Source organism: Xanthomonas hortorum, assembly GCF_040279205.1.
Taxonomy (GTDB): domain Bacteria; phylum Pseudomonadota; class Gammaproteobacteria; order Xanthomonadales; family Xanthomonadaceae; genus Xanthomonas; species Xanthomonas hortorum_F.
This window is the reverse complement of the sequence record NZ_JBEOLS010000015.1, coordinates 1-56,795: the sequence shown is the minus strand read 5'-3', so window position 1 is coordinate 56,795 and position 56,795 is coordinate 1. Positions and strand designations below refer to the sequence as shown.

Below are 56,795 nucleotides of genomic sequence, written 5' to 3'. Positions count from 1 at the left end.
TTGTAAAGATCCACAACAACGGCATCGCCAAGATCGCCCACAGCACCAGCAACAACGCGACTGCCAACACGCCCTGCAGGCTCAACATCGCTCAACTCACCAACGCGGCGACTTGGTCAGCGGCGGCGCCTGATGCTGGCGATCGTAGGCGCGCAGTTCGTCGCGGATATGCGCCACGCGTTGGCGGCCCAGCGCATTGCGGCTGTCGTCCAGCACCACGCCATCGAGCAGTTCGGCCATGCGCTGCACGGTCGGCAGCATTTTTTCCCAGGCATCCAGCGCGGTCATCGGTGCCGGCAAGGTGAGGAAGAACGCAATCGCCGGGGTCTGCATCTCGCGGATGTTGGCCATGTCGAAACTGCCGGGCTTGAGGATGCTGGCCATGCTGAAGATCGGCCCGCGCTCCGGGTGCCCTTCCACCAAACGGTGGAACACATTCATATGCCCGAAGACGAGTCCGGTCTTTTCGGCAGCGACAACCACGTCTTCGCCGCGCAGCACCTGCCCGGCCTTGGCGGCCACGAACAGCGAGACGATCTTGTCGAAATCCTGGTTCGGACGCTTGCCGACATCGTTGCCGCCAGCCGCATCTGCATCGTCCAGATTGAGTTCGCTCTGCTCGGCACCTTCAGTGCGCTCGAACCGGTCGCCCTCCACGCCCGGCTCGCCGGAAATCACCGGCTCGCGGCGTTCGCGCGGCTGCCCCTCGTCCTTGTCGACCCGGCGCCCTTGCGGCGATTTTTTCGGGCGACCAAACAGGAAGATGGCCGCGACCAGCAGCAGTCCAGCGATCAGGATCCCGATCCGGATCATGGCCATGTCGGACATTCAGCGTGCCTCCGCATAAGAGTGACAGGTGTCGATATTCCAACAAGCATGGCACGTCATGCCGCACCCGCCAAACGTGCGGCTTCTTCCAGGTCCACGCTGACCAGACGGCTGACGCCCGGCTCGCGCATGGTCACGCCGGAGAGCTGACGTGCGGCCTCCATCGTCGCCTTGTTGTGGCTGACGAACAGGAACTGCACTTTCTCGCTCATTTCCCGAACCATGTTGGCCAGGCGGCCGACATTGGCTTCGTCCAGCGGCGCGTCGACCTCGTCGAGCAGGCAGAACGGCGCGGGATTGAGCTGGAAGATCGCAAACACCAGCGCCACGGCGGTCATCGCCTTTTCGCCACCGGACAGCAGCGAGATGCTGGACACGCGCTTGCCCGGCGGGCGCGCCATGATGGTCACGCCGGTGTCGAGCAGATCTTCGCCGGTGAGTTCCAGATAGGCATGCCCGCCGCCGAACAGCCGCGGATACAGTGCCTGCACGCCGGAATTGACCCGGTCAAAGGTGTCCTTGAAACGGCCGCGGGTTTCGCGGTCGATCTTGCGAATCGCCTCTTCCAGGGTTTCCAGCGCGGTGTTGAGATCCAGGTTTTGCGCGTCGAGATATTCGGAGCGTTGCGCCGCTTCGCCGTATTCCTGGATCGCGGCCAGGTTGACCGGTTCCAGCCGCCGCATGCGCCCATCGATCTGGCCGACCGCCGCTTCCCACTCGGCCAGATTGGCCGATTCGGGCAAGCTGTTGACCACGTCTTCGAGCACGAAGCCGGCCTTCACCACCGCAGCCTCCAACTGTTCGGCGCTGAGCACCAGGGCTTGCTGATCGAGCTTACGCTGCGAGATGCGCTCGCGCTGGCCCAGTGCCTGTTCGTCGCGCTGCTGACGGGTCTGTTCGTAGCTGCGCAGTTCGCCGTCGACACTCTCCAGCATGGTGCGCGCTTCGCTCAGTACGCGCTCGGTGCGCACACGCTCGCTCAAGGCGGCCTGATGCTCGTGCTCCAGCGTTTCCACCGGCGAATCGCCTTCGCTGAGCTGGGCGACCAGGTCTTCCAGGCGCGTATCGAGCTGGCCGCGCTGGCTGTCCATGCGCTCCAGTGTCTGGCTGAGCGAGGTGATTTGCGTGCGTTGCGATTCCAGCGTGAGTGCCAAAGCGTGCATCGCATCGCGCACGCCACGTGCGGCATCGCGGGCCTGGTCGCGCGCTTCGGTGAGCTGACGGCGTTCGTTTTCCAAAGCCGCACGGGTGCCTTGCAGGTCGCCCATCAGGGTCACCGCGTCTTCGAGTTTGGCGCGCGCTTCGCGTGCCTGCTCACGGCTGGTATCCAGCGTTTCCAGCAGCTGCGACAACTCGTCTTCGATGCGTTCGATGCGCGTGCGCGCGGCATCGACCTTGCCCTGCTGACTCTGCAGCTGACCGGCCAGTTCGGACACGCTGCGGTGCGCCATATACAACTGGCGCTGCGCATCTTCGCGTTGCTGTTCGGCCGCCAGCAATTGCTCGCGGAAGCTGCCCAGGCGCTGCTCGAGTTCGGCCTCGCGCTCCTGCAGCGTTTCGATCTGTGCGCGCAGCTCCTGAATCTCGCGCTCGCGCAGCAAGGCGCCCTGTTTGGCGGCACCGGAGCGCGACACCCGCACCCAGCCCTCGCCCAACCGCTCGCCGCTACGGGTGATGACCGAATCACCCTCGGGCAGGCTGCGCTGCAGCGTGCGCGCGGCCTCCAGATCCTCGGCCGCGTGCAGGCGCGCGAGCAGGCGACGGATCGCGATCGGCCCCTGCACCTTGGCCGCCAGCGAGGTCGGCGCGAAGCTCGCGTTGTCGCTGGCACCGGACACCAGCGCGATGCGGCCCTCGCCCAATTCGCCCAGCGCATCGACCAGTTGTTCCGGCGCATCCACCAGCACGCCTTCGATCAACTGCCCCAACGCGCCTTCCACCGCGTTTTCCCAGCCGCTTTCGACCGTGATGCGCTCGCCGACACGTGCGGCCGAATCCAGCCCGCGCGATTTCAGCCATGCCACCGCCGCGCCCTGCTCCTGGCCGAGCGCGGCCTGCTGCAGGGTTTCCAGCGACGACAAGCGACCACGCGCGGCCTGCGCCTGCTTGCGGACTTCGGCCAGTTCGCCCTGGCTGGCGCGCTGTTGTTCCTGCAGCCCGCCGAGCGCGTGCTTGCGTGCTTCGACCTGCTCGGTCAGCCCGTCCAGCGAGGTCTTCTGCGTTTCATGGCGCAGCTCGATCTGCTCGAACGCTTCGGCCAGCGCATCCAGATCCAGCCCGGCGCGCTCGTTGACCAGTGCTTCGCGGCGGCGGTCGGCTTCCAGCGACTGGCGATCGAGATAATCGACACGCGTACGCTCCACTTCGCCGGCACGCGAGGCTTCGCCGGTGTCGCGGTTATGGGTTTCCCAGCGCTGCTGCCAGTCGGCCAGACGCGCTTCGGCCTCGCGTAGCGACTCCTGGCGGAATTCGTGGTCTTCGCGCAGCTGCTCCAGTTGCGGCTCGGCCGCGTCCACCGCCTCGCGCAGCACCGCCAATCTGGCCGAGTCGCCGCTGATGTGCTGGGTCAGTTCCTGCAGTTGGCTCTGCGCCTCATCGCGCGCCTTGTGCAGGCGATGCGAGAGTTCGCGCTGATGCTGGATCTGCTGCTCGATGCGCGCCAATGCACCACCGACCTGATAGACATCAGCCTGCGCCTTGGCCACCGCTTCGGCGGCTTCCTCGCGACGCACGCGGCCGGTTTCGATGCGCGCTTCGGCATCGCGCTGTTCGGCGATCAGTTGCTGCAGGCGTGTCTCTTCCTGATTCAATTTTTCGCGCAGGCCCTGCAGCCGACCATCCAGGCCGCGGTATTCCAGCGCCTTCCACTCGGCGTCCTTGATCCGGCGCTCTTCCTGCAAGGCCTGATACTGCTCGGCCTGCCGCGCCTGGCGCTGCAGATGCGCCAGCTGCTTGGTGATTTCTTCGCGCAGATCGCCCAGGCGATCGAGATTTTCGCGGGTATGGCGAATGCGCGTTTCGGTTTCCTTGCGGCGCTCCTTGTACTTGGAAATGCCGGCGGCTTCTTCCAGATACACGCGCAGATCTTCCGGGCGCGCCTCGATGATCTGGCTGATCATGCCCTGCTCGATGATCGAGTAACTGCGCGGCCCCAGACCGGTGCCCAGGAACAGATCGGTGATGTCGCGGCGGCGGCATTTGGTGCCGTTGAGATAGTAGGCGCTGCTGCCGTCGCGGCTGACCAGGCGCTTGACCGAGATCTCGTTGAACGAGGCGAACTCGCCGGTGATGGTGTGATCGGAGTTGTCGAAGATCAGCTCCACCGTCGCCTGCGACACCGGCTTGCGCGCCGAGGAGCCGGCGAAGATCACGTCGGTCAGCGAGTCGCCGCGCAGGCGGCTGGCCGAGCTTTCGCCCATCACCCAGCGCACCGCATCGATGATGTTGGACTTGCCGCAACCATTGGGGCCGACGATGCCGGTCATGTTGGTGGGCAGGTGCAACGTGGTCGGGTCGACGAACGACTTGAAACCGGACAGTTTGATCGTGGACAGGCGCATGGGACTGGAGGTTCCGGGCACCGCGCGGACGAAGCCGGCAGGCGCTTTTTCCTGTGAAGCCAGTCCCTAAACCCTTGATCCACAAGATCAGCAGGCCGTGGAACCGGCAATGGAGCACGAGTATAACGGGCCGGCCATCGCTGGCGGCGGCGCCATAAAGACGAAGGGCGCCTAACAAGGCGCCCTTCGGGTACAGCATGCGGCGTGGATCAGGCGTCGGATTCGACGATGACCTTGACCGAGGTTTCCACATCGGCGTGCAGGTGCAGCACAACGTCGTACTCGCCGACATTGCGGAATGCGCCTTCGCCCAGGATCACTTCGCTCTTTTCCAGCGGCAGGCCGGCGGCGGTGAACGCCTCGGCGATGTCGCGCGGGCCGACCGAACCGTACAGCTTGCCTTCGGTGGACGCATGCGCACCGATGGTGACGCTGGCGCCTTCGAACTTGGTGGCGCGGCTCTGTGCATCGGCCAGGATGCTGTTGGCCTTGGCTTCGTAATCGGCACGCTTGGTTTCGAACGCTTCCACGTTGGCAGCAGTGGCCGGAACGGCCTTGCCCTGCGGCACGAGGAAATTACGGCCGTAACCCGGCTTGACGCTGACCTTGTCGCCCAGGTTGCCCAGGTTGGTCACTTTCTGCAGAAGAATCAGATCCATGGTGGTGCTCCGTTATTCGTTAGCGCCGGCGCTTTGGCCGACGCAACGTTTGCTGTCCGAAAAGACGGGGATTCGGGAATCGGGATTTGGGAATCGCAAGAGCACGATCAACACCGCATCTCGAATGACCGGCCTCTATATTTTTAGTAACCCGCACATGGATGTGCGGGCTCTTCCGAGGGACTCGGATTAAACGTCGTGATTGTCCGTGTACGGGATCAGCGCCAGGAAACGCGAGCGCTTGACGGCCGTGGCCAGCTGACGCTGGTACTTGGACTTGGTACCGGTCACGCGGCTCGGCACGATCTTGCCGTTCTCGGTGAGGTACTGACGCAGGGTGTTGAGATCCTTGTAATCGATCTCTTTCACGCCTTCGGCGGTGAACTTGCAGAACTTGCGACGACGGAAGAACTTGGACATGACAGCGCTCCTTAAGCGGCTTCGGCGTTGTCGCCGTCGGTATCGGTGGCGGCAGGTGCAGCATCGCCCTCATCGTCATCACGACGACGACGCTCGCTACGCTCGGGCTTGTCGCCCTTCTCGTCCTTGCTCTTCATGATCAACGACTGCTCGGTGTCCGGGCCATCGCGCTTGACGACCAGGTGACGCAGCACCGCATCGTTGAAGCGGAAGCTTTCCACCAGCTCGCTCAGCACGGCCTGGTCGACTTCGATGTTGAGCAGCACGTAATGCGCCTTCACCAGGTTCTGGATCGGGTAGGCCAGCTGACGACGGCCCCAGTCTTCCAGACGGTGGATGGTGCCGTTACCGCCCTCGATCAGCGACTTGTAGCGCTCGATCATGGCCGGGACCTGCTCGCTCTGATCCGGGTGGACCAGGAACACGACTTCGTAATGACGACTCATGTTGTTATTACCTTTCGGATGTGGCCACGTGGGCCGGACAGCTCCCCGGTAAACCGCGCAAGGCGGCCGGTGGAGCAAGGATTCCCGCCCGGAACCGGGCAGGAAGCAGGAAAGTATGGCAGTTCAGGCGTTTAGCCGCAACCGGGCCACGCCAGCAGCCAAGCTTACGAGCGTGATATCTGCGCGGCGACTGCTTAAGCCCCTCTCCCGCCGGGAGAGGGGTTGGGGTGAGGGTACGGGGCAAAGCCACTCGTGTCGTTCAGCCACGCGAGGCTTCGCCCGTACCCTCATCCGCCCTTCGGGCACCTTCTCCCGAGGGGAGAAGGGATCAGCGGTGCTCGGCTGCCGTCGTGAAGCTCTCGCCGCAGCCACACTCGGCGGTGGCATTTGGGTTGCTGAAGGTAAACGTCTCGCTCAGCCCGTGCTTGCCGAAGTCGATGCAGGTGCCATCGACCAGCGGCAGGCTGGTGGGGTCGACGAAGATGCGCACGCCGTCCTGCTCGAATACTGCGTCGTCATCGCGCTGGTCGCGCGCCAGGTCGGTGATGTGGCCCCAGCCGGAGCAACCGGTCTTGGTCACGCCGAAGCGCAGGCCCAGCGTCCCCGGGGTCTGCTGCACGAAACGCTGCACGCGCTCCAGCGCGGCGGGGGTGAGGCTGATGGCCATGGGAGGTGCTCCGAAAACGATGGTGGCAAGTATAGCGAGGCAGCAACAACTGCGGCGGCGGCGTTCTCAGCTGCGCCACCCCCCTGAAATGGGGACACAGCAGGCCTGCGACAAGCACCTCAACCCGCAAGCGGTTCAGATGGCTCGCGCCAGCGCGCCCGCAGCCAGTAAACTCGCAGACCATTCAAAGTCGCTACGGCGAGGACAAGTCATGACGGTGGTCAGCGTTGAACATGCGCTTGCGGGGAAACTCCCCGAAGGCGGCGAAGTCACGGTACGGGGGTGGGTGCGCACGCTGCGCGGATCTGCCGGACTGGCCTTCATCAACGTGACCGATGGCTCGTGCTTCGCTCCGATCCAGGTGGTGGCGAATGACACCCTGCCCAATTTCGACGAGGTCAAGCGTCTGACCAGCGGCTGCTCGCTGATCGCCAAGGGCGTGCTGGTCAAGTCGCAGGGCAAGGGCCAGTCGTTCGAGATCCAGGCCAGCGGTGTCGAGATCGTCGGCTGGGTCGAGGACCCGTTGACCTACCCGATCCAGCCCAAGCCGATGTCGCCGGAATTCCTGCGCGAGGTAGCGCATCTGCGCCCGCGCACCAATCTGTTCGGTGCGGTCACGCGTATCCGTAACTGCCTGGCGCAGGCTGTGCACCGCTTCTTCCATCAGAACGGCTTCAACTGGATCAGCACCCCGATCGTGACCACGTCAGACGCTGAAGGCGCCGGGCAGATGTTCCGCGTCTCGACCCTGGACATGGCCAACCTGCCGCGCAACGAGAAGGGCGAGGTGGATTTCAGCCGCGACTTCTTCGGCAAGGAGACCTTCCTCACCGTGTCCGGCCAGCTCAATGTGGAGGCGTATTGCCTGGCGCTGAGCAAGGTCTACACCTTCGGCCCCACCTTCCGCGCCGAGAACAGTCACACCACGCGCCATCTGGCCGAGTTCTGGATGATCGAGCCGGAAATCGCCTTCGCCGATCTGGCCGAAGACGCACGCCTGGCCGAGCAGTTCCTCAAGTACTTGTTCCGCGCGGTGCTCGATGAGCGTGGCGACGATCTGGCATTCCTGGCCGAGCGCGTGGACAAGAACGCGATCGCCAAACTCGAAGCCTTCATCAATGCCCCGTTCGAGCAGATCGACTACACCGAGGCGGTGAAGCTGCTGCAGAACTCCGGCAAGAAGTTCGACTTTCCGGTCGAATGGGGCCTGGACCTGCAGACCGAACACGAGCGCTGGCTGACCGAAGAACACATCGGCCGCCCGGTGGTGGTGACCAACTATCCAGAGCACATCAAGGCCTTCTACATGCGCCTGAACGACGACGGCAAGACGGTCGCTGCGATGGACGTGCTGGCACCGGGCATTGGCGAGATCATCGGCGGCAGCCAGCGCGAAGAGCGCCTGGATGTACTGGATGCACGCATGGCGCAATTCGGCCTGGATAAGGAGCACTACAGCTGGTACCGCGATTTCCGTCGCTACGGCTCGGTGCCGCATGCCGGCTTCGGCCTGGGGTTCGAGCGGCTCGTGGTGTACGTGTGCGGGCTGAGCAATATCCGCGACGCCATCCCGTATCCGCGCGCGCCGGGCAGCGCCGAGTTCTGATGTGACGACTGCTGCGCCCCTGGCGATCAGACACCGTCCACCAGGGAAGCAGACGTGCGTGGCCCACATCACTGCACGCATCTGCCGCTTCGACGCCCCGCCCCAGGAGCACTCCACATGACGCTGTTCTTCGCACTGTGTTTTGTCGGTGTCGCAGTGGCCGGGCTCACCGCATTGCTGATTTTCTGGCCGCTGACGCTGGTACACATGCGCGACCGTCACCCGGAGGCATTGGCCAGCTTCGGCGACCCGGCCTTCATCAGTCCCACGGCGTTGCGCTGGTTGCTGACGCGGCGCTACCGCAGCCACCGCGACAGCGCGCTGTCCGGCTTGGCCACTCCCGCCTGGCTGTCGCTGCTCACCATCTTTTTCGGCCTGGGCATGGCGGCCCTGCTCGGCCTGCTTTCCAAGGTAATGCAATGAACACGTACGAAGACACTGCCCAGGGCGAACAGGATTCCTGGTGGCTGGCCACGATCGGCCGCACGCTGATCTGGGCACGCCTGCGCGTCAATGAGGCAGGCACCGCCGAGGTGCTGGACAGCGACGGCAAGACGCTGCCCTACGACAGCGAAGACAGTGCCCGTGCGGCCTTGTTCGATGCCGAATTCGTCTCGCTCGACGGGCTGGACGAAGAAGACGCGCTGATGCGCGGTTTCTCGCTCAACGAAATCTCGCCGCCGCGCGGCGAAGACGATGCGGATCTGCGCGAACGCATGGTCGTGACCCTGGGTGGCCGCGCCTGACATGTACGCCCCACGCGCGTTTGTGCAGACCGATCTGGCCTTGCTGGACTGGCTGATCGCGCGCGACCCGTTTGTCACCCTGATCAGCCAGGGCGAGGACGGCCAGCCGGCAATCACGCATCTGCCGGTGCTGTACCAACGCGATGCGCAGGCCGTAATCATCGAAGGCCACTGGGCGCGCCCCAACCCGCAGGCACGCCAGCCCGGCGATGCGGTGATCGTGGTGCAGGGACCGCACGCCTACGTGTCGCCCAGCTGGTATCTGGACAAGGAGCCTGCCGCGCGCGTGCCGACCTGGAATTACGCGGTGGCGCATCTGCATGGCCGTTGCAGCCAGATCACCGATGAGCGGGAGGTCGGCGATCTGATCGGCCGCATGAGCGCGCATTTCGAACAGCGTGTGGGCAGCGATTGGTTGTTCGAGATGGAGCGCGACAGTCACCGCCGGCAACTGCGCGGCCTGGTCGGTTTTCGCTTCGTGCCCAGCCGCATCGAGCTCACCTTCAAGCTCAGTCAGAACCATCCGGCCGGCAATGTCGCTGCGGTCAGCGATGCGCTGGAACAACAAGCCTCCAGCGAATCCCGTGAGCTGGCCACGCTGATGCGCGATGCCTTGCGCGCACGCGATGGCACCGCCTGACCGGCACGGCACACAGTCGATTTCTGCACCACCGCTTTATGGCTCCTCTCTCGAACACACCCTGCCCTCTTTCCTCTGGAATACTGCGCGCATGAACGAGCTCAACCATTTACTCGCAAACAACCAGGCCTGGTCCGAGCGCATCCGTCGCGAAGACCCGGAATTCTTCTCCAAGCTGTCCACCCAGCAGACCCCGGAATATCTGTGGATCGGCTGCTCGGATTCGCGCGTGCCGGCCAACCAGATCATCGACATGGCGCCGGGCGAGGTGTTCGTGCACCGCAATATCGCCAACGTGGTGGTGCACACTGATCTGAATTGCCTGTCGGTGATCCAGTTCGCGGTGGACGTGCTTAAGGTCAAGCACGTGCTGGTGGTAGGTCATTACGGCTGCGGCGGCGTCTTCGCCAGCCTCACCCAGAAGCGCATGGGCCTGGTCGACAACTGGATCCGCCACGTCACCGATGTGGCCGACAAGCATGAAGTCTGTCTGCACGATGCCGGTGAATTGCCGGCGCAGCACGCGCGGTTGTGCGAGCTCAACGTGCTCGAGCAGGTGGTCAATGTCTGCCGCACCACCATCGTGCGCGATGCATGGGAACGCGGCCAGGAGCTGTGCGTGCATGGCTGGGTCTACAGCCTGCGCGATGGCCGCGTGCACGACCTGGGCATGTCGATCGACCGCTCCGAGCTGCTGCAGGAGCGTTACGACGTCGCACTGGCGCGCATCCAGGCCGATCACGCCGAACGCTGAGCGGCACCCGCACGCCATCCAGCCGCGGCGCCCATCGGCGCCGTCGGTTGGCTATGCTGGACGTCTTCTTTGCCGAGGAACGTCGATGCTGGTCCCGCCGATCAACCTGCATGCCTGGATCGAGCAATACCGCCACCTGCTCAAACCGCCGGTGGGCAACAAATGCATCCAGCAGGACGGCTTCATCATCATGATCGTCGGCGGGCCGAATGCGCGCACCGACTATCACTACGATGAGGGCCCGGAGTGGTTCTTCCAGCTCGAAGGCGAGATGGTGCTGAAGGTGCAGGACGAGGGCGTGGCGCGCGACATCCCGATCCGCGCCGGCGAAATCTTTCTACTGCCACCGAAGGTGCCGCACTCACCGCAGCGCGCGGCCGGCTCGATCGGCCTGGTCATCGAACGCGAGCGCTTGCCCAACGAACAGGACGGCCTGCAGTGGTATTGCCCGCAGTGCAATCACAAACTGTACGAGGCGATGTTTCCGCTGCAGAACATCGAAACCGATTTTCCGCCGGTGTTCGATCATTTCTACCGCTCGCTTGCGCTGCGCACCTGCACCCAGTGCGGGCACGTGCATCCGGCGCCAGAGCGTTATGCCGCAACTGAGGCGTAAGTGGCGCAGAGGGTGACGATGCAGAACACGCGAAGCGGGAGGCGCTCGACGGCGCTCGAACGACCGTGGCTGGTGCGCGCGTCGTGCGGCGAGGTTGCAATGGCAGGCGACGCAGCGACCGCACGCCGGCCAACAACACGCCTGTCTGTCATCCGCGCAACTTTCATCCGCGCAGACGCGCAACGTGCATGCCGCTCGAACGCACTGCCACCGATGCCATGCTGCGCGCACTGATCGATCTCAAACCGCGCGACGTGCCACTGCGCGTCGCGCTCCGCAACACCGCCGCAGTGGTGCTGCCGCTGGCGGTGGGCGTGGCCACCGGGCATGTCGCTGCGGGTCTGGCAGTGTGCACCGGCGCGCTCAACACCATGTTCACCGACCAGCCTGGCCCGTATCGCGCGCGTCTGCAACGCATGTTGATGGCCGCGCTGGCCGCCGGTGCGGCCGCGTTGCTTGGCATTTGGGTCGGCCATAACACCCCTGCCCTGGTGGTCGCCGGCTTGTTGCTCGGCCTGGGCGGCGGGCTGCTGGTGGCGCTCGGCCCGGTGGCCGCGCGCGTGGGCCTGACCAGCATGATCCTGCTGGTGGTCAGCGCCGATATGCGCTTGCCGATCGAGCAGGCACCGGGCGTGGCCGCGCTGATCTTCGCCGGCGGCCTGCTTCAGGTCGTGCTGGCATTGGCCGCGTGGCCGCTGCAACGCTATCGCCCGGAACGCTTCGCACTGGCCGATCTGATGCGCCAGCTGGCAGGCATTGCACGCCAGCGCCCGGAAGCCAGCGCCGCGCCGCCGGCAACGCAGGAAGTGCTCGATGCGATGGTGATGCTGCACGGCGAACATCGCTCGCGCGCGATCGCCGTGCAGAGCTTTCGCATCATTGCCGAGCTCTGCGATCGGGTACGGCTGGAGCTGCTGTCGCTGGCCGATGCCGACACCCGCCTGACCGACTCGCAGGCGCGCCCGGCCATCGAACGCGTGCTCGAACGCAGCGCCATCGTGCTGGAACAACTCGCACACGCAATGACGGTGGGCGAAGACCCGTTAGCGGCGGATTCCTCGATGACCGGCTTCGACGATCTGGTCGCGGCCCTGGCGCAGTTTCAGCACGACAACGCCGATACCCGCGAACGCCGGCTGGTGCGGGTGGCGGTGGCGCGCGCGCAAGGCCTGGGCGGCCAGTTGCGCGCCCTGATCCGCAATGCGCACTGGGCCAGCAGCCGTGGCGAGATCCAGGCGCAGTTGGCCGAAGCCCGTTTACCGGCAGCCTTGCGGCCAGCGGCGACCTTGGCCACCTTGCGCGCAAATCTGGATCTGTCCTCGGTGGCGTTTCGGCATGCGTTGCGTTGCGGCGTGTGTCTGGCACTGGCGATCGCCTTCCAGCGTTGGCAGCAGATTCCGCACGGCTTCTGGATTCCGATGACCACCGCCATCGTGCTCAAGCCGGATTTCGGCGGCACTTTCAGCTTCGGCGCCTTGCGCGTGGCAGGTACCTTCGTCGGCTTGTTGGTGGCCACGTTACTCGCCCATTTTGCGATGGATGGCGCCAGCATCCGGCTGGCGTTGCTGGCGCTGTTTTGCCTGGGTTTCCGCTTGTTGACGCAGGTGAATTACGGTATCGGTGTCGCGTTTCTGACCGGCATGCTGGTGCTGTTGCTGTCGTTCGAAGGCGTGGCGCCCGGCGACGCCATCGGTGCGCGTCTGCAGGCAACGGTAGCTGGCAGCGCATGGGCGTTGATCGCCTACGCGTTGTGGCCCACGCGCGAACGCCGGCATATCCGCGCATCGCTGGCGCAACTGCTCAGCGCGTATCGCGATCATCTGCGCCATCTGTTGCTTGGCCAGATGGAGGATTTAAGCGATACCCGCGCCGCCGCACGTGTGGCACGCACCAATGCGCAGGCCTCGATCGAACGGCTACGCGGCGAGCCACGCAGCCGGCGCAATCTGCACGAACTCAAACTTGCCGAATCGCTACTGGCCAACGGCAACCGTCTGATCCGCGCCACCTTGTCGCTGGAAGCGGTGCTGCGCGATGGCCACCCCTTACCCACGCTGGCGGCATTGCCCGCATTTGCGGAACAGGCCGATCAGGCGCTGTCGGACCTGATCGACTGCCTGATCCACGGCGGCATCCCCGCAGCGGCCACCTTGCGCAGCGCCGAGCGCCGTTTGTCCGATGCGTTGGCCGCGCTGCCCGACAGCTCGCCCACCACCGCTGCACTGGCCGACACCGTCGACCGCATCACCGACAGCATCGGCACCTTGACCCATCTGTTGCGCCCGGCCCGACCAGCTTCTACCGGTACCTCTGCAGAGGCACCGGCCGTGCACGACGGCGCACCCACCGCCGGCGGGTAAACTGACCTCACCGACCCGCGCTGCGAGCCTTGACGATGACCGACCCGCTGTCCCGCGCCCATGCCGTTGCACTGGACGCCGCCGACCCGCTGCGCCGCCTGCGCGATGCGTTCGTGTTCCCGCAGCATGGAGGCCAGGATCAGACCTATTTCGTCGGCAATTCGCTGGGCCTGCAGCCGCGCGCCGCGCGCGCAATGGTGGACGAAGTGCTCGACCAGTGGGGCGCACTCGCAGTGGAAGGCCACTTCACCGGCCCTACGCAATGGCTGACGTATCACCAATTGGTGCGTGATGGCCTGGCACGTGTGGTCGGCGCACTGCCCGGCGAAGTCGTCGCGATGAACACGCTGAGCGTCAATCTGCATCTGATGATGGCCAGCTTTTACCGCCCCACGCCCGAGCGCGGCGCGATCCTGATCGAAGCCGGTGCGTTTCCTTCCGACCGCCATGCGGTGGAATCGCAACTGCGCCTGCATGGGCTGGATCCGGCCACACACCTGATCGAAGTGGAAGCCGACCAACCCAATGGCACGGTATCGATGGCGGCGATCGCCGATGCCATCGCACGGCACGGTCCGCGGCTGGCGCTGGTGCTGTGGCCCGGCATCCAGTACCGCACCGGCCAGGCCTTCGAGCTGGGCGAAATCGCGCGGCTGGCACGCGCGCAGGGCGCGATGGTGGGTTTCGACCTGGCGCATGCGGTCGGCAATATCGCGCTGACGCTGCACGACGACGGCGCGGATTTCGCGGTGTGGTGCCACTACAAATATCTCAACGCAGGGCCCGGTGCGGTGGGCGGTTGTTTCGTGCACGAACGCCACGCCAACAGCGACTTGCCGCGCATGGCGGGTTGGTGGGGGCACGAACAGCAGACCCGCTTCCGCATGGACCCGCAGTTCGTGCCCTCGCCCGGTGCCGAAGGCTGGCAGCTGAGCAATCCGCCGGTGCTGGCGCTGGCGCCGCTGCGTGCGTCGCTTGAGTTGTTCGACCAGGCCGGCATACCGGCATTGCGGGCGAAATCCGAACAGCTCACCGGCCATCTGGAACAGCTGATCCACGCCCGCGTGCCGCAGGTGCTGCAGATTGTCACCCCGTCCGAGCCGGCGCAGCGCGGTTGCCAGTTGTCGTTGCGGGTGGCCGGCGGGCGGGCGCAAGGGCGCTCGCTGTTCGAGTATCTGCAGTCGGTCGGCGTGCTTGGCGACTGGCGCGAGCCGGACGTGATCCGCATCGCACCTGTGCCGCTGTACAACCGCTTCTGCGATCTGCACCGGCTGGTCGAGCAGGTAGAAACCTGGGCCGCCGCCTGAGCACGTACGGCACAGACTGTGCCATCGAACAGGTGTGCACGTGAGCCGGAACCGGCGCACGCGCACGTACACTCCAAGCCCGCACCTGGCTGACCGGCTTGCGCTGTTGCCAGCCGCTTCACCTTTTCCCTCTTCACCTTTTCCCTCTTCGCCGGCACCCGCGTCCGGCCGCTGCCGGATACCGCATTGAGCGCAGTCTCTCCTCGTTCCCTGACACTGATCGGCGCCGGTCTGGCCGGTTGCCTGCTGGCTATCCTGCTGTCGCGTCGCGGCTGGCAGGTCACCGTCTATGAGCGCCGCGGCGATCCGCGCGTCAAGGGCTACGAGTCCGGCCGCTCGATCAACCTGGCGCTGGCCGAACGCGGCCGCCACGCGCTACGCCAGGCCGGCGCCGAAGACGCAGTAATGGGCAAGGCGGTGATGATGCGCGGGCGCATGGTGCATCCGCTGGTTGGCGAGCCGCAGCTGCAACGCTACGGGCGCGACGACAGCGAAGTGATCTGGTCGATCCACCGCGCCGCATTGAACGTCGCATTGCTGGATCTGGCCGAACAGGCCGGTGCACGTGTGCATTTTTATCGGCGCCTGCACACGGTGGATTTCGATGCCGGCTACGCGCGCTTCATCGACGACCGCGACGACCAGCCGCACGAGATCCACTTCCAGAGCCTGATCGGCAGCGACGGCGCCGGCTCTGCACTACGCGCGGCGATGCAGCGCAAATCGCCGCTGGGCGAGCGCATCGAATTTCTGGACCACTCGTACAAGGAACTGGAAATTCCGCCCCTGCCCGGCGGCGGTTTCCGCATCGAACGCAACGCGCTGCACATCTGGCCACGCGGGCGCTACATGTGCATCGCGCTGCCCAACGATGGCGGCACCTTCACCGTCACGCTGTTTCTGCCCAACACGGGCGAGCCGAGCTTTGCCACCACGCGCACCGGCGACGAAGCGCTGGCCTTGTTCGCGCGCGACTTCCCGGATGCCTTGCCGCTGATTCCGCAGCTCAAGGAGCATTGGGAAGAACATCCGCCCGGGCTGCTCGGCACCTTGACGCTGGACCGCTGGCATCTGGACGGCCGCGCATTGCTGATCGGCGACGCCGCGCATGCGATGGTGCCGTTCCACGGCCAGGGCATGAATTGCGCCTTCGAAGACTGCGTGGCATTGGCAGAGCAGCTGGACGCGCACGACGATCTCGAAACCGCGTTTGCCGCGTTCGAAGCGGCGCGCCGCGACGATGCGGCAGCGATCCAGCAGATGGCACTGGAAAACTACCTGGAAATGCGCGACCGCGTCGGCGATGCCGCGTTCCTGCTGCAACGCGCGCTGGAACAGGAACTGCAGACACGCTGGCCCACCCGCTTCGTGCCGCATTACACGATGGTGACCTTCCTGCGCACGCGCTATTCGATCGCCCTGGCGCGCAGCGAGATCCAGCGCGAGATCCTGGTCGAAGCCACGCGCGGGCACACCGATCTGTCGCGCATCGACTGGGCAGCGCTGGAAGCGGTCGTGCATGCGCGTCTGCAGCCGCTGGAAGGCGCGCACTGATCCCTTGCACTGATCGTCGCACACAGGCCGGCGTCAGCGAGCCGGCGCGCGGATGAGAGATACTAGCCAGCACTGGCGGCGCCCTCCGCAGCGCGCCGCGGATCTGGATTTGATACGGCATGCCTGACAGCTTTCTCTTCTACGACCTGGAAACCTTCGGCCAGGATCCGCGCCGCACGCGCATCGCGCAGTTCGCCGCTGTGCGCACCGATGCGCAACTGCGCGTGATCGAAGAACCGATCAGTTTCTACGTGCAGCCGGCCGACGATCTGCTGCCCTCCCCGTACGCGACCATGGTCACCGGCATCACCCCGCAGCACGCGCTGCGCGAAGGCATTAGCGAGGCCGAGGCGTTTGCGCGCATTTCCGAACAGATGAGCCGGCCGCAGACCTGCACGCTGGGCTACAACTCGATCCGCTTCGATGACGAGTTCGTGCGCTGCGGTCTGTTCCGCAATTTCTACGATCCCTACGAGCGCGAGTGGCGCGGCGGCAATTCGCGTTGGGATCTGCTCGATGTGTTGCGGCTGGTACATGCACTGCGCCCGGACGGCATCATCTGGCCGCAGCGCGAAGACGGCGCCACCTCGTTCAAGCTCGAACACCTGGCCGATGCCAACGCGGTGCGCGAAGGCGATGCGCACGAGGCGCTGTCGGACGTGTACGCCACCATCGGCATGGCGCGCAGATTCCAGCAACATCAACCGAAATTGTGGGAGTACGCGCTGCGTCTGCGCGACAAGCGCTTTGCGGCGACGTTGCTGGATGTCATCGCCATGCAGCCGGTGCTGCATATTTCGCAGCGCTATCCCGCCTCGCGCATGTGCGCCGCCGCGGTGCTGCCGCTGACGCGCCATCCGCGCATCGACAGCCGCGTGATCGTATTTGACCTGGACGGCGACCCGGAGGTGCTGTTGCGCCTGAGCCCGGATGAGATCGCCGACCGGTTGTATATCCGCGCCGCCGACCTGCCAGAAGGCGAGCAGCGCATTCCGCTGAAAGAAGTGCATCTGAACAAGTCGCCGGCGTTGGTGGCCTGGCAACACTTGCGGGAAGCGGATTTCCAGCGCCTGGGCATCGACCACGATGCGGTGTTGGCCAAAGCCGCGCGCCTGCGCGAACTCGGCCCCGAGCTCGCCGAAAAAGTGCGCCAGGTGTATGGCAACGAGCGCGCTGGGGCACCAGCGGTCAACGACGCCGATGCCTCGCTCTACGACGGCTTCCTGGCCGAAGGCGACAAGCGCCTGCTGGCGCAGGTGCGTGCTAGCGCGCCGGCCGAACTGGGCGCGCTGGAATCGCGCTTTCGCGACCCGCGCCTGGTCGAGCTGCTGTTCCGCTACCGCGCGCGCAACTGGCCGCAAACGCTGTCGTTCGAAGAGCAGGAACGCTGGAACGTGTACCGCCGCCAGCGCCTGCTAGAAGACCGTGGTTTGGGCGAAGTCACGCTCGACCAGTTCCATGCGCAGATCGCGGATTTACGGCTTGCTCACCCCGACGATGCTACCAAGCAAGCCCTACTCGACCAGCTCGCCGCCTGGGGTTTGGACCTCCAACGCACGCTATGACCACCTATTTTTCCGACGCCAGCTTCAAGTTTCTGCGCGCTCTGGCGCGCCACAACGACAAGACCTGGTTCAACGACCACCGGCATCAGTACGAGGCGCACGTGCGCCAGCCGTTTCTGCAGCTCATCACCGACCTGCAGCCGGCGTTGGCCGAGGTCAGCGAACACTATCGCGCCGATCCCAAGACCCAGGGCGGTTCGCTGTTTCGCATCTACCGCGATGCGCGGTTTTCCAACGACAAATCGCCGTACAAGAACTGGCAAGGTGCGCGCCTGTTTCATGAGCGCCGCCGCCAGGTTCCGGCGCCCTCGTTCTACCTCCATCTGCAGCCGGGCGAGAGCTTTGTCGGTGCGGGGTTGTGGCACCCGGAGCCGGATACCCAGCGCAAACTGCGCCAGTTCATTTTCGACAATCCCGCCAACTGGAAAGCGGCCGCATACGAACCCAGACTGCGCCGCAAGTTCGCGCTGGACGACAGCGAAAAACTGGTGCGCGCACCGCGCGGATTTCCCAACGATTTCGAATTCATCGACGATCTCAAGCATCGCAATTGGGCCTATCTGCGGCATCTGGACGACACCATCATGACCGGCCCGCGCCTGCGCCAGACCATCGAAGCGGATCTGGTGGTGCTGGCGCCGTTTGTCGATTATCTGTGCGCCGCCTTGGATCTGGAGTTTTGATGCAGCGCGCAGCGCAGACAGCGATCGCGACTGCACCGGCAAGCGGAGTGCGGCGGGGTTTTTTCGCTAGGTGTTCGCATGTAGCGACGTCTTCCCCGCCACCACCAGCAATGGACTGCGCACCATGAAAAAACGCTGGTTGCTAGTGCCTGTGCTGGCCGTGCTGCTACTGGCCAGTTACGTGGTGGCAGGCCCATATCTGGCCATTCGCGGCATCAGTGAGGCAGTCGCCAATCGCGATGCCGGGCAGCTGGAACGCCACGTGGATTTCCCCAGCCTGCGGGTCAACCTCAAGGCGCAACTGGACGATTATCTGATTCGCCAGGCCGGCAGCAGCATGCAATCGAGTCTGCTCGGTGGGTTCGCGTTGCAGCTTGCCAGTGGCATCAGCGGCGCCGGCGTGGACACGCTGGTGACGCCGCTGGGCATCGGTGCGCTACTGCAAGGCCATAGCGTGTGGAATCGCGTCACTGGCGAGACCGTCAGCCCGGATACCTATGCGGCGCCAGCGCCGGCGCGTCCGCTGCAAGGCGCCGAGCAGCGCTTCGAATCCACCCGCCGCTTCACCGCCACCACGCGCACCGCAACCGGAGCGCCGGTAGTCTTCGTACTGACCCGACAAGGCTTGCGTTGGCGGCTGACCGATATCCAGTTGCCGCTGGCTGACGCCGGCAATCCGCTCACCCCGTAACGGTGCGCTTGCAGGCGCGCTTGTAACTTTCGACATCGCGCACGCTTGCAACGAGTGTCAAACCGCCCAGCTACAGCGGCTTACGCATACCGCCAGGCCCGCTCCATCCACGCCGCCTGCAGCCGCAGCATCGCCGGCCGCAACTGCCGACGCGCCGACCACGGCAACGACGCCAATGCCTGTTCCGCAGTGCCCGGCGTGCGTTTGCCATTCCAGGCGTACAGCACCTGATTGCGCAGATCCGGTTCGGGCAACAGCAGCACCCGCCCATCGAAGACATCGCGCAGCTTGGCCAGATGCCCGGCAAGCGGCACCTGGAACAGGTTCAACGCCAGCACACCGCTGGGTGTCAGCGCAGCGCGGCAATCGGCGTAGAACTCGGGCGTGCACAGCGCGGGCGGAATGCCGTCGGCATCGTAAGCATCCAGCAGCAACAGATCGTAGCGCCCGGCACGCGTGCCGATCCACTGCGCACCATCGCCGTGCGTGACCTCAAGCCTTGCATCGTCGCGCGGCACGGCAAACGCATCGCGCAACGCCAGCACCTGCGCATCGGCGTCCACCGCCTCGATGCGCGTGCTGCGCAGATAACGATGGCAGAACTTGGCCTGCGCGCCGCCGCCGAATCCAATAATGCCGATGCGCTCGGGACGCGGCTGCAGCCATAACGCAGCCAGCATGCCGCGCGTGTACGGCAGCATCAGCCGAGACGGCGCCCAGCGCGACATGCGGGTCTGCACGGTGTCGTCGGCGAAATACAGCTCCAACTGACGCCAGCTGGAGCGCAGCGCGGCACGTGCAGACGGCTTCGGTACGTCGCTCACCTGCTGGGCGGATCGTTGGCCACGCCATGCGGCACATGACCGGCGGCCACATGCTGATGCTGGCGCGCACTGTCGATGTTGTGCTGCGAATCGTCGAAGAAGATATCCGCGCCGAACGCCTCCAAAAACGGCCCCTTGTGGCGCCCACCCAGGAACAAGGCCTCGTCCAGACGCACGCCCCACTCGCGCAGGGTGCGGATCACCCGCTCATGCGCCGGTGCCGAGCGCGCGGTGACCAGCGCGGTGCGGATCGGCGAGGCCTCGCCGGGCGGAAATGCCGCCTGCAGCGTGTGCAACGCAGACAGAAAATTGCGGAACGGGCCGACCGACAGCGGCTCACGCGCGCGTTCGCGTTCATGGCGTCCAAACGCCTCCACGCCCTGCTCGCGCGAAATACGCTCGCTCTCGTCACCGAAGATCACTGCATCGCCGTCGAAGGCGATACGCAGCTGCGTCGGCAAGCGGCTCTCGTCGTTGTCCACGATCGCCGCTGCGGCTTCGGCGCGTTCGCCCGGCGCGCGCGGCATGATGGTCGCCGCCGCAATGCCATGGGTGAGTGCACGCCGCACCGATTCCGGATTGGCCGACAGAAACAGATCGGTGCCGAACGGCTTCACGTATGGCCAGGTCGGCTGACCGGAGGTGAAGGTCGCGCGCACGATGCCCAGGTTGTAGTGCTGGATCGAATTGAAGATGCGCAAGCCGGTATCGGCGGAATTGCGCGAGAGCAGGATCACTTCCACCCGCGGCGCGTCTTCGGGTACATCGTGGTTGAGCGCCAGCAGCTTGCGCACCACCGGGAATGCCACGCCCGGCTCCAGGATGTCGTCCTCATGCTCGCGCTGGAACGCCGAATACGCCTCCACACCATCGGCCTCGAACAGCGCATGACCTTCTTCGAGGTCGAACAGCGCGCGCGAAGTCACCGCGACGGTCAGGAGCCTGGGGGAGTTGTCAGTCATTGTGGGGCCGGGATTAGGGATTCGGGATTGGTTTGGAGCAACAACGAAGGTTTTTGGAGTTGAGATCGCTACGTGCACCGCATCGTACCGTGGGCACGCGCAGGCTCGGCTGCATGCAGCGCTCTGGCTGTTGCCAATCCCGAATCCCGAATGCCCAATCCCCGCCCCTCACACCGCAAACTGCTCGCTGAAAATGCGCTCTTCCAGATTGTGTTCGGGATCGAACAGCAGCGTCACCTGGCGCTGCGTGGATTCGCGAATGGTCACTTCGACCACATCGCGGATCTCGTGCGAGTCGGCGGTGACGCTGACCGGGCGCTTGTACGGGTCCAGCACGCGGAAGCACACTTCGGTATCGGCCTTGAGAATGGCGCCGCGCCAGCGACGCGGGCGATACGGGGCGATCGGCGTCAGTGCCAGCGTGTGCGAGCCCAGCGGCAGAATCGGCCCGTGCGCGGAATAGTTGTACGCGGTGCTGCCGGCCGGCGTGGCGACCATCACCCCGTCGCCGATCAGCTCGGCGATGCGGGTCTGACCATTGAGATCCACGCTCAGATGCGCGGCCTGGCGGGTCTGTCGCAGCAGCGAGACCTCGTTGTAGGCCAGCGACACCGTGCTGGCACCGGACTCGGTCTGCACCTGCATTTCCAGTGGGCGCAGATGCGCCGGCTCGGCACGTTGCAGGCGCGCGAGCAGGTCGTCTTCGTCGTCGCGGTACTGGTTCATCAAAAACCCGACCGAGCCCAGCTTCATGCCGAACACCGGCTTGCTGGCAGCGCCATGCCGGTGCAGGGTCTGCAGCATGAAACCGTCGCCGCCCAGGGCGCAGACGATGTCGGCGGTGGCCAGCGGATGATCGCCATAGCGCTGCACAAGACGGGCGCGCGCGGTCACTGCCGGCTCGGCGTGACTGGCGAGAAAGGCGATGCGGGGTGGTGCGGTCATCGTTGACTCCAAAGCATGCGAATCAGCATACCGCAGCGCTGTGCCGGGCTTGTTGCGGCCACGCCCTGCCCTCGCATGCCCGGCCGCGATTGCGCCTGCGTGATCAGGCGCCGCCGGTGGTGCGGCGCACGGCAGCCAGCCAAGCGCCGGCGATACCAGGCGCGCAATGCGCACACCGCCCGGTCAGACGCGACCAGGCCACTTCATCACGCCGTCAACCGCCACGCCCGATGAATCCGCGCATGCCGTTCGAAATCCGGGTCGATGGTGCGCGGGCTGATTTCCTCGCACTGCGCGAACTCGGCCACCAATTCCTCATCCAGCTTGAAGCGGCGGAAGTTGTTGGAGAAATACAGCACCCCACCCGGCGCCAGCCGCGCCACTGCAGCGCGCAACAGGCGCACATGCTCGCGCTGGATATCGAAGTCTTCCGCGCGTGCGGAATTTGAAAAGGTCGGCGGGTCGCAGAAGATCACGTCGAAATGCGCGCGCTCGGCTTCCAGCCAGGCCAGCGCGTCTGCCTGCACCAGCTTGTGCTTGCTGCCGGCCTGGCCGTTCAGGGCCAGGTTGTCGGCGCACCACTGCAGATAGGTACCGGACAGATCCACGCTGGTGGTGGAGCTCGCACCCGCCACCGCCGCCTGCACACTGGCCACGCCGGTGTAGCAGAACAGATTGAGGAAGCGCCGCCCCTTGGATTGCGTGGCCATGGTGCCGCGCAACGGGCGATGGTCCAGAAACAGCCCGGTATCCAGGTAATCGAACAGATTCACCCGCAGCAGCGCGCCGTGCTCGCGCACATTGATGACCTCATTGCGCTGCTCGAAGCGGCCGTACTTGCTGCCGCCCTTGCCACGCTCGCGCGATTTGAGCGCAACACGCTCGCCCGGCACCTCGAACACCTCGCGCGCGGCGGCCAGCAGTTCGCCCAGACGACGGCGCACATCGGCTTCGGGAATCGTCGCCGGCGCGGCGTATTCCTGCACATGCAGAAACACGCGGCGATCGCCATCGGCTTGCTGATACACGTCGATGGCGGCGGAATATTCCGGCAGATCGGCGTCATAGACGCGGAAGCATTCGATGCCTTCGCGCGCGCGCCACTTCTTGAATTTCTGCAGATTCTTGCGCAAACGATTGGCGACCATCTGCGCGCCTTCGCTGAGCGCGGTCGGTGCGGCCAACGGGGTGCGCCGCGGCACCGCGATCGGGTCGCAGACGATCAACGCGCACTCGATCGCGCCGTTGAACAGCTGGTATTTCTTGCCCGCACGCAGGCCGGTGGCATACGCCAGCTCGGCGTTGCCGCACAGCAGGCTGGCCCGCCATTGCGGCACGGCGCGTTGCAAGGTATCGCCCAGGCGGCGATACAGCGCCGCATCGGCGGCCAGACGCTCGTCGTAAGGCGGATTGCACACCACCACGCCGGTGGCCTGCGGCGGAGTCTGCAGATCGCCCACCTCGCGCACGCCGAACCAGATCGCCTCGGCGACGCCGGCCACCTGCGCATTTTCCTTGGCCGCGCGGATCGCATGCGGGTCCATGTCGCTGCCGTGGATCACCTGCTTGAGCGCGGCGCGGCCGAGACTGTCGCGCTCGCGCGCTTCGCTCACCAGCTGTTGCCAGCCCTCGCGGTCGAAGCCGCGCCAGCGGCTTGGGATATCGCTGCCATAGCGCTGCAGGCCGGGCGCGACATCGGCCGCCATCAGCGCACCTTCGATCAACAAGGTGCCGCTGCCGCACATCGGATCCAGCAAGCCGCCGCCATCGGCGTAGGCGCGCGGCCAGCCGGCGCGCAGCAGCACGGCCGCCGCCAGGTTCTCCTTCAACGGTGCTTCGTTCTGCGCCATGCGCCAGCCGCGCCGATGCAGCGGGCCGCCCCCCAGATCCACCGAAATGGTGGCGCGGCCCTTGCGCAGCGACAAGTTCAGACGCAGATCCGGGCTCTCCAGATCCACCGACGGGCGCTCCAGGCCCTGCCGGCGCATGGTGTCGACCACCGCGTCCTTGATGCGCTGCGCCGCATAGCGGGCATGCGTGATCGCAGTGCCGGAGACATGCGCATCCACCGACAGCGTATGGCCGACAGACAGATGCTCGTCCCAGGGCAACTCGGAAACGCCGGCATACAGCGCGTCTTCGTCCGGGCAATCGAACTCGTTCAACGGCCACAGCACGCGGCTGGCCAGGCGCGACCAGAGGACGGCGCGCTGCGCGTCGCGCATCTCGCCTTCGACATTGACGCCGGAGATGGTGGCGGTGGCCTTGCTGGCGCCGAGCGACAGCAGCTCGTCGGCAAGCAGGTATTCCAGGCCCTTGGCACAGGATGCGAAGAATTTCACGTAGGCAGGTATCGATGGAGACGCTGGCCGTCGTGGCGAGCGTGAGAGCAGGACGCTGGGCCGGCGCCTTAGAGGGCAATGCCGTGGCCGCTGCGGGCGGGGCGCAAATGGTCGGCCATCGGCGCCGGCTTTACCAGCCCGGCGGCCGGATCGCCCGCTGTGCGGTTCACCACGGTGCCAGCCGCCATTGTGGCTGCGCAGTATCCAGGCGCTGCTGCAAACCCAGCCGCTGCAGGAAGGCGGCATCGTGCGAGGCGACGATTAGCGCACCGTTGTAGCCGCGCAGCAGCGCTTCGACCGCCTCCACCGAGGCCAGATCCAGATGGTTGGTCGGCTCGTCCAGCAACAACAATTGTGCCGGCTGCGCCCGGTACAGCACGCAGGCCAGCGCCGCCTTGAGCCGCTGGCCGCCGCTGAGCTGGCCGGTGGGCAGGTCGGCACGCGTCTGGTCCAGCCCCAGCAGTGCCAGCCGTAGCCGCTGTGCGTGGGCTGGTGCGCCCGGGTTGGCAGCGTACAGTTGCGCAGCGGCCGAGCGCGCCGGGTCCAGCAGCCCCAGGTCCTGATCCAGATACGCCACCGGCACATGCACCTCGCAATGTCCTGCGCTCGGCTGCAGGTGCCCGGCCAACAAGCGCAGCAACGAGGACTTGCCGCTGCCATTGGGGCCGACCAGGCCAATCCGCGCCTGCCCCTGCAACAACAGATCCACCCGACGCCCGCCGAGCCGATCGTCGGCCAGTTCCACCTGCTCCAGCGTGGCCAACCGTCGCGACGCGCCGGCGGGCGCTGCCGGCGCCAACACGGCGATCGCGGGATCGGCCTCCACCTGCGCTGCGGCCTGCACCACCGCCTCGCTCAGCCGTGCCTGTTCGGCCTGACGCTGCTGCTGTAGCCGCCCGGCGCTGTTTTCGCTGCGTTGCTTCTGCCCGCCGAGCAGGATCGCCGCTTGATTGGCCTGACCGGCAGCACGCGCGCCGCGTGCCTGGCGTTGTTGCTGACGCTGCTGCTGCTCGCGCAGCGCCTGCTCGCCGCGTGCGCGTGCGTGTTTGCGCTCGGCCAGCAGATCGCTGGCCGCCTGCCGTTCCAGCGCGCGTTGCCGGGCATAGAACGCGTGATTGCCGCCATAACTGCGCAGCCCGTGCGGCGACAGTTCCAGGATGCGCTGCATCGCCTCGAGCAAGCTGCGGTCATGGCTGATCACCACCAGGCCACCGCTCCACGCCTGCAGGTGATCCATCAGCCGCTGGCGTTGCGGGCCATCCAGATGATTGCTGGGCTCATCCAGAATCAACAGGTCCGGCTGGGTCAGAAATGCACCGGCCAACGCCACGCGCATCGCTTCGCCGCCGCTGAGTTGCGCCGCCGGTGCATATGGATCGCGCCCGCCCAGGCCTTGTCGCTCCAGTTCTGCGGCAAATTGCGCATGCGCGCTCCAGCGCTCGCCAACCAGGTCGAAATCGGCTGGCGCCACGCTGCCAGCAGCGATCCTGTCCAGCGCGTCCAGCAGCGGCGCAATGCCCGCCAACTCGGCAATGGTTTGTCCAGGCGCAACGCTCACCCGCTGCGGCAGGTAATGCACGCTGCCGCTGCGCACGCAGCGCCCGGCACTGGGCAGCAACTCACCGGCCAACAGGCGCGCAAGCACACTCTTGCCAACGCCATTGCGCCCGACCAGGCCAGTAGGGCGCTGGTCGATGTGAATCGTCAGATCAGAAAACAGCGGGCTGCCATCGGGCAGCAGATACGCAACGCTTTCCAGCGTCAGCGACGAACAGGTCATACGTGTCTCCATTGCATGCCAGCACACGCGCCGATCCAACCGGACCAGCAGCGGGTCAGGCCGTCATCACGACGGCGGCATCAATGGCGCATTGGACCAATCCTCAGACAGTGGACAACGCAGCAGAGTTTAAGTCAGCGCTCCCTGCAAACGGAACCCGGGGCAGTACGCGATGTTGCCGACTCATCGAGCCAATGGCTTCTGCGCCATCACCGTCGGAAATATGCTGGCGGCGTCGTCGATAAACCGGATATCGGTAAACCCGGCGCTTTCCAGCTGCAGACGGGTGTGTGCATGGGTCCGGAACGAGGCCCAGCGCGCCTGTACGATCTCGGCGAATATCTGGTTCTGCAGGGTCAGTGCCTCCGCGTCAATGTTCTCCAACTTCCACGGCGACTCGGCAGAGATGCTCGGCGGCGGAGTCAGAAAACTTGCGACCAGCACGCCACCTGGCGTCAGTCGTTCGAAAAAGGCGCGATACAGCGCGATCACGCGCCCGTCGTCCGGCTCGTAGATATTCAGACCATTACTCGTCAGCACATCCACCTCATCGCCAGGGCCGGGTGTCCATGCGTCCTCAAGACGCAGCGAAAGCTGCCCCTCCAGCCCATGCTGCCGTGCGAGTTGGAGCGCCCCTTCCAAGGCCTGCGGATCCAGGTCGATGCCGATCAGGCGCACGTCCGGGCACTCACGGTAGTCCAGCGTCAACAGCTCCCCCATCCACCCACAGGGCACCGATGCCAGCGTCATGCCTGGCCGCAGCAGCCCCTGCAGCTGCTGCCTGAAGATGCCGAACCGTTCGCGGGTAGCCAGCGCCGCAGGCGCCTTCTCGAAGATATGACGTTCCATCGCCGACATCGAATCGCTCGGCTGTGCATCAGGGCGATACGTCACCATCTGATGGGTCCAATAGGCATTCAGCCCACGATTTCTGAGCAGAAACCGACCAAACTCGATCGACCAGAGCGCATCGACCAGACCGATCAAACGTTGAACCACCGCATCGGATCGATCGCCGGTCTGACGCAGACGCGATTTGATTGATGCCAGCAAAGCGGTATCGTCCTGGTGATCGCTACCGTGGGAAATCAGTCGGCCCGCATGCGTGGCCTGACCCAGGTCTTCATCATCGCGTTGCATCTTCCACCTCGACAGGAGAGCGCCATTGCAGCTCCCGCAATGCTGCGATCCCTGCCGGCGTCCTGGCGTCTCGATAGCGATTGAAGATGCCGCCGAGCGAACTGCACTGGCGCAGATCTCGGCAACGGGTCGATAGAGGCTCGACTCAACCCAGCCCGAAGGCCGGGTGATAAGACACATCGGCCAGCGGCAGCAACCGATCGCCGAATGCCAGCGCCTGCAGCTCGGACACCGGGACGTCGGGCAACACCAGGCCCGGCTCCACCGCAAACCCCAGACGCTTAAAAAATGCCGGTTCGCCCAGTGCCAGACAACCGGCTGCACCGCGCTCGCGCAAGTTCGCCAGTGCAGATTGCACCAGGCGCGTGCCCAGGCCCTGGCGCTGATGCCCCGGCCCGATCGCCAGCGGACCCAGCGCGTACCAGCCAGGCGAGTCGTCCGACAACGACACCGGCGATACCGCCAGATGCCCGACCACATAGCCGTCGTGGTCGGCCACCAACGACAACGCCAGCGCGCCGTCGTTGCGCAACGCGGCAATCACGTGTTGCTCGTCATGGCGGCTGTGTTCGGAGCGCATGAACGCGACCATCGTCAGCAGTTCGATCGCTGCGGCATCGCCGTCGCTCGCTTCGCGGATCAATACATCCATCGGTAACTCCGCATGCAGCACGCAATCGAGTGCGAACGCATCACAGGCTCTGCAACAATTCGGCGAACGCGCGCGCCGACGCATCCACATGCGACGCCAGCCGGTGTTCGTCGTCGACCAGCAACAAGCGCGCATTGCGCGCCTGCGCCCAGGCGATCACATCGGCAGCGGGAATCAGTTCATCGCGCCAGGCATGCACGATCGAAATCGGCACGGCCGCCGCATCCAGCGTCGGCAACGGGCCCATCCTGGTCGGCGGTACCATCAAAAACAGCCCGCGCGTTGGCACCTGCAACGACACCTGCGCAGCGATATACGACCCCAGGCTGGATCCGACCAACACCAGCGGCCCCTTGTCGGACGCCGCACGCGCAATCTGCAGCAAACGCTGCAACCGGCCCTGCACATCGCCGAGCGAACTCACCTCGCGGCGCGCATCCAGATCGGTGTAATCCGGGCGCTCGTGGGTCCAGCCCAACTGCTCGGCGACGTCGGCCAGTGCGGTGACTTTCAGCGCGTCGGGGCCACTTTCGAACCCGTGCGACAGGATGCAATGACCGCGGCTCATAGCGCCTGCACCGTATCGCCGATGCGCAGCACGCCGCCACGCAGGATGCGCGCGCACAGCCCGCCATGCCCGCGCATCGCGTTGTAGCCGCCCGCACCCAGCGCATCTTCCATGCGCGAGCACGGGTCGCACGGATCGGTGCCTTCCAGCTCGACCTCGCCGATACGAAAGCGCCGCCCTTTCAAGGCGATCAGCGGGATGCCGGACACCACCAGATTGCGCCGCAACGTGGCCGGCGCGATTGTCGCGTGACCGGCCAGGGCGGCGATCACCGGCAGATGCTCGGCCTGGATCAAGGTCAGCCCACGCTTGCCGCTGCCGCCTTTATAGCGGTCGCCCACCAAACCAATACCGGTGGTGGCCTGCGCCGCATCCACCGCGATCATGTCCACGTCGCGTGCCGGGCGTACACCGATCCAGGTCACCTGACCGATCTGCGGCAGCGTTGCCATCAATTTGCCCAAAGGGCTGTCGGGATTCAAAGCCATCGTCGAATGCTAGCATCCGCCCCATGTCCGATGCCGTCCTTCCGTCTCCGCCGATCACCTACGCGCCGTTGTCCTACGAATCGCGACTGGCGCGACGCGCGCTCACACAGATCAACATGGTGGTCATCCACTGTACCGAATTGCCCGACATGGCGATGGCGCGCGAATACGGCGAACGCGTGCTCTACGACAGCGGCACAGGCAACAGCGGCCATTACTACATCGACCGCAACGGCAGCATCCAGCAATACGTCGCGCTCGAGCGCGTGGCACATCACGTGCGCGGCCATAACCCGCATACGCTGGGCATCGAACTGGTCAATAGCGGCCGCTATCCGCATTGGCTGGACTCGCGTTACCAGGTCATGACCGAGCCCTATTCCAACGCCCAGATCGTCGCGCTGATCACCCTGCTGCAATGGCTACAACAGCAGCTGCCATCGGTCAGCCGCATCGCCGGTCATCAGGCACTGGACACCACCCAGGAAGCGGCCAGCGACGATCCGTCGCGCAAGATCCAGCGCAAGCTCGACCCCGGCCCCATGTTTCCATGGCCGCGCATCGAAGCGGCCGTGACGTGGTCGCACACGCCGCGCTAAACGCTGCGCTCAGCGCTCCGGCACGCGGTAGGTTTTCTCGCCTGCATTCACTGCGACATCCAGCCGATTTTCCGGTGGCGCGATCGGGCAGACCACGTGCGGCGTCAACGCGCAGGGCGGATTTTCGGCCAGATTGAAGTCCAGCACGATGCGGCCGTCGCGTGGCGCGTCGGTGTAGAGATAACGCGCACCGCCATAACTTTCCTTGCCGCTGGTGCGGTCGGCGAACAGGAAAAACAGGCCTTCTCCGTCCTCCTGCGCCAGCGCCTGCAGGCGGTACTCGTGGCCATGGCGCGAAAACACCGCTTCGCCCGGTATATCGACCGTGAGCGGGGTGCCGATCGAGGTCAACAAGGTGGTCGTGCGTGGCGTGGAATAGGCCTCCCAGCGCGCCTGGAGGCGCCACCGCGGATCGGTTGGGAAATAGTCCAGCCCATCGACTTGGGTCAGCGCCGGCGCAGCCGGATCGCGAAAACGCCAGCCGAACAAACTGCCGGTCTGCACCAGATAGAACTGCCGGCCCTCTACGTCCAGGCGATCGCCACGCTGCCCTGCCCGCTCCGGTTCCAACATGACGCGATCGATGCGCTTCCCGTTCAAGGTCACCGGCGCACCGGCGGCCGCTTCAAAGTGCACACGGCCATCGGTGTCCAGCGTCAGCTGCCCCAACTGCGCGGGACCGGCCGGCAACACGATGTCGCTCTGCGGATCGCTGCCCACCCGGTACTGGCCAGCCCGCACGCGACCGGAGCCGGTGTAGCTCAACCAACCGTCGGGGGCCCGCAACTGCGTCAAACGCTGTGCACGCGCACGTTCAAGCGCAACCTGATACACCGCGTTCTCATCGCTTTGTCCGCGACCGGCCAGACGCGCATCGTTGACGCCAGTGGTCGACCCCGCCGAGCACGCAGCCATCGACCACGCCGCGACGCAGAGTGCGCCGATCTGTAACTGCAACCGCATGAGTCACCCAACACTGCGAGAAACTGCGCTCCGCGCAGCGAACCTGCGTCCCCACAGGTCACCGTTCCTGTCGCTATTGTGCCTGCAATCGGTCAGGCAGTGGTCGCGACCGGACGTGCCGGGTCCTGCACCCAGCCGCTCCACGAGCCGGCGTAGACACGCACGCCAGACAGACCGGCCACTTCCAATGCCAGCAGCAAATGGCAGGCAGTCACGCCCGATCCGCACATCACCACCGCGTGCTCGGGTGGAGTTGCACCCAGCAGCGCAGACAGCTCCGCACGTAATTCGTCTGCCGGCTTGAAACGGCCATCGCGCAGGCTCACACCCAATGGGCGACTCACCGCACCAGGCACATGCCCGGCCACCGGATCGACCGGCTCCACCTCGCCGCAAAAACGCTCGCCGGCACGCGCATCCAGCAGCCATCCCGGCGCCTGATCCAGACGCGCCAGAAGTTGCTCGGCCTCGACCACCGCATCGCTGTCGAAACTGCCCGGATACGCCGCGCCAGCGTGCAATGCAGGCGGTTCGGTACGTTCCGGCAATCCGGCAGCGCGCCACGTGGCCAATCCGCCATCCAGTACCGCCACGCGACGATGCCCCATCAATCGCAGCATCCACCACGCACGCGCGGCGGCCATGCTGCCGTCGGCAGCGTCGTAGACCACGACCTGACTGTCGGGATCGATGCCCCATTCGCCCAGCCGCTTGGCGAAGGCCGCGCTGTGCGGCAGCGGATGCCGCCCCTGACCAGGCCGCGACAGATCGGCCAGATCATCGTTGAGATCGGCGTAATGTGCGCCCGGCAAATGTCCCTGCGCATACGCGTTGCGCGCTGCATCCGGGTCCGGCGCAGTCGGCGGCGCGGCGCGGGCGTCCAGCAGCCGTAGCTGTGGATGGTGCAGCGCGGCCGCCAAGGTGGCGCTATCGACCAGCGTGGTCCAGTCGGGATTGGCACTCATGCAACCTGCTCCAGGCGACGACGAAGATTGAGAAGAATGGCCGCAGTGGCGCCCCAGATACGCTGGCCCGGCCAATCGTACTCGAGCACACGGCGTGGCCGGCCGCGGAACTCCAGCTCCACGCTGCGCAGATTGTCCGGGTCCATCAGATACGCCAACGGCACTTCGAACACATCGGCCACTTCGTCCGGCTGCGGCACCGCCACGAACGCCGGGTCGATCACTGCAACCACCGGCGTCACGCGAAACCCGCTCACGGTCAAAAACGGATCCAGATAACCCAACGCATGCACTTGATCTGCGCCGAGCGCGATCTCTTCGCAACTCTCGCGCAGCGCCGCAGCCGCCGCATCGGCATCGGAGGGCTCAATCCGCCCACCGGGAAAACTGACCTGCCCGGCGTGATGACGCAGGCTGTCGGTGCGTCGGGTCAGCAGCACCATGCTGCCGTGCTCGCGTGGAATCAGACCGCACAACACCGCCGCTTCGGCAGAGGCGCCGCCTTCGGTCAGATCGATCAATTCGGCATGGTTCCAACCCGGCCCATCGGGCGCGGTGTCCAGCGGATACAGGGCACGCCGCAGCTGCGCGCATTCGGGCAGCCGTGCCGCCAGTGCGCGCGCAGGCAGAACCGTCTGCAGATATGTCTGGTGTTCGGCGTCGCTCATGCTCATCCAGCGTGCAATTTCATCCAGGCTGCGCAGGCAGCCGACACAGTGCGACTGCGCGTCCAACGAACATACACCGATACATGGGCTGGGCAGACTGCCGTCGTTCGAATCGGTGTCGGTCATCGCTCGCTCCTGCCGCCCCGCATCGTCAAGACCTCCAACCGACTTTTGCGCTCGCGCATGTCCGGTGGACCCAAACGACAACGCCGGCCTGGTGGCCGGCGTTGTCACAGCAACATCAAACGCAATTACTTGACGCTGACCAGCTTGATCTCGAACTGCACGGCCACGTTCGGCGGGAACGGCGTACGCGGGTCGGCACCATAGGCCTTCTCCGGCGGCAGGGTCACTTCCCACTTCGAGCCGGCCGGCATCTGCAGCAGTGTATCGCGCATGGCCTGCATCTCGACTTCGCTGACCTTGATGGCCGGAATCTGCTGCGCCGGACGTGCCTTCTCGCGATCGCCGAAGGGGAACGGACCGGCCACTTCCAGCTGCACGGTGCTGGCCTGGGTCGGCTTGGCACCCTTGCCGGCTTCGATCACGCGGTACTGCACGCCGCTCGGCAGCGTCTGCACGCCGGCGGTGCCCTTGTTCTTGGCCAGGAACTGGTCGCTCTTGGTCTTGTTGGCAGCGGCAGCCTTGTCGTACTCGGCCTTGGCCTGCTGGGCACGGCCCTGCTCACGCTTCTGGAACGCCTCGACGGCCGGCTTCAGCTGATCGGCAGTGATCGACGGCTGCTTCTTGGCATAGGCGTCTTGCAGACCCTTCACCACCGCATTGATGTCGAGCTGCTCGCCGCGACCGGTGAGCTCGGCGAGGTTGTTGCCGTAGTCATAGCCGAAGTAGTAGCTCAACTTGCCTTTCTCGGACGTTGTGTCCTGGGCCAGTGCATTGCCCGTCAGGGCCAGGGCCGCCACAGCGACCGCGATAGAACGCAACTTCATCAAACAATTCTCCAGGGTGGTGGCACAGGACGGGTCTGCCGCCTGAGATGACGCGCTAGGATAGCGGCCGCGATACCGAACCGCTACTTATCACGAAAGCTATGACCAGCAAGGCTTTCGGAAGTTCCGTATTTACTAATTTTTTACGTTCGTAAGGATTTCCATGTCCAATCACGTCATTCTGATCGCCGATCACGCCAGTGTACGGACGATCACGGTCAATCGACCGGACAAACTGAACGCCTTGAACCAGGACACGATGCGGGCGCTGGATCAGGCGTTTCAGGATGCCGCCAGCGCGGATGACGTGCGCGTGGTGGTTCTCACCGGCGCGGGCCCGAAAGCCTTCGTGGCCGGCGCGGATATCGCCGAAATGCGCGATCTGTCGGCCATGCAGGGGCGCGAGTTCTCGCTGCTCGGCCAGCAGCTGATGCGCCGGATCGAGCGCATGCCCAAGCCGGTGATTGCGATGATCAATGGATTTGCGCTGGGCGGCGGACTGGAGTTGGCGATGGCCTGCCATCTACGCATTGCCGCAGCCACCGCGCGCCTGGGCCAGCCGGAAATCAATCTCGGCCTGATCCCCGGCTTTGGCGGCACCCAGCGGCTGTTGCGCCTGACCGGTCGTGCTGCTGCGCTTGAACTGTGTCTGCTTGGCCAGCCGATTGATGCAGCGCGCGCATTGCAGCTGGGCCTGCTCAACCGCGTGGTCGAGCCGGAGGCGCTGCAGGAAGAAACACTCGCCTTGGCCCAGCGCCTGGCCGCTGCTGCACCGCTCGCATTGCGCGGCATTCTGGATGCGGTGGTGTTCGGCGGCGAATGCGCGATCGAAGAAGGCTTACAGCTGGAAACCGCACAGTTTGCGCTGTTGTTCGCCAGCGACGACATGCGCGAAGGCACCCGCGCCTTTCTCGAAAAACGCCCCGCACACTTTCTCAATCGCTGATCGATTCGCCATGACGTCTGACCCCATACCGGTATCACGTCCCCTGCCGCTGCAACTATTCGATTGCGTGCAAGCCGACGATCTCGACGGCGCGCTGGCGCTCGGCCTGATGGAGTACCTGCCCGATCCACACGACGACCTGCTGGACCCGGCCTGCCCGCAGCTACGCGCCGTATTGCTCGCCGCACAACAGCGCCTGCGTGATGCCTGGGCCGCACGCGAACGCTACCGCGCACGCGCAGCGCGCCTGCAACGCCGCGCTGCCGAACGCGATGCTCGCCGCACGCCCGCACCAGCACCCAGCCAACCCGTCGCTGCCGCATTGCCGCCGTTGGCCGCCGCCATCCTGGCGCGCGCCAAGGCCAAGGCCGCAGGTGGAACACAACCATGAACGCGATCCGCCCCACCCTGCCGGCACGTCGCGGCAGCATCATGCGCAAGCCCGAAGTGCAGGAAATGTTCGAGCGCCTGCGCGAACTCAACCCGCACCCGACTACCGAGCTGGAATACACCACCCCGTTCGAGTTATTGATCGCCGTGCTGCTTTCGGCGCAAGCCACCGACGTCGGCGTCAACAAGGCCACCCGCAAGCTGTACCCGGTTGCCAATACGCCGCGCGACATTCTCGATCTCGGCGAAGAAGGCCTGAAGCGCTACATCGCCACCATCGGTCTGTTCAACGCCAAGGCCAAGAACGTCATTGCCACGTGCCGTATTTTGCTCGAGCAATACGCTGGCGAAGTCCCGCACGACCGCGCCGCGCTGGAAGCATTACCCGGCGTCGGACGCAAGACCGCAAATGTCGTGCTCAATACCGCATTCGGCGAGCCCACCATGGCGGTGGACACGCATATCTTCCGCGTAGCCAATCGCACCGGACTTGCGCCGGGCAAGGATGTGCGCGTGGTCGAAGACAAACTGGTGAAGGTCATTCCTGCGGAGTTTCTGCACGACGCGCATCACTGGCTCATCCTGCATGGCCGCTACGTCTGCAAGGCACGCAAACCGGATTGCCCGGCCTGTGTGATCCACGACCTGTGCCGCTATCGCGACAAGACCGTGGCGCCTGCCGAGCGGCCAGCACCTTTGCGCAGCTGAGGTGCTCCCACTCAAACGTGGCTGAGACGATCTAGCAAGACCATCGACGACTGCGCAGCGCCCAGCCGCACCAGTTGCATCGTATCGGCACCGCAAACCCAGGCTTTTTACGAATCTCCAATCCCAAATCCCGAATCCCGGCCGAAAAAAATCGCGACCGGATGATGCGTCTTACGGCGCCATGCATCATCCGGACACGACAGGGGTCACCCGGCGCGAACGCCGGGCGGTTTGCAGCAGGTTTACGCCGCCTTGGCTTGTTCGACGCGCTGTTCGACCAGCACGCTTTCCACCGTTGGCTGACCTTCCACGCGTCGATCCAGCTCGTTCCAGTCCACCACCAACTCGCAGCCGCGCGAGGCCGCATTCCGGCTCCAGTCGCGCAGTAACTCGATGCAGGCGTGGTCGACATGGTGCAGCTTGGCAACGTCAAGATGCAGTGCGGTATTGGGCGGCACGCTTTCCAGCGTACGCGCCATTGCCGGCACCTTCAGGAACGTTGCCGAACCCTGCAGCGTCAGATGCATCTCGTCCTTCTTGTGCTCGTGCTCACGCACGTCCACCTTCAGGCGCGAAGAATGCAGGGCCAGACGGAACAGCGACAGACCAAAGCCGATCAACACACCGGTCAACAGGTCGGTGGCCACGATCGCGAAGGTGGTGGCCAGATAGATCGCCGCGGTGCCACGACCATAGGTCGCCAGCTCCTTGACCTGACCGATCTTGATCATCTTCACGCCCGTGTAGACCAGGATGCCGGCCAGACAGGCCACCGGCGTCATCCGCAACAGCCACGGCAGCAGCATCGCGAACACCAGCAACCAGCTGCCATGCAGCACCGTGGACATGCGCGTGGCCGCACCGGCCTGCACGTTGGCCGCACTACGCACGATCACGCCGGTCATCGGCAATGCGCCGAGGAAACCGCACAACATATTGCCCACGCCCTGCGCCGCCAGTTCACGGTCGTAGTTGGTGCGTGCGCCCTGATGCATGCGATCCACCGCTGCCGCCGACAGCAAGGTTTCTGCGCTGGCGATGAAGGCAAACGTCACTGCAGACACCAGCAAGGTCGCGTTGAACACGCCGAAGATGTCCGAGATGCTGGGGATGCTGATCGCAGAGAACAGGTTGGTCGGTACATCGACCTTGGCAACGTTCAAGCCCTGCAACTGCACCGCCGCCGTGACCGCCACCACCGCGATCAACGCACCCGGCAAGAACCGCAGACGCTGCGGACGCAGCTTGTCCCACGCCAGGATGATGCCGATGGTGGCCAGACCCACGAACAACGCGGTGCGGCCGGTGCCTTCGCTGATCGCCTGCCACAACACGGCCGGCAATGCAGCGAAGTTTTCCAGACCGCGCGCCTTGGGTGCGGCATCCATCAACACATGCGCCTGCGAGGCCACGATCAGGATGCCGATACCGGACAACATGCCGGCCACCACGGCCGGCGATGTCATGCGGAACCACACGCCTGCACGGCACAGACCGGCGACCAACTGAATCGCACCGGCCAACAGGATCACCGGCCCGAGCGCGGCGATGCCGTGCTCCCGGACCAGCTCGAACACCAACACAGCCAGGCCGGCGGCAGGCCCACTCACCTGCAACGGAGAACCCGCCACAAAGCCAACGACCAGACCACCGATGATGCCGGTGATCAGACCTGCGGCCGGCGGCATGCCGGATGCGATCGCAATGCCCATACACAACGGGAGCGCGACGAGGAAGACAACGACAGACGCCAATAAATCACGCCCGAACAGTCCCTGACGGAAATATCCGCCGATACCTGATGTGTTCATGATGTGCTCCGTCAGGCCAGTTCAGCGCGCACGACTTGCTGCAGTCGCGGACGTGGGGTGGCTTCGGGGGTGTTTTCCGCCAACAACGGACGGAAGCCACCCTTCTCGGCATCGAAGGCGCGGATCTCGCCATGGGCGATGTCGTAGATCCAGCCGTGGATACGCAAGGTGCCAGCGGCCAGACGTGCCGCAACCACCGGCTGCGTCCGCAGATGGTCCAGCTGCGAGACCACGTTCTCTTCGGTCATGCAGTCCAGCGCGTCCTGGCTGTGCGGATCGTGGCCATGATGGGCGGTGACATGGCGCGCCGAGTCGGTGTGCTTGAGCCACGCCGCCACGGACGGCACATCTTCCAGCGATTCCGGCTTGAGCACCGCCTTCATGGCGCCGCAATCGGTATGGCCGCAGATCACGATATGCCGCACACCCAGCACGGCGATAGCGTACTCGATCGCAGCGACAACGCCGCTGACGTGTTGCGAGTAAGGCGGCACGACGTTGCCGATGTTGCGATAGACGAACAATTCGCCAGGTTGGGCGGAGAAGATCAGCTCCGGCATGACGCGCGAATCGGCGCACGTAATGAACAACGTGTGCGGACTCTGGCCACCGGCCAATTCCTGAAAGCGCGCACTCTGGCGCGGATACACTTCCTTACGGAAATGACGAAAACCATCTAGCAAGCTTTGCATGGGAGATACCTCTAGGCAACGGATGGCAATCCACGGCGCAAACCGCGAAGTGCAAAGACGAACAAATCAAATAAGTCCGGTGCGCAGCACCGGTTGACGCGACAAACGAAGGATCAGGCGCGCAGTGCGTTAGGAGGACGCAGTTGCGGGATCAGGTCGCGTTTTTGAGATGCCGGCGCGTAGTGCGCGTACCAAGAGGGAAAATAGCGTGCGACCACCGGCCATGCTTGGGAGAGCAAGGGGATGTCGTCTGCAGAATAGGGATCGACCTGGGTCTGTGCGTCCCCGTCGTCCTGCAGATCTTCAGCTGCGTCACGTTCTTCGCCAGCATCCACCATCACCGCCAAGCCGTCGCCCACAAGCGCATCGTGGATGCGATCGTGCGCATTGGCTGCCGACCACGCGGTGAGCGCGAGGAGGCAGACCAACAGCAATTGGAGGAATCGAGGAAACATGGCCTCGAAACTAACAATTTAGAACGCGCCTGCGCAAGTGGTGCGACGCACAAAGCACTTGATTGGCCGGCATTTCATGGCATCGATTCAGGTCGCCATAAGCTTGAGCCCGCCAGCGGCAAGTAAAGAAGCGCTATCGCAACTGTCATAAACCGGCCGTCGTTCAGACTTATGACACACACTGACAAAGTTTAAACACGCGTAAATCTTTGTCTTTATTGGCAAAAATCAAATTGCGACGCAGTCCGAAGTTGTCACATTAACGCAACTTTCACGCCCTAGCCTGCGCTCACTTTCTCGTCAGGTCGCAAGGCACCCATGAAACTTTCTCCTACCCTGCTCGGCTCGGCCTTGTTGCTGGCGCTGGCCGCGCCCGCTGCGCATGCCGAAATCGCCATCGATGTGATCGGCGGCTCCGAAGTCTCGCTGGAAGGCCTGGTCCAGGCCGACGGCAACTGGTTCCACAACGATGTGCAGGACCTCAATGGCCCGATCGGCGCCAACGGCGACAATTCCGAATTCAGCATCCGTCGCGCCGAGCTGGTGCTCAAGGGCAAGGGTCCGGGCAACTTTGAGTGGGTGGCCGGGTATGACCCGAGCGTGCTGAAGGAAGTCACCATCCGCGGCACCACCATCCGCAGCACCGGGCGCTTCCTCGACAACAACATCAAGTACAAGTTCGCCGGCAACGCCAACAACTACCTGCAGATCGGTCAGTTCAAGCAGCCCAACAGCCTGGAAGAACTCTCCAGCACCAAGAACAACGATTTCGTCTCCAAGGCCGCGGTGACCAATACCTACGGCATCTCGCGCCGGCTGGGCGTGGCCTACGGCATGGGCGACAACAACTGGAGCATCACTGCCAGTGCGTTCGGTCGCGAACTGACCCGTAATCAGGCTCATGGCAGCGGCTACGGCGCGCGCGGCACCTGGGCGCCGATCAACGAAAGCGGCAACGTGCTGCACTTCGGCCTCAGCTATCTGGGCTACGACACCGACGATGACACCCTGCGCCTGCGCGCGCGCCCGGACGCCGACCTGACCACCATCCGCCTGATCGACAGCGGCGCCATCACCAACGTGGACAGCGTGGGTGTGGCCGGTGCCGAGGCGATGTGGATCACCGGCCCGTTCAAGCTGCAGAGCGAATTTTTCCAGGAAAACGCCAAGCGCATCGGCAACAACGCCAACGATTACAAGAGCGATGGCTGGTACGTCAGCGGCGTCTGGAACATCACCGGCGAGACCTGGGGCTACAAGGCCGGCGTGCCGACCACCCCGTTGCCAAACGCGCCGGCCTCCGGCCTGTGGCAGCTGGCGGTGCGCTACGACACGCTGGATCTCAACGACGGCCATCTGGTTTCCAACGGCAGCACCCCGTTCGTGGACGGCGTGCTGGGCGGCAAGATGGATGTGTGGACGATCGGTGCCAACTGGTACTGGCGCTCCAACTTCAAGTTCGCACTCGACTACGCGAAGGTGGAAAGCACCCGTTACAGCAGCGCCACGCGTGGCCTGGTCGACGACAACCCGTCGATCATCGAGGCACGTGCGCAGTTCTATTGGTAAGTGAGCGACGGTTTGGCCGCCGTGGCGCGCTCGGCTGAGCGCGCGGCGGCGGCAACCGCCTTCGCCAGACCCGGCAAAACGCCTCGGCGCAACGCCGTCATGGTCATGTCATCTCTCCGACATCGCGCGGTCATGCCGCTGCCCTGCAATGGCATGCACGCGGGACGTCCTTATCCCTTCGCTACAGGAGCTGTTCCGTGATCCACTCTTTGAAGACCCGTCTGGCCGTGGGCGTGCTTGCCGCCTCGCTGGCGCTGTGCGCCCAGGCCGCCGATGTCACCGGCGCCGGTGCGTCGTTTATTTACCCGGTGATGTCCAAGTGGTCGGCCGACTACAACGCGGCCACCAAGAAGCAGGTCAACTATCAATCGATCGGTTCGGGCGGCGGCATTGCCCAGATCAAGGCGGCCAGTGTGGACTTCGGCTCGTCCGATGCGCCGCTCAAGCCGGAAGAACTGGCTGCGGCCGGTCTGGCGCAGTTCCCGTCGGTGATCGGCGGCGTGGTGCCGGTGGTCAACGTGGCGGGCATCGCACCCGGTGCGCTCAAGCTGGATGGCAAGACCCTGGGCGACATCTTCATTGGCAAGGTCAGCACCTGGAACGATCCGGCCATCACCGCGCTCAATCCGGGCGTGAAGCTGCCCGAGGGCAAGATCACCGTGGTGCATCGCTCGGATGGTTCGGGCACCAGCTTCAACTTCACCAACTATCTGTCCAAGGTCAACCCGGACTGGAAGAGCAAGGTCGGTGAAGGCACCGCGGTGCAGTGGCCGACCGGCATCGGCGGCAAGGGTAACGAGGGCGTCGCCGCTTATGTGAAGCAGATCAAGGGCGGCATCGGCTATGTCGAGCTGTCGTATGCGCTGCAGAACAAGATGGCCTATACCGCGATGAAGAACGCCGCCGGCAAGTTCGTGCAACCGTCCGATGAGACCTTCGCCGCCGCTGCCAACAGCGCCGACTGGGCCAACAGCAAGGACTTCTATCTGGTGATGACCAACGCCGCCGGCGACAACGCCTGGCCGATCACTGCCACCAACTTCATCCTGGTTCAGAAAAAGCCCAAGAGCCCGGAAGGCCTCAAGAACACGCTGGACTTCTTCCGCTGGGTCTACAGCAAGGGCGATGCGCAGGCCAAGCAGCTGGACTACGTGCCGCTGCCGGACAGCCTGGTGACCCAGATCGAAGGCTACTGGGCCAAGAATCTGCCCAAGTAAAGAGAGAGCCATAGCAACAGGAACGACGCCGTCTCTCTCCCCGGCGTCGGCACCGGGACGCGGCCCTTTCGGGGTCGCGTCTTTTTTGTGATGCCTTCTCCAGAAGGCACTGTCATGCGTGTGTAACAAAAACATCATTTCATAGCGTCGTCTGCCGGACACCCGGCCAATCCAGCCTCGGAGCTTCCATGAAACTGCAGTCGGCCAGCCTGACCGCCCTGTCTCTCACCATCGCCCTCGCCCTGGCCGCGTGTTCGCCCGGCGGCAAGGATGCGCAGTCCGGCGACACCGCCAAGGGCGCTCCCAGCGCAGGCGCCACCGCCGGGGACAGCAAGATCGCTGAAATCTCCGGCGCCGGTGCCTCCTTCATCTACCCGCTGGTGTCCAAGTGGTCGGCCGATTACAACGCCGCCACCGGCAACAAGGTCAATTACCAATCGATCGGCTCCGGCGGCGGTATCGCGCAGATCAAGGCCGGCACAGTGGACTTCGGTTCGACCGACAAGCCGCTGGACAGCGCCGAGCTTGCCCAGGCCGGTCTGGGCCAGTTCCCGTCGGCGATCGGCGGCGTGGTGCCGGTGATCAATCTGGAAGGCATCGCACCGGGCAAGCTGCGTCTGACCGGCGCGCTGCTGGGCGACATCTTCCTGGGCAAGGTCACGATGTGGAACGACGCGACGATTGTCGCGGCCAACCCGGGCGTGACCCTGCCGGCGACCAAGATCAACCTGGTGCATCGCTCGGATGGCTCGGGCACCACCTTCAACTTCTCCAACTACCTGTCCAAGGTCAGCCCGGAGTGGAAGAGCAAGGTCGGCGAAGGCACCTCCGTGCAATGGCCGGGCGGCGTGGGCGGCAAGGGCAATGAAGGTGTTGCCTCGTACGTGCAGCAGATCAAGGGTTCGATCGGCTATGTCGAACTGGCCTATGCCCTGCAGAACAAGATGCCCTACGCCTCGCTGCAGAATGCAGCCGGCCAGTGGGTTGAGCCGAATGCGGAAAGCTTCGCCGCTGCGGCCGCCAGCGCCGACTGGGCCAATGCCAAGGACTTCAATCTGGTGATCACCAATGCACCGGGCGAGAAGGCCTGGCCGATCACCGCGACCAACTTCATGCTGATGCACAAGCAGCCCAAGGATGCGGCGCGCAGCAAGGCCACGCTGGACTTCTTCAAGTGGGCGCTGGACAACGGCCAGGCCCAGGCCAGCGAACTGCATTACGTGCCGCTGCCGCCGGAACTGGTCAAGCAGATCCAGGCCTACTGGGCCAGCGAGTTCAAGTGATGCCCTGCACCCGCTGTCGTGGCGGGTTGCGCTGCGGTGAGGTGCCTGCGGGCGCCTCGCCGTTCCTGTTGTCTCACGCTCCCGCGATTGCGCGGGTGACGAGTCCAATCGAATGAATGCCACCGCCATTCCCGAAGCGATGACCGCACCACGCGGCCGCGATCTGCGCGATGCGCGTGCCGATCGCCTGTTCAAGCTTGCGCTGGCCGCCACCGTCGTTTTCGTCCTGCTGGCGCTCGGCAGCGCCGCGCTGTCGATGCTGTGGGGCGGACGCCATGCCTTGCAGATGCAGGGCCTGAGCTTTTTCTATTCCGCCGACTGGAATCCGGTGGAAAACAAATACGGTGCGCTGGCGCCGATCTACGGCACCCTGGTCACCGCGTTGATCGCGATGGTGATTGCGGTGCCGGTGAGTTTCGGCATCGCATTCTTCCTCACCGAAGTGGCGCCGCGCTGGTTGCGTGGCCCGGTCGGTACCGCGATCGAATTGCTGGCCGGCATCCCGTCGATCATCTACGGCATGTGGGGCCTGTTCGTGCTGGTGCCGGTGATGACCGAGCACGTGACGCCCTGGCTCAACGATCACCTGGGCACGCTGCCGTTGATCGGCCCGTTGTTTCAGGGCCCGCCGCTGGGAATCGGTCTGCTGACCGCAGGCTTCGTACTGGCAATCATGGTGATTCCGTTTATCTCCTCGGTAATGCGCGAAGTGTTCCTTACCGTGCCGACGCGCCTGAAGGAATCGGCGTATGCGCTGGGGTCGACCAAGTGGGAAGTCAGCTGGGACATCGTGCTGCCCTACACCCGCTCTGCGGTGATCGGCGGCGTGTTCCTGGGCCTGGGCCGTGCGCTGGGCGAAACCATGGCAGTGGCGTTCGTGGTGGGCAACACGGTGCGGCTGTCGCCATCGCTGCTGGAGCCCGGCACCACCATCGCCGCGCTGATCGCCAATGACTTCGGCGAGGCCACAGAAACCTATCGCTCGGCATTGCTGCTGCTGGGCTTTGTGTTGTTCATCGTGACCTTCATCGTGCTGGCGATTGCACGCTTCATGCTGATGCAGCTGTCGCGTCGGGAGGGCAACTGATGTCCTCGGTCTCGCAATCGCTGTACAACCGCCGCCGCGTGACCAACGCGATCGCACTGTTGCTGTCCTGCGTCACCGCAGTGTTCGGCCTGTTCTTCCTGGCCTGGATCCTGTGGACCTTGTTGTCCAAGGGCGTGCCGGGCATCGACGTCAACCTGTTTACCAAGATGACACCGCCGCCGATGCAGGAAGGCGGCCTGCTCAATGCCTTCTTCGGCAGCGCGGTGATGTGCGGCCTGGCGCTGGCGATCGGCACCCCGCTCGGCATTGCCGCCGGCACCTGGCTGGCCGAATACGGCAACGCGCGCAAGACCGGTTTGGTGGTGCGTTTCGTCAACGACATTCTGTTGTCGGCGCCGTCGATCGTGCTCGGCCTGTTCGTCTACACGCTGTACGTGATGCAGACCGGCGGGCGCTTCTCGGCGTTTGCCGGTGCGTTGTCGCTGGCCTTCATCGTGCTGCCGGTGGTGGTGCGAACCACCGACGAAATGTTGCGTCTGGTGCCGGCGCAGATGCGCGAAGCGGCATTGTCGCTCGGCATCCCGCAGTGGAAGGTCACCGTGCAGGTGCTGTATCGCGCCGCCTCGGCCGGCATTCTCACCGGCATCCTGCTGGCGCTGGCACGCATCAGCGGCGAGACCGCGCCACTGCTGTTCACCGCCTTCGGCAATCAATACTGGAACAGCAATATCTTTCAGCCGATGGCCAGCGTGCCGGTGATCATGAATCAGTTCGCCGGCAGCCCCTATGAGACCTGGCAGACCCTGGCCTGGTCCGGCGCACTGGTACTGACCGCGTTCGTGTTGTTGGTGAGCCTGGGCGCACGCGCGCTGCTATTGCGCAACAAGATTTCCAATGACTGACCTTTCCTTCCGGACACCCGACATGAACGATCTCCAAAACGCCAAGCCGATGCATCGCATCGCTGTTCCGGCCGCCAAGGGGGCGCCGACGGCGCAGGCGCCGGTGAAGGTGGCCGCACGCAATCTGGATTTCTATTACGACAAGTACCACGCGCTCAAGAGCATCAACATCGAGATTCCGGAAAAGCGCGTCACTGCGCTGATCGGGCCTTCGGGTTGCGGCAAGTCCACCTTGCTGCGCATCTTCAATCGCATCTATGCGCTGTATCCGAAGATGGAAGCGCGCGGCGAAGTGCTGCTGGACGGTGAAAACATCCTCTCGCCCAAGTACCCGATGAACCGGCTGCGCAGCAAGGTCGGCATGGTGTTTCAGAAGCCGGTGCCGTTTCCGATGACGATCTTCGAAAACGTCGCTTACGGCATTCGTCACCACGAAAAACTGTCCAAGGCCGACATGCAGAACCGTGTCGAGCAGGCGTTGCGCCAGGGCGCGTTGTGGGACGAGGTCAAGGACAAACTGGGGCAAAGCGCGTTGGGTCTGTCCGGTGGCCAGCAGCAGCGGCTGTGCATCGCGCGTGCGGTGGCGCTGCGGCCGGATGTGTTGTTGCTGGACGAACCGACCTCGGCGCTGGATCCGATTTCCACCAGCCGCATCGAGCAACTGGTGGAAGAACTCAAGCGCGAATACACCATCGTGATCGTGACCCACAACATGCAGCAGGCCGCGCGCGTGTCCGACTACACCGCCTTCATGTATCTGGGCGACCTGATCGAACACGACCGCACCGAGACGATTTTTTCCCAGCCGTCCAAGCAGCAGACCGAGGATTACATCACCGGTCGGTTCGGTTGATGTAAGGCGCCCCATCGCAACGCCGCATTGACGCAGCTCGGCCGCACCGCCCGGCACGACATTTGCATCACCTGCGATGTCGCCAGGGTCACGGCGGACATCCACCATTGACACGAATCGAGATCACGATGAACCAGCACCTCAACGACCATATCGTCAAAAGCTACGACGAGGAGCAGCACCGTCTTGTCGCCGAGATCGTGCGCATGGGCGACACGGCGGTGGCGCAGCTGGAAGCCGCGCTGGATGTGGTGGAGCGTCGCGACGATAACGCTGCGCATCGCATCGTGGTCAACGACGAAGCGATCGATGCGCTGGAGCATGCGATCAGCCACGACGTGATGCGCCTGGCGTTGCGCGGTCCGATGGCGCGCGATCTGCGCGAGATCCTGGCCGGCCTGCGTATTCCTGCCGACATCGAACGCATCGGCGATTACGCTGCCAACGTGGCCAAGCGCTCGATCGCGCTCAATTCCGCACCGCCGCTGCCACAGACCGTGGGCTTGCGTGCGCTGGGCCAGATGGCGGCCGATGCCGTGCGCGAGGCCGTGCAGGCCTACCGCGACAAGGATGCCGATGCGGCGATTCGCGTACGCGATGAAGATGCACGCCTGGATGCGCAGTACACCGCGCTGTTTCGCGAATTGCTGACCTACATGATGGAGGACCCGCGCAACATCACTCCTTGCACGCATCTGCTGTTCATGGCCAAGAATCTGGAGCGCATCGGCGACCACGCGACCAACATCGCCGAGAACGTGTGGTTCCTGGTGCATGGCGAACAGCCGCTGCCGCCGCGAGTGAAGCGCGACGACACTACTCGCGTCATTTGATTCAAGACGCGTGTGGCAACAACCACCGACACGCTGAAACTAGCCGAAACGCTTTATTTCATTACGTATTCAGCTAATCAAGCCTAGGGTGAAATCACACAGGCCGTTCCTGTGAAGCAGGAGTACGCAGATGAAACGCATCATTGGATCTCTCATGGCTTTGTCGCTGCTGACCTCCGCTGCAGCGTTCGCTGCGCCTCAGCAACACGATGACCGCGATCATGATCGCGACCGCACTGCGCAGCGTCACGATGATCGCGGCAACGACCGCCGCGACGACCATCGTGATGACAGGCACGACGACAAGCGCGACGATCGCCGCAGCACCCATAACGACGATCACCGCAACGACCGCCGCGGCCCGCCTTACCGGCGCGGCGAGCGCCTGGCGCCGGACCATCGCGGCAATCGCGTCGCCGATTACCACAAGCATCATCTGAACAAGCCGCCGCGCGGGCACGAATGGCGCCAGGTGGACAACACCTACGTGCTGATTGCAGTGGCCACCGGCCTGATCGCAAGCGTGGTCGCCGGTCGCTAAGCCGAACCGTCAGATGCGTCGTCAAACTGGCCCGATCCGCGGCAACGCGGGTTGGGCTTTTGTTTGCCGGAGCGCTGCGCGCGCAGGGCATGTGCGGCCTGCACCTGGCTACGATCGAGCACGGCGTGCGACCTGCTAGGCTATGCCGATGAACGAACCGGTCGACCTGCAGCCTGCTTCCTCCTTTTTGCCCATGTCGCGGCGCTTTCGCGGCTATCTGCCCGTGGTGGTGGATGTGGAAACCGGTGGATTCGACTGGAACAAGCACGCGCTGCTGGAAATCGCCTGCGTGCCGATCGAAATGGATGCCGACGGTCGCTTTTTCCCTGGCGAAACCGCCAGCGCGCATCTGGTGCCTGCACCGGGCCTGGAGATCGACCCGAAGTCGCTGGAAATCACCGGCATCGTGCTCGATCACCCGTTCCGCTTCGCCAAGCAGGAGAAAGACGCGCTGGATCATGTGTTCGCGCCAGTGCGTGCGGCGGTGAAGAAGTACGGCTGCCAGCGCGCGATCCTGGTGGGTCATAACGCGCATTTCGATCTGAACTTCCTCAACGCGGCCGTCGCGCGCGTGGGCCACAAACGCAACCCGTTCCATCCGTTCAGCGTGTTCGACACCGTGACCTTGGCCGGTGTGGCGTACGGGCAAACCGTGCTGGCGCGCGCGGCGCAAGCTGCGGGCCTGGACTGGAATGCGGCCGATGCGCATAGCGCAGTGTACGACACCGAGCAGACTGCGCGGTTGTTTTGCAAGATTGCCAATGCCTGGCCGGGGCCTGTTTGAGCTGGGATTGGGGATTGGGGATTCGCAAAAGCATGTGGCCCTCTGCTTGAAAAATTTGCATTTGGCGGCGCCATTGCGTGCGGCCGTACCCTCATCCGCCCCTGCGGGGCACCTTCTCCCGTAGGAGAAGGGAAGCGCTAGTTAGCTCGCTTTTGCGAATCCCTAATCCCCAATCCCGAATCCCCGCCCTAGCCCACGCAGATCCGGTCGCGCCCTGCACTCTTGGCTTCGTACAAGGCATGGTCAGCGCGTTGCATCAGTGATGAGCCGGTGTCGTCATCGCGCAACTCGGCCACGCCGGCACTAAAGGTCACTTGTAGGCCGTCCACGCCGCCCCAGTCTTGACGCGCATGGAACAGCGCGCGGATACGCAGGCATAGCGCCTGCGCCTCTTCCAGCGAAGTGTCGGCGAGCAGCAGGGCGAATTCTTCGCCGCCCAGCCGGGCCGGCAGATCCGAGGCACGTGCGGCGGCAATCAGCAGCACACCCACTTCGTGCAGCACCGCATCGCCACTGGCATGCGAGTAATGGTCGTTGATGCGCTTGAAGTGATCGATATCCAGAATCGCCAGTACCAGCGAGCGCCCACTGCGGCGTGCGCGACTGATGTCGCGCGCCAGCGCTTCGTCGAAGTGGCGACGATTGGGGAGCCCGGTCAGTGCGTCTTCGTGCGCCTGGCGCTCGAACACGTCGGACTTGATGCGTAGCCGCGTCAGCAGCTCGCTCTTTTCTTGGTTGGCCTGCAGCAGGCGCTGCGCCTGCAATTGCAGATCTTCGGTGCGTTTGCGCACCAGTTCGGCCAGGCGTGCGTTGTGGGTCTTGTAGCGATGCAGCAGCAACCGGTACAACAAGGCCAGCGCAAGCAGCGCAGCCAGCACTGCCGCAAAACGCACGTCGTGGCGTTGCCACCACAGCGGCAAGACCTCGAACGCCCACATCGCCTCGTGCGGACTCCACGTACCTCCAGGGTGCCGGGCCGCCACGTGCAAACGATAGCGGCCGGGCGGCAAGCCGATGAATTCCACGCTGCGCTGCCGGCCACGTTCGGTCCAGTCGTTGTCCAGGCCTTCCAGGCGGGTGCGGTACTCGATCCGCTCCGGCAACAGAAAACTCATGCCGACGTAGGACACGTTCAAGCGATGCCCGCCGGGCAGCTTTGCCTGCTGCCGCCAGGCCAGCGGGTGGCCATCCTGCTGCACGCTCTCGATCAATGCAGGCGGCGCGCGGCGCTCGCGAAAGCGCTGCAACCGCGATGGATCGACCGTGCTGATGCCGCCTGCAGTGACCACCCACACCGAGCCGTCGGCGCGCGCGATCATGCTCGGGCTGGAACTGCCATTGGCCTGCGCGTTGCCCATGCCATCGATCTCGCCATAACGTTCGATGGCGAGCTGGCCGCGTCCATCGGCGACCGCGTCGAGCGTGCCGAGTTCGGTGCGCAGGACGCCGCGATTGCTGCTGATCCACGCGTTGCCAAGCCGGTCCTTGACCAGCTGGAACACCGTATCCACCGGCATGCCCTGCTCCAGGCCCACGCGTGCGAGCGCGCCCTGGCGCACGCGATACAGGCCGCGGTCGGTCGAGATCCAGACAGCGTTGCCGATGCTCTGAAAACCGAACACGCTGCGGGCCCCGCCAAGTCGCTCCAATCCCAACTGCTGCAGCTTGCCGTCGCGCAGCACTGCGGCGCCATCGACCGACCCGATCCACAGCGCACCATCGATGCGCGCCAGCGCGGTCACCACACCGTCGGGCAGGCCATCGATCGTCAACGTCACTCGCTTGCCGTCCACCAACTTCACCACACCGCGCTGCGTGGCCAGCCACACCACTGCGTGGTCGGCGGCGTAGTCGTCGATCACGATGGCGCGGATATGCCCGCTGGGAATGCCCTCGGCCTCGCCGTAGTGCCGCAGCACGCGCCCGTCGCGCAACACGAAGACGCCATCGGCATAGGTGCCCACCCACAGGTCGCCGTGCCGATCAAGCGCCAGACTCAGCACCGAGAGCCGTCGACCGGACGGGATGGCGACCGGCACCGGCACGATGCTCCCGTCCGGCAGCATGCGATCCAAGCCTGCGGTGCTGGCGATCCACAGACTGCCGTCGCGGTCTTCCAGCACCGCGCGGGCGTAGTCCCCGCTCAAGCCATCGCGCTGGCTGTAGCTGCTGAACAAGGTTTCGCGCAGCCGGAACAGGCCGCCATTGGCACCGACCCAGATGCTGCCTTCGGCATCCTCGCGCAGGCTGACGATACGCCCGCTGGGCAGGCTGCGCCCGGCCGGTAGATGCTCCACACCGTGGCTGCCGATGCGCAACAGACCCTGATTTTCGCTGCCCAGCCACAGGTCGCCATGGCGATCCTGCAACATCGCGGTGAAGTGTCCCTGCCCCGGCACGCGATGCACCAGCTCGGCGCGCTCGCCCTGCAGGCGATACAACTGCTCGCCCGCGACGACCCACAGCGTGCCGTCCGGGGCGCGATACGGCCATGCCAGGCCGGGCGACAGGCCGAACGCCGCAGGCGCGCGATGCATGTGTCCATCCAGTTCGCGGTAGATCAACCCGTCGAGCGTGCCGATCAGCAACCGCCCCTGGTCGTCAAACAGCATGCGCGGAAAGCTGCTCTGCAGCGGCACGCCATCACGCGGGGGGAAATACTCGAAGCGCCCATCCGGCCACAGGCAACCAAGCCCGTGCCCTTCGAACAACAACCACATGCGACCTTGCGCATCCATGGTCATGGCGTGGATCAGCGCTTGCGGCCATTGTCCTCGTCGCTCCCAGCGCCGCCATTGCCCATCGGCGCTGTGACGTACCAGATTGCCGCGTGCATCGCTCAGCCACAGTGCGCCGTCGCGATCGACATACAACGCACCGACGCCGTTATCGGGCAAGCCGGGGCGCGTGCTGCGATCGATCACGCTGAATTCCAGCCCGTTGTAGCGCACCAGGCCTTCCCAGGTGGCGAACCACAGGTAGCCGTCGTGGGTCTGGGCGATATCGCGCAGCGAGTTGTGCGGCAATCCATTGCGCGAACTCCAGCTATCGATCGCGTAGTCGCGCAATTGCGCCGTTGCAGCGGGTGCGGCAGCCGCGGCGAACGCGCATAACGCCACCAGCAGCAGGCAGGCACCGGCACTGAGCCAGCGCTGCCACTGTCTATCTCCTCGTGCCGGCGCTCTGACGGCGCACGTGCTCTGGCCTGTACGACAGGCGCCCACCCCATGATTCATCGGACACAACACACCGTTTGCTGACGATATGGTAGGCAATAACGCATGCGCGCGTCGGTAATCGATAGGCGTGTTGTCGAAAGTGCTGATGCACAAGCGTTGCGTCTGCGATCGGCAACACTTCGCGATCGACATCTGCGCAATCGTGCGCGCAACTGCACGATTGTTACGGGTACATGCGACGCGTGCGTGTTGAACGAGACGGCTTGGGTTTGGCGATCAATCCGCGCGTATGTCTCTAAGCGCGAATGCGATTACGCGCCCAGGCGCTGGCGCACGGCTTCGAACAAGGTCACACCAGCCGCCACCGACACGTTGAGGCTTTCGATATCGCCCGGCATCGGAATCTTGACCAGGCCATCGCAATGCTCGCGCGTAAGCCGGCGCAGGCCATCGGCCTCGCCACCGAGCACCAGCCCGACATTGCCGCGCAGGTCCACGCTGTACAACGACGCCTCGGCTTCGCCGGCCAGGCCGTACAGCCACACGCCCTGCTTCTGCAGATCGCGCAGGCACCGCGCCAGATTGGTCACCGCGACTACCGGAATCCGGTCGGCCGCACCGGCCGAAGTCTTGCGCACGGTGGCATTGACGGTTGCCGACTTGTCTTTGGGAATCACCACCGCAGTGACACTGGCGGCGGCGGCGCTGCGCAGGCAGGCGCCGAGATTGTGCGGGTCCTGCACGCCATCCAGGATCAGCAACAGCGCACGTCCTTCGGCTGCCGTCACCAAGGCTTCGAGCTCGTTTTCTGCCCACAGCCGCGCCGCTGCGTAGCGCGCGACCACGCCCTGGTGGCGGACCTGCCCACCGACGCCATCGAGCGCCTGCGTGTTGACGCGACGGACCTCGATGCCCTTGCGGCGCGCCTGCTCCTCGATCTCGGTCAGGCGCGGATTCTTGCTGCCGGCTTCGATCAACACCTCGCGCACGTTGTCGGCGTCGTTCTCCACCGACGAGGCAACGGCGTTGACGCCGACGATCCACTGATTCTGCTTGCTCATTGCGCGGGCATACGAAGAGATAAAGGGGAATGGTAGGGCCTGCGGCCTGCCACGTCACGGCCGGAGCGCGGATGGCGGTGCCGACGAGGAGCTCGCGGTGGAGCGAATCGCGATGAGCCAAGATCACGCTCGCACCGTGGTGATGCTGCCGACACCTACGCTCGCTGGCCGTCGCGAACCGGTGCGAGGTGCGCTCATGCCAGCGGGCGCGAACTCACACCGGCCACTGCTCGGTATCGTGATCCGGATGCTGCCTTGAAACGAGATTGGCCAGAAACGCCAATGCAGCGACATCGTCCTCGGTGGTGCGCGCCGGTAGATCACCCACTGCATCGACGAAGGGCAGCTTGCGCTCCACACCGTACTGGATCAGCGGTGGCAACCGTTCGGGCGTATCGAACGCACCGGCGGCGATGGCGATGCCATCCGGCGCTTCATAGGTCAGCGGCGTGCCGCATTCGGCACAGAATCCACGCGACACCAGCGAGGAAGAAGCGAAGCGTTTCGGCTCGCCACGTGTCCAGCTGAACTCGGTGCCGCGCACGGAAACCAACGGCGCGTAGTAGGCACCGAAGGCTTTCTGACACATGCGGCAATGGCAGATCGAAGCGTCCGACAACCTGCCGCGCACGCGGAAACGCACCGCGCCGCATTGGCAGCCACCGCTGTACTCGAGTGCTGCGTCCATCGTTGCCTCAGCGCTGTTGAACACGGATGACCGGAGATCGTTGCGAGCTTGTGACTCGCAAGGAACCGTAGCGTCATATCTTGCGATCCGCACGCATCGCGAGCCGCCGCCAGGCAGCGACTCGCGATGGTGTCGTCGCGCTTAGTACTGCTTTTTCTTGCGCTTGGCCGGCTTCTCGCGCTGCGGCAACGGCGCTTCGGGCGCTGCGCCATCTTCGGCCAGACGGAAGTCGATCTTGCGCTCTTCCATGCTCGCCTTGAGCACCAGCACCCGCACCGGGTCGCCCAGGCGGAAGGCGCGACCGCGGCGTTCGCCACTGAGCGTCTTGCGGATCGGGTCGAACTGGTAATAGTCCTGCGGCAACTGGGTGACATGTACCAGACCGTTGACCTTGGATTCGTTCAACTCGACGAACAGGCCGAAGCCGGTCACACCGCTGATCACGCCATCGAACTGGCCGCCGACATGCTTTTCCATCCACGCGGCGCGATAACGCTCGTCGACCTCGCGCTCGGCTTCGTCGGCACGCCGTCCGCGCTCGGAGCACTGCAGCGACAATGCCGACATCTGGCGCGGGGTATAGATATATTTTTCCGGGCTGGCGCCGGTCAAGGCATGCTTGATTGCGCGGTGCACCAGCAGATCCGGGTAACGCCGGATCGGCGAGGTGAAGTGCGCATACGCCTCCAACGCCAGACCGAAGTGACCGTTGTTGTCGGGCGAGTACACCGCCAGGCTCTGGCTGCGCAGCAGCACCGATTCCAGCAACGCTGCGTCGGGGCGCGCACGCACCTTCTTCAGCAACTTGGTGTAGTCGCCGGGACGCACCTTGCTCCATGCCGGCAGGCTCAGCTGGAATTCCTTGAGGAACTCCAGCAGGTCTTCGAACTTGCTCTCCGGCGGCCGCTCATGCACGCGGTACGGCGCCGGCACATGCATGCTCAGCAGATAGCGTGCGGCCTCGACGTTGGCGGCGATCATGCATTCTTCGATCAGCTTGTGCGCATCGTTGCGCACCAGCATGCCGGCCTGAGTGACTTCACCGGTGTTGTCGAGCACGAAGCGCACTTCGGAGGTCTCGAACTCGATCGCGCCGCGATGCGTGCGCGCCTTCGACAGCACGTTGTACAGCTGATGCAGACGCTGCACCTGCGGCAGCAACGGGCCGATAAAGGCCTTGGTGTCGGCATCGTCTTCGCCGACCGCCTTCCAGACCTGGTTGTAGGTCAGACGCGCGTGCGAGTTCATCACCGCTTCGTAGAAGCGCGAGCCGGTGACTTCGCCATCGCGGCCCACCTGCATGTCGCAGACGAAGCACATGCGGTCGACCTTGGGCATCAGCGAGCAGATGCCGTTGGACAGCGTCTCCGGCAGCATCGGCACCACGAACCCCGGGAAATACACCGAGGTAGCGCGCTTCTGCGCTTCGTCGTCCAGCGGCGTGCCTGGACGCACATAGTTGGAGACGTCGGCGATTGCCACCACCAGACGGAAGCCGTCGGCGTTGGGTTCGCAATACACCGCGTCGTCGAAATCCTTGGCGTCTTCGCCATCGATGGTGACCAGCGGCATCTGCCGCAGATCGACACGCCCACCGATCATCTGCGGCTCGACCACCAGCGGCACCGCTGCGGCCTCGTCCAGCACTTCCCGCGAGAACTCGTGCGGCAGCTCGTGGCCGTGGATGGCCATTTCCACCACCAGCGACGGGGTCAGCTTGTCGCCGAGCACCGCGATGATCTTGCCGATCGCCGGACGACGCGCATCCGGTGGCGCGATCAGCTCGCACACCACCAACTGCCCTTCGCGCGCTTCACCGATGCCGTCCGGTGCGATCTGCACATTGCGTTGCACGCGCTTGTCGTCGGGGTCGACGTAGGCCACGCCATGCTCGTAGAAGAAACGCCCGAGCATGCGCGACATGCGGCGTTCGAGCACGCGTGCGATCGCGCCTTCGCGACGGCCGCGGCGGTCGATACCGGTGACGTTGGCCAGCGCACGATCGCCGTGCATGACCTTGCGCATTTCGTACGGCGGCAGGAACAGGTCGTCGCCGCCTTCATCCGGCTTGAGGAAGCCGAAGCCTTCCGGATTGGCGATCACCACGCCGGCGATCAGGCTGGTCTGCTGCACCGGTGCGTAGCCGCCGCGGCGGTTCTGCACCAGCTGCGCTTCGCGCACCATCGCGGACAGCCGCTTGCCCAACGCGTCGATGCGGTCGCTCAGATGCAGTTGTTCAGCGATTTCTTCGGCGGTCTGCGGGCCGTCGCAGGCTTCGAGCAGCTGCAGGATGGCCTCGCGGCTGGCGATCGGCTCGGCATAGCGCAGTGCTTCGCGATCGGCGTGCGGATCCTTGAACTCAGCGGCGGCAGCGGGAGAAGCAGTGACAGCTGCAGGCTGGACGGACTGAAGGCGTTCCGGCGGCGGCGCAGGCGGGCCGCTCTTGCGCGGATGCGGTGCGCGCGGAGCCGGCGGCTCAGGCAGCGGCGGCGCTACTTGCAGCTCCGGCGAGGCTTGCGCGGCTTTATCGGCAGCGCGCTTGTTTGCGGACTTGGTCGAGGCGCCAGCGGCGGCGCGAACCAAGAAGTCAGGCATCCACCCCGGCAACTTCTGTTTTTCGGCGGTGGTGGGCTCGCCAGTGTTGGCGGAATTGCGGCGACTCGGCCGATCGGAATCTGGGGTGTTTTTCTTGGTCATTGCCATCATATTACCCCGTGCGGCCTCGATGTGGGCTGAAAGCCGGCCCGTCCAGGCGTAGATCGCCGTGTTAACCCGTTGACAAGGCCGCCAGGAGCCTGCAAAATTCGCGGCTCACCTTGCCCAGGTGGCGGAATTGGTAGACGCACTAGCTTCAGGTGCTAGCGGGGGCAACTTCGTGGAGGTTCGAGTCCTCTTCTGGGCACCAGTTTAAAAAGACCTCCGAGCGATCGGGGGTCTTCTGGTTTCTGGGGTCTGAGAATGCTTGAGTGCTGTTCTTGAGTTGCCGGACTGCTGACTGGATGGCGGCCGTGACTGATACCGGAGCAGCCAGCGATTCAAAGCAAGCGATAAAAGCCGCTGCGCCATCTCAGCCAGCGCGCCATTCAAAGCGATAGCCCAACCGACAACAGCCCCATGCGATGCCGCTGCCCTCATCTCGTTACGGCGAGGCCGTAATGCCCGCCTCGCGCAAGGCCTTCGCCCAGATCGCATAACCGGCCTCACTGGGGTGCGTGCCGTCGGGCATCAGCGCCTCGGGCAAGGTCCCGTCGGGCTGCAGCAGCTGCTTGCCGATATCGACCAGACGCACTGACGGGTCCTTGGCATAGCGCGCGGCCAGCAAGCGGTTGGTCTCGGCGATCGGTGCGCGTTGCGCATCGCCCGCATGGCGGCCGCGCGGCATGATCGCCATCAGGATCAGCTTGCTGCTGGGCAAGCGGCGACGCACTTCGTTCACCACCGCCTCCACGCCCAGCGCGGCCTCGGCCGGCGTGCTCGCGCGCGACTGCGCGGTGCCGGTGAGGTTATTGGTGCCGAGATGCAGCACCACCCAGTGCGGATCCAGACCGTCGAGCTCGCCCTGGCGGATCCGCCACAGCACGTTCTGGGTGCGGTCCCAGCCGAAGCCCAGGTTCAGCACCGGCCGCGTGCCGTACAACCACTGCCACGATTGCGCGCCACTGACGCGCGTGGCCTGCGGTGGGCCAGCCCAGAAATGCGTGATCGAATCGCCGATCATCACCACGTCCGGCTTCAATGTGCGCGCTGCGGCGAGCGCCGCATGGTGGCGGGCGTACCAGTCGTACGAGTCTTGCTCCAGCCAGTCGACCGGAATCAGCGAGGTCGCAAACTCGCGGCCGAGTTCGGCGACCGGCTTGACCGGCGACTCGCCCAACAATCGGGCCAAGGTCGGCTCGATCGCTTCGGCAAGCATGCGCTGGCCTTGCGTGTCCGGATGCAAGGCGCCGGCTGGCGGCCGGAAGCGCGTGTCGTAAAACAACTCGGTACGCAGCTTGCCGTCGCGCAGAAAGATCGACCCCACGTCCAGATAGGTCACCCGTGGGTTGTCGCCGTAACGCACTGCCAGCCCTTGATTGACCTGCGCATCGCGGCGCGATTTTTCGCTGGAAATATCGCTGGGCAGCACGCTCACCAACAGGATGTGCGTGCGCGGCAGCTTCTGTTCGATCGCCGCGACCACCGCATCGATGCCCAGCTGGGTCTGCTCGGCGGTCTGGCCGAGATGGCCGGTGTTGTTGGTGCCGATCAGCACCAGGGCAACCTTGGGTTGCAGACCGTCGACCTCGCCATTGGCCAGCCGCCACAACACGTTCTCGGTGCCGTCGCCGCTGAAGCCCAGATTGAGCGCGCCGCGGCTGCCGTAGAAGGTCTGCCAGGTCGGCTGGAATTCTTCGTCCGGCGCCTTGGCTTTTTCGTAGTTCTGCGTGATCGAATCGCCGATCAACAGCAGCGGCGTGTCGGCATGCTGTTTGACCTGCTCCAGCACCTGCGCGTGTCGTTGCGCCCACCAGGCTTCCTGCAAGCGGTCGGTGGGTACGATCGAGGGCGGTGGTGTTTGTGCACTTGCCACGCCGCAGACCAGCAACAGTCCCCAGCACACCAGCACGGGCGCAATGGCAGACAGCGAAAAGCGAGGAAACACAGCGTGCAAGGACCGGAGCATGCGCGCACCAGAGGCTGGAGAAGCGGCGATTGTGATCCGCGTGCGCCGCACCCGACAAGCGCGGACGCAGCCACTCGCGATGTAGCGCGGTGAGTCGCGCTGTGACGTGCTTGCCGTGTGGCGGCACCAGGCCACTGACACGGTGCAGCTGTGATGCCAGGCCGCTCACGCTTGCGTAGGAGCGCGCTTGCGCGCGATGAAGCGTTATCGATAGTGCTTCATCG

The 56,795-nt window shown here is 64.8% G+C and carries 53 protein-coding genes and 1 tRNA gene (1 of these 54 running past the window's edge); 26 read left to right on the top strand and 28 right to left on the bottom strand.

Going from position 1 to position 56,795, the window contains the following annotated elements; genetic code table 11:
- From ABS769_RS08665 to ABS769_RS08635, 7 genes are all read right to left on the bottom strand, one after another.
- Window positions 1-88, bottom strand: partial view of a hypothetical protein gene (locus ABS769_RS08665; protein ID WP_317061612.1) — the 5' portion only. The gene continues 296 nt to the left of window position 1, outside the view; the window shows 88 of its 384 coding nt (coding positions 1-88); its start codon is at window positions 86-88; the stop codon falls past the left edge of the window.
- A gap of 8 nt (window positions 89-96) precedes the next feature.
- The gene (zipA, locus tag ABS769_RS08660; RefSeq protein WP_317061611.1) at window positions 97-828 is read right to left on the bottom strand and encodes a cell division protein ZipA; all 732 of its coding nucleotides are present in this window, start codon (window positions 826-828) and stop codon (window positions 97-99) included.
- A 56-nt stretch (window positions 829-884) separates the two neighbouring features.
- Window positions 885-4,388: a chromosome segregation protein SMC gene (gene smc, locus ABS769_RS08655; RefSeq protein WP_317061610.1), complete on the bottom strand. Its 3,504-nt coding sequence runs from the start codon at window positions 4,386-4,388 to the stop codon at window positions 885-887.
- A 209-nt stretch (window positions 4,389-4,597) separates the two neighbouring features.
- Window positions 4,598-5,047: a 50S ribosomal protein L9 gene (gene rplI, locus ABS769_RS08650; protein ID WP_006451584.1), complete on the bottom strand. Its 450-nt coding sequence runs from the start codon at window positions 5,045-5,047 to the stop codon at window positions 4,598-4,600.
- 189 nt (window positions 5,048-5,236) lie between these two features.
- A complete protein-coding gene (rpsR, locus tag ABS769_RS08645) occupies window positions 5,237-5,467 on the bottom strand; it encodes a 30S ribosomal protein S18 (protein WP_005991243.1) in 231 nt (76 codons plus the stop codon).
- An 11-nt stretch (window positions 5,468-5,478) separates the two neighbouring features.
- Window positions 5,479-5,913: a 30S ribosomal protein S6 gene (gene rpsF, locus ABS769_RS08640; RefSeq protein WP_006451585.1), complete on the bottom strand. Its 435-nt coding sequence runs from the start codon at window positions 5,911-5,913 to the stop codon at window positions 5,479-5,481.
- A 328-nt stretch (window positions 5,914-6,241) separates the two neighbouring features.
- The gene (locus tag ABS769_RS08635; protein ID WP_006451586.1) at window positions 6,242-6,580 is read right to left on the bottom strand and encodes a HesB/IscA family protein; all 339 of its coding nucleotides are present in this window, start codon (window positions 6,578-6,580) and stop codon (window positions 6,242-6,244) included.
- Window positions 6,581-6,791: 211 nt separating this feature from the next.
- On the opposite strand from ABS769_RS08635, the gene asnS reads away from it, so the two are divergent.
- The 12 genes from asnS to ABS769_RS08575 all read left to right on the top strand — a co-directional run bounded on the left by asnS (window position 6,792) and on the right by ABS769_RS08575 (window position 19,102).
- Complete coding sequence (gene asnS / locus ABS769_RS08630) at window positions 6,792-8,186, top strand: asparagine--tRNA ligase (RefSeq protein WP_317061609.1); 1,395 nt, start codon at window positions 6,792-6,794, stop codon at window positions 8,184-8,186.
- A 117-nt stretch (window positions 8,187-8,303) separates the two neighbouring features.
- Window positions 8,304-8,609, top strand: a complete 306-nt coding sequence (locus ABS769_RS08625; protein WP_006451589.1) for a hypothetical protein — start codon at window positions 8,304-8,306, stop codon at window positions 8,607-8,609.
- Complete coding sequence (locus ABS769_RS08620; RefSeq protein WP_317061608.1) at window positions 8,606-8,932, top strand: hypothetical protein; 327 nt, start codon at window positions 8,606-8,608, stop codon at window positions 8,930-8,932. Before ABS769_RS08625 ends, ABS769_RS08620 begins: the two co-directional genes overlap by 4 nt.
- A gap of 1 nt (window position 8,933) precedes the next feature.
- Window positions 8,934-9,572, top strand: coding sequence for an FMN-binding negative transcriptional regulator (locus ABS769_RS08615; protein ID WP_317061607.1), 639 nt, complete (start codon window positions 8,934-8,936; stop codon window positions 9,570-9,572).
- Between the two features lie 91 nt (window positions 9,573-9,663).
- The gene (gene can / locus ABS769_RS08610; RefSeq protein ID WP_317061606.1) at window positions 9,664-10,326 is read left to right on the top strand and encodes a carbonate dehydratase; all 663 of its coding nucleotides are present in this window, start codon (window positions 9,664-9,666) and stop codon (window positions 10,324-10,326) included.
- An 85-nt stretch (window positions 10,327-10,411) separates the two neighbouring features.
- Window positions 10,412-10,942: a 3-hydroxyanthranilate 3,4-dioxygenase gene (locus ABS769_RS08605; protein ID WP_006450277.1), complete on the top strand. Its 531-nt coding sequence runs from the start codon at window positions 10,412-10,414 to the stop codon at window positions 10,940-10,942.
- 218 nt (window positions 10,943-11,160) lie between these two features.
- Window positions 11,161-13,302 (top strand): FUSC family protein, encoded by a 2,142-nt coding sequence (locus ABS769_RS08600; RefSeq protein WP_350498143.1) that lies wholly within the window; start codon window positions 11,161-11,163, stop codon window positions 13,300-13,302.
- A 35-nt stretch (window positions 13,303-13,337) separates the two neighbouring features.
- Window positions 13,338-14,609 carry a kynureninase gene (gene kynU, locus ABS769_RS08595; protein ID WP_317061605.1) on the top strand — a complete coding sequence of 424 codons (1,272 nt, stop codon included), beginning with the start codon at window positions 13,338-13,340 and terminating at the stop codon, window positions 14,607-14,609.
- Between the two features lie 186 nt (window positions 14,610-14,795).
- Window positions 14,796-16,163, top strand: coding sequence for an FAD-dependent oxidoreductase (locus ABS769_RS08590; protein WP_317061604.1), 1,368 nt, complete (start codon window positions 14,796-14,798; stop codon window positions 16,161-16,163).
- 119 nt (window positions 16,164-16,282) lie between these two features.
- On the top strand, window positions 16,283-17,728 hold the full coding sequence (gene sbcB, locus ABS769_RS08585) for an exodeoxyribonuclease I (protein ID WP_317061603.1): 1,446 nt from the start codon (window positions 16,283-16,285) through the stop codon (window positions 17,726-17,728).
- The gene (locus ABS769_RS08580) at window positions 17,725-18,411 is read left to right on the top strand and encodes a DUF2461 domain-containing protein (protein ID WP_229011494.1); all 687 of its coding nucleotides are present in this window, start codon (window positions 17,725-17,727) and stop codon (window positions 18,409-18,411) included. Before sbcB ends, ABS769_RS08580 begins: the two co-directional genes overlap by 4 nt.
- 124 nt (window positions 18,412-18,535) lie before the next feature.
- Window positions 18,536-19,102, top strand: a complete 567-nt coding sequence (locus ABS769_RS08575; RefSeq protein ID WP_023903612.1) for a DUF2939 domain-containing protein — start codon at window positions 18,536-18,538, stop codon at window positions 19,100-19,102.
- 80 nt (window positions 19,103-19,182) lie between these two features.
- Here the strand turns inward: ABS769_RS08575 and ABS769_RS08570 are convergent, their stop codons facing one another.
- From ABS769_RS08570 to ABS769_RS08530, 9 genes are all read right to left on the bottom strand, one after another.
- Window positions 19,183-19,926 carry a transferase gene (locus ABS769_RS08570; RefSeq protein ID WP_317061602.1) on the bottom strand — a complete coding sequence of 248 codons (744 nt, stop codon included), beginning with the start codon at window positions 19,924-19,926 and terminating at the stop codon, window positions 19,183-19,185.
- Window positions 19,923-20,888, bottom strand: coding sequence for a 5'-nucleotidase (locus tag ABS769_RS08565; protein WP_006450285.1), 966 nt, complete (start codon window positions 20,886-20,888; stop codon window positions 19,923-19,925). The genes ABS769_RS08570 and ABS769_RS08565 overlap by 4 nt, the downstream gene beginning before the upstream one ends.
- A 168-nt stretch (window positions 20,889-21,056) precedes the next feature.
- A complete protein-coding gene (locus tag ABS769_RS08560) occupies window positions 21,057-21,833 on the bottom strand; it encodes an NAD kinase (protein WP_317061601.1) in 777 nt (258 codons plus the stop codon).
- A 206-nt stretch (window positions 21,834-22,039) separates the two neighbouring features.
- Window positions 22,040-24,175 carry a bifunctional 23S rRNA (guanine(2069)-N(7))-methyltransferase RlmK/23S rRNA (guanine(2445)-N(2))-methyltransferase RlmL gene (rlmKL, locus tag ABS769_RS08555; RefSeq protein WP_317061600.1) on the bottom strand — a complete coding sequence of 712 codons (2,136 nt, stop codon included), beginning with the start codon at window positions 24,173-24,175 and terminating at the stop codon, window positions 22,040-22,042.
- A gap of 166 nt (window positions 24,176-24,341) precedes the next feature.
- Window positions 24,342-25,955, bottom strand: a complete 1,614-nt coding sequence (locus tag ABS769_RS08550; protein WP_317061599.1) for an ABC-F family ATP-binding cassette domain-containing protein — start codon at window positions 25,953-25,955, stop codon at window positions 24,342-24,344.
- A 183-nt stretch (window positions 25,956-26,138) separates the two neighbouring features.
- Window positions 26,139-27,095 (bottom strand): SAM-dependent methyltransferase, encoded by a 957-nt coding sequence (locus ABS769_RS08545; RefSeq protein ID WP_317061598.1) that lies wholly within the window; start codon window positions 27,093-27,095, stop codon window positions 26,139-26,141.
- A 145-nt stretch (window positions 27,096-27,240) separates the two neighbouring features.
- On the bottom strand, window positions 27,241-27,747 hold the full coding sequence (locus ABS769_RS08540; protein ID WP_317061597.1) for a GNAT family N-acetyltransferase: 507 nt from the start codon (window positions 27,745-27,747) through the stop codon (window positions 27,241-27,243).
- Between the two features lie 40 nt (window positions 27,748-27,787).
- Window positions 27,788-28,315: a YqiA/YcfP family alpha/beta fold hydrolase gene (locus ABS769_RS08535; protein WP_317061596.1), complete on the bottom strand. Its 528-nt coding sequence runs from the start codon at window positions 28,313-28,315 to the stop codon at window positions 27,788-27,790.
- A complete protein-coding gene (locus ABS769_RS08530) occupies window positions 28,312-28,803 on the bottom strand; it encodes an MOSC domain-containing protein (protein WP_317061595.1) in 492 nt (163 codons plus the stop codon). Before ABS769_RS08530 ends, ABS769_RS08535 begins: the two co-directional genes overlap by 4 nt.
- 23 nt (window positions 28,804-28,826) lie before the next feature.
- On the opposite strand from ABS769_RS08530, the gene ABS769_RS08525 reads away from it, so the two are divergent.
- Window positions 28,827-29,402 carry an N-acetylmuramoyl-L-alanine amidase gene (locus ABS769_RS08525; RefSeq protein ID WP_317061594.1) on the top strand — a complete coding sequence of 192 codons (576 nt, stop codon included), beginning with the start codon at window positions 28,827-28,829 and terminating at the stop codon, window positions 29,400-29,402.
- A 9-nt stretch (window positions 29,403-29,411) separates the two neighbouring features.
- Here the strand turns inward: ABS769_RS08525 and ABS769_RS08520 are convergent, their stop codons facing one another.
- From ABS769_RS08520 to ABS769_RS08505, 4 genes are all read right to left on the bottom strand, one after another.
- The gene (locus tag ABS769_RS08520) at window positions 29,412-30,365 is read right to left on the bottom strand and encodes a DUF1684 domain-containing protein (RefSeq protein WP_317061593.1); all 954 of its coding nucleotides are present in this window, start codon (window positions 30,363-30,365) and stop codon (window positions 29,412-29,414) included.
- 92 nt (window positions 30,366-30,457) lie between these two features.
- Entirely contained in the window at window positions 30,458-31,330 is an 873-nt protein-coding gene (locus ABS769_RS08515) for a sulfurtransferase (protein WP_317061592.1), read from the bottom strand.
- Window positions 31,327-32,124, bottom strand: a complete 798-nt coding sequence (locus ABS769_RS08510) for a CoA pyrophosphatase (protein ID WP_317061591.1) — start codon at window positions 32,122-32,124, stop codon at window positions 31,327-31,329. Before ABS769_RS08510 ends, ABS769_RS08515 begins: the two co-directional genes overlap by 4 nt.
- Before the next feature lie 125 nt (window positions 32,125-32,249).
- On the bottom strand, window positions 32,250-32,948 hold the full coding sequence (locus tag ABS769_RS08505; RefSeq protein ID WP_006450296.1) for an FKBP-type peptidyl-prolyl cis-trans isomerase N-terminal domain-containing protein: 699 nt from the start codon (window positions 32,946-32,948) through the stop codon (window positions 32,250-32,252).
- Window positions 32,949-33,111: 163 nt separating this feature from the next.
- Between ABS769_RS08505 and ABS769_RS08500 the strand changes: the two genes are divergently transcribed.
- The 3 genes from ABS769_RS08500 to nth are packed head-to-tail and all read left to right on the top strand — an operon-like array spanning window position 33,112 to window position 34,992.
- Entirely contained in the window at window positions 33,112-33,894 is a 783-nt protein-coding gene (locus ABS769_RS08500; protein WP_006450297.1) for an enoyl-CoA hydratase-related protein, read from the top strand.
- A gap of 10 nt (window positions 33,895-33,904) precedes the next feature.
- Window positions 33,905-34,285, top strand: a complete 381-nt coding sequence (locus tag ABS769_RS08495; protein ID WP_317061590.1) for a hypothetical protein — start codon at window positions 33,905-33,907, stop codon at window positions 34,283-34,285.
- The gene (nth, locus tag ABS769_RS08490; protein ID WP_317061589.1) at window positions 34,282-34,992 is read left to right on the top strand and encodes an endonuclease III; all 711 of its coding nucleotides are present in this window, start codon (window positions 34,282-34,284) and stop codon (window positions 34,990-34,992) included. Before ABS769_RS08495 ends, nth begins: the two co-directional genes overlap by 4 nt.
- A gap of 242 nt (window positions 34,993-35,234) precedes the next feature.
- Here the strand turns inward: nth and ABS769_RS08485 are convergent, their stop codons facing one another.
- From ABS769_RS08485 to ABS769_RS08475, 3 genes are all read right to left on the bottom strand, one after another.
- Window positions 35,235-36,803, bottom strand: coding sequence for a SulP family inorganic anion transporter (locus ABS769_RS08485; RefSeq protein ID WP_317061587.1), 1,569 nt, complete (start codon window positions 36,801-36,803; stop codon window positions 35,235-35,237).
- An 11-nt stretch (window positions 36,804-36,814) separates the two neighbouring features.
- The gene (locus ABS769_RS08480) at window positions 36,815-37,495 is read right to left on the bottom strand and encodes a carbonic anhydrase (RefSeq protein ID WP_006450301.1); all 681 of its coding nucleotides are present in this window, start codon (window positions 37,493-37,495) and stop codon (window positions 36,815-36,817) included.
- A 113-nt stretch (window positions 37,496-37,608) separates the two neighbouring features.
- On the bottom strand, window positions 37,609-37,929 hold the full coding sequence (locus tag ABS769_RS08475; RefSeq protein WP_317061620.1) for a hypothetical protein: 321 nt from the start codon (window positions 37,927-37,929) through the stop codon (window positions 37,609-37,611).
- A 339-nt stretch (window positions 37,930-38,268) separates the two neighbouring features.
- Between ABS769_RS08475 and ABS769_RS08470 the strand changes: the two genes are divergently transcribed.
- From ABS769_RS08470 to rnt, 9 genes are all read left to right on the top strand, one after another.
- Window positions 38,269-39,519: an OprO/OprP family phosphate-selective porin gene (locus ABS769_RS08470; protein ID WP_006450303.1), complete on the top strand. Its 1,251-nt coding sequence runs from the start codon at window positions 38,269-38,271 to the stop codon at window positions 39,517-39,519.
- 197 nt (window positions 39,520-39,716) lie between these two features.
- Complete coding sequence (gene pstS, locus ABS769_RS08465; protein ID WP_317061586.1) at window positions 39,717-40,736, top strand: phosphate ABC transporter substrate-binding protein PstS; 1,020 nt, start codon at window positions 39,717-39,719, stop codon at window positions 40,734-40,736.
- Window positions 40,737-40,924: 188 nt separating this feature from the next.
- Window positions 40,925-42,019, top strand: coding sequence for a phosphate ABC transporter substrate-binding protein PstS (gene pstS / locus ABS769_RS08460; RefSeq protein ID WP_317061585.1), 1,095 nt, complete (start codon window positions 40,925-40,927; stop codon window positions 42,017-42,019).
- 112 nt (window positions 42,020-42,131) lie between these two features.
- Window positions 42,132-43,106 (top strand): phosphate ABC transporter permease subunit PstC, encoded by a 975-nt coding sequence (gene pstC, locus ABS769_RS08455; protein WP_006450306.1) that lies wholly within the window; start codon window positions 42,132-42,134, stop codon window positions 43,104-43,106.
- The gene (gene pstA / locus ABS769_RS08450) at window positions 43,106-43,969 is read left to right on the top strand and encodes a phosphate ABC transporter permease PstA (RefSeq protein ID WP_317061584.1); all 864 of its coding nucleotides are present in this window, start codon (window positions 43,106-43,108) and stop codon (window positions 43,967-43,969) included. The genes pstC and pstA overlap by 1 nt, the downstream gene beginning before the upstream one ends.
- 22 nt (window positions 43,970-43,991) lie before the next feature.
- Window positions 43,992-44,822, top strand: coding sequence for a phosphate ABC transporter ATP-binding protein PstB (pstB, locus tag ABS769_RS08445; RefSeq protein WP_023903589.1), 831 nt, complete (start codon window positions 43,992-43,994; stop codon window positions 44,820-44,822).
- A 128-nt stretch (window positions 44,823-44,950) separates the two neighbouring features.
- Window positions 44,951-45,655: a phosphate signaling complex protein PhoU gene (gene phoU, locus ABS769_RS08440; protein WP_317061583.1), complete on the top strand. Its 705-nt coding sequence runs from the start codon at window positions 44,951-44,953 to the stop codon at window positions 45,653-45,655.
- A gap of 130 nt (window positions 45,656-45,785) precedes the next feature.
- Entirely contained in the window at window positions 45,786-46,196 is a 411-nt protein-coding gene (locus ABS769_RS08435) for an RcnB family protein (RefSeq protein WP_317061582.1), read from the top strand.
- Between the two features lie 142 nt (window positions 46,197-46,338).
- Window positions 46,339-46,980, top strand: a complete 642-nt coding sequence (gene rnt, locus ABS769_RS08430) for a ribonuclease T (RefSeq protein ID WP_255085078.1) — start codon at window positions 46,339-46,341, stop codon at window positions 46,978-46,980.
- A gap of 188 nt (window positions 46,981-47,168) precedes the next feature.
- Here the strand turns inward: rnt and ABS769_RS08425 are convergent, their stop codons facing one another.
- The 4 genes from ABS769_RS08425 to rnr all read right to left on the bottom strand — a co-directional run bounded on the left by ABS769_RS08425 (window position 47,169) and on the right by rnr (window position 54,605).
- Window positions 47,169-50,216: a diguanylate cyclase domain-containing protein gene (locus tag ABS769_RS08425; protein WP_317061581.1), complete on the bottom strand. Its 3,048-nt coding sequence runs from the start codon at window positions 50,214-50,216 to the stop codon at window positions 47,169-47,171.
- 254 nt (window positions 50,217-50,470) lie between these two features.
- A complete protein-coding gene (rlmB, locus tag ABS769_RS08420) occupies window positions 50,471-51,220 on the bottom strand; it encodes a 23S rRNA (guanosine(2251)-2'-O)-methyltransferase RlmB (protein WP_006450313.1) in 750 nt (249 codons plus the stop codon).
- A gap of 214 nt (window positions 51,221-51,434) precedes the next feature.
- On the bottom strand, window positions 51,435-51,908 hold the full coding sequence (locus ABS769_RS08415) for a GFA family protein (RefSeq protein ID WP_317061580.1): 474 nt from the start codon (window positions 51,906-51,908) through the stop codon (window positions 51,435-51,437).
- A 141-nt stretch (window positions 51,909-52,049) separates the two neighbouring features.
- The gene (rnr, locus tag ABS769_RS08410) at window positions 52,050-54,605 is read right to left on the bottom strand and encodes a ribonuclease R (protein WP_317061579.1); all 2,556 of its coding nucleotides are present in this window, start codon (window positions 54,603-54,605) and stop codon (window positions 52,050-52,052) included.
- 121 nt (window positions 54,606-54,726) lie between these two features.
- On the opposite strand from rnr, the gene ABS769_RS08405 reads away from it, so the two are divergent.
- Window positions 54,727-54,813, top strand: a tRNA-Leu gene (locus tag ABS769_RS08405).
- Between the two features lie 234 nt (window positions 54,814-55,047).
- On the opposite strand, the gene ABS769_RS08400 is transcribed toward ABS769_RS08405, so the two are convergent.
- Entirely contained in the window at window positions 55,048-56,571 is a 1,524-nt protein-coding gene (locus ABS769_RS08400; protein WP_317061578.1) for a platelet-activating factor acetylhydrolase IB subunit, read from the bottom strand.
- Between the last annotated feature and the right edge of the window lie 224 nt (window positions 56,572-56,795).

What these genes read in the sequence shown, in the direction of transcription:
- pstS (WP_317061585.1), top strand. Translation starts at nt 40,925, where the DNA reads ATGAAACTGCAGTCGGCCAGCCTGACCGCCCTGTCTCTCACCATCGCC.
- asnS (WP_317061609.1), top strand. Translation starts at nt 6,792, where the DNA reads ATGACGGTGGTCAGCGTTGAACATGCGCTTGCGGGGAAACTCCCCGAA.
- ABS769_RS08625 (WP_006451589.1), top strand. Translation starts at nt 8,304, where the DNA reads ATGACGCTGTTCTTCGCACTGTGTTTTGTCGGTGTCGCAGTGGCCGGG.
- can (WP_317061606.1), top strand. Translation starts at nt 9,664, where the DNA reads ATGAACGAGCTCAACCATTTACTCGCAAACAACCAGGCCTGGTCCGAG.
- sbcB (WP_317061603.1), top strand. Translation starts at nt 16,283, where the DNA reads ATGCCTGACAGCTTTCTCTTCTACGACCTGGAAACCTTCGGCCAGGAT.
- rnt (WP_255085078.1), top strand. Translation starts at nt 46,339, where the DNA reads ATGCCGATGAACGAACCGGTCGACCTGCAGCCTGCTTCCTCCTTTTTG.
- ABS769_RS08545 (WP_317061598.1), bottom strand. Translation starts at nt 27,095, where the DNA reads ATGCAACGCGATGATGAAGACCTGGGTCAGGCCACGCATGCGGGCCGA.
- zipA (WP_317061611.1), bottom strand. Translation starts at nt 828, where the DNA reads ATGTCCGACATGGCCATGATCCGGATCGGGATCCTGATCGCTGGACTG.
- ABS769_RS08495 (WP_317061590.1), top strand. Translation starts at nt 33,905, where the DNA reads ATGACGTCTGACCCCATACCGGTATCACGTCCCCTGCCGCTGCAACTA.
- ABS769_RS08470 (WP_006450303.1), top strand. Translation starts at nt 38,269, where the DNA reads ATGAAACTTTCTCCTACCCTGCTCGGCTCGGCCTTGTTGCTGGCGCTG.
- ABS769_RS08615 (WP_317061607.1), top strand. Translation starts at nt 8,934, where the DNA reads ATGTACGCCCCACGCGCGTTTGTGCAGACCGATCTGGCCTTGCTGGAC.
- rpsF (WP_006451585.1), bottom strand. Translation starts at nt 5,913, where the DNA reads ATGAGTCGTCATTACGAAGTCGTGTTCCTGGTCCACCCGGATCAGAGC.
- ABS769_RS08520 (WP_317061593.1), bottom strand. Translation starts at nt 30,365, where the DNA reads ATGCGGTTGCAGTTACAGATCGGCGCACTCTGCGTCGCGGCGTGGTCG.
- ABS769_RS08605 (WP_006450277.1), top strand. Translation starts at nt 10,412, where the DNA reads ATGCTGGTCCCGCCGATCAACCTGCATGCCTGGATCGAGCAATACCGC.
- ABS769_RS08480 (WP_006450301.1), bottom strand. Translation starts at nt 37,495, where the DNA reads ATGCAAAGCTTGCTAGATGGTTTTCGTCATTTCCGTAAGGAAGTGTAT.
- ABS769_RS08525 (WP_317061594.1), top strand. Translation starts at nt 28,827, where the DNA reads ATGTCCGATGCCGTCCTTCCGTCTCCGCCGATCACCTACGCGCCGTTG.
- ABS769_RS08565 (WP_006450285.1), bottom strand. Translation starts at nt 20,888, where the DNA reads ATGACTGACAACTCCCCCAGGCTCCTGACCGTCGCGGTGACTTCGCGC.
- ABS769_RS08550 (WP_317061599.1), bottom strand. Translation starts at nt 25,955, where the DNA reads ATGACCTGTTCGTCGCTGACGCTGGAAAGCGTTGCGTATCTGCTGCCC.
- phoU (WP_317061583.1), top strand. Translation starts at nt 44,951, where the DNA reads ATGAACCAGCACCTCAACGACCATATCGTCAAAAGCTACGACGAGGAG.
- ABS769_RS08505 (WP_006450296.1), bottom strand. Translation starts at nt 32,948, where the DNA reads ATGAAGTTGCGTTCTATCGCGGTCGCTGTGGCGGCCCTGGCCCTGACG.
- ABS769_RS08425 (WP_317061581.1), bottom strand. Translation starts at nt 50,216, where the DNA reads ATGAATCATGGGGTGGGCGCCTGTCGTACAGGCCAGAGCACGTGCGCC.
- ABS769_RS08575 (WP_023903612.1), top strand. Translation starts at nt 18,536, where the DNA reads ATGAAAAAACGCTGGTTGCTAGTGCCTGTGCTGGCCGTGCTGCTACTG.
- ABS769_RS08540 (WP_317061597.1), bottom strand. Translation starts at nt 27,747, where the DNA reads ATGGATGTATTGATCCGCGAAGCGAGCGACGGCGATGCCGCAGCGATC.
- ABS769_RS08400 (WP_317061578.1), bottom strand. Translation starts at nt 56,571, where the DNA reads ATGCTCCGGTCCTTGCACGCTGTGTTTCCTCGCTTTTCGCTGTCTGCC.
- smc (WP_317061610.1), bottom strand. Translation starts at nt 4,388, where the DNA reads ATGCGCCTGTCCACGATCAAACTGTCCGGTTTCAAGTCGTTCGTCGAC.
- rpsR (WP_005991243.1), bottom strand. Translation starts at nt 5,467, where the DNA reads ATGTCCAAGTTCTTCCGTCGTCGCAAGTTCTGCAAGTTCACCGCCGAA.
- ABS769_RS08635 (WP_006451586.1), bottom strand. Translation starts at nt 6,580, where the DNA reads ATGGCCATCAGCCTCACCCCCGCCGCGCTGGAGCGCGTGCAGCGTTTC.
- ABS769_RS08515 (WP_317061592.1), bottom strand. Translation starts at nt 31,330, where the DNA reads ATGAGTGCCAATCCCGACTGGACCACGCTGGTCGATAGCGCCACCTTG.
- ABS769_RS08500 (WP_006450297.1), top strand. Translation starts at nt 33,112, where the DNA reads ATGTCCAATCACGTCATTCTGATCGCCGATCACGCCAGTGTACGGACG.
- ABS769_RS08415 (WP_317061580.1), bottom strand. Translation starts at nt 51,908, where the DNA reads ATGGACGCAGCACTCGAGTACAGCGGTGGCTGCCAATGCGGCGCGGTG.
- rlmB (WP_006450313.1), bottom strand. Translation starts at nt 51,220, where the DNA reads ATGAGCAAGCAGAATCAGTGGATCGTCGGCGTCAACGCCGTTGCCTCG.
- nth (WP_317061589.1), top strand. Translation starts at nt 34,282, where the DNA reads ATGAACGCGATCCGCCCCACCCTGCCGGCACGTCGCGGCAGCATCATG.
- ABS769_RS08485 (WP_317061587.1), bottom strand. Translation starts at nt 36,803, where the DNA reads ATGAACACATCAGGTATCGGCGGATATTTCCGTCAGGGACTGTTCGGG.
- pstB (WP_023903589.1), top strand. Translation starts at nt 43,992, where the DNA reads ATGAACGATCTCCAAAACGCCAAGCCGATGCATCGCATCGCTGTTCCG.
- rnr (WP_317061579.1), bottom strand. Translation starts at nt 54,605, where the DNA reads ATGACCAAGAAAAACACCCCAGATTCCGATCGGCCGAGTCGCCGCAAT.
- ABS769_RS08580 (WP_229011494.1), top strand. Translation starts at nt 17,725, where the DNA reads ATGACCACCTATTTTTCCGACGCCAGCTTCAAGTTTCTGCGCGCTCTG.
- pstC (WP_006450306.1), top strand. Translation starts at nt 42,132, where the DNA reads ATGAATGCCACCGCCATTCCCGAAGCGATGACCGCACCACGCGGCCGC.
- ABS769_RS08560 (WP_317061601.1), bottom strand. Translation starts at nt 21,833, where the DNA reads ATGACCGCACCACCCCGCATCGCCTTTCTCGCCAGTCACGCCGAGCCG.
- ABS769_RS08435 (WP_317061582.1), top strand. Translation starts at nt 45,786, where the DNA reads ATGAAACGCATCATTGGATCTCTCATGGCTTTGTCGCTGCTGACCTCC.
- ABS769_RS08530 (WP_317061595.1), bottom strand. Translation starts at nt 28,803, where the DNA reads ATGGCTTTGAATCCCGACAGCCCTTTGGGCAAATTGATGGCAACGCTG.
- ABS769_RS08620 (WP_317061608.1), top strand. Translation starts at nt 8,606, where the DNA reads ATGAACACGTACGAAGACACTGCCCAGGGCGAACAGGATTCCTGGTGG.
- ABS769_RS08535 (WP_317061596.1), bottom strand. Translation starts at nt 28,315, where the DNA reads ATGAGCCGCGGTCATTGCATCCTGTCGCACGGGTTCGAAAGTGGCCCC.
- kynU (WP_317061605.1), top strand. Translation starts at nt 13,338, where the DNA reads ATGACCGACCCGCTGTCCCGCGCCCATGCCGTTGCACTGGACGCCGCC.
- rplI (WP_006451584.1), bottom strand. Translation starts at nt 5,047, where the DNA reads ATGGATCTGATTCTTCTGCAGAAAGTGACCAACCTGGGCAACCTGGGC.
- ABS769_RS08510 (WP_317061591.1), bottom strand. Translation starts at nt 32,124, where the DNA reads ATGACCGACACCGATTCGAACGACGGCAGTCTGCCCAGCCCATGTATC.
- ABS769_RS08600 (WP_350498143.1), top strand. Translation starts at nt 11,161, where the DNA reads ATGCTGCGCGCACTGATCGATCTCAAACCGCGCGACGTGCCACTGCGC.
- pstA (WP_317061584.1), top strand. Translation starts at nt 43,106, where the DNA reads ATGTCCTCGGTCTCGCAATCGCTGTACAACCGCCGCCGCGTGACCAAC.